Origin of the sequence: Chitinophaga sp. CF418 (genome assembly GCF_900142925.1) — a bacterium.
Taxonomy (GTDB): Bacteria; Bacteroidota; Bacteroidia; order Chitinophagales; family Chitinophagaceae; genus Chitinophaga.
Genome location: NZ_FRCN01000003.1, coordinates 89,300 through 146,970, shown reverse-complemented (window position 1 = coordinate 146,970; position 57,671 = coordinate 89,300). Strand labels below are relative to the sequence as shown.

Annotated in this window: 44 protein-coding genes, 2 tRNA genes, 1 pseudogene and 1 CRISPR repeat array (1 of these 48 cut by a window edge); of the genes and pseudogenes, 23 read left to right on the top strand and 24 right to left on the bottom strand. The window is 42.6% G+C overall.

Annotated features, from left to right (window positions below; all coding sequences use genetic code 11):
• On the bottom strand, window positions 1-2,010 hold the 5' portion of the coding sequence (locus F3I09_RS08305) for a PA14 domain-containing protein (RefSeq protein WP_149694573.1). The gene continues 1,419 nt to the left of window position 1, outside the view; the window shows 2,010 of its 3,429 coding nt (coding positions 1-2,010); its start codon is at window positions 2,008-2,010; its stop codon lies beyond the left edge, outside the window.
• A gap of 640 nt (window positions 2,011-2,650) precedes the next feature.
• Here F3I09_RS08305 and F3I09_RS08300 point away from each other — a divergent pair.
• The 11 genes and pseudogenes from F3I09_RS08300 to F3I09_RS08250 all read left to right on the top strand — a co-directional run bounded on the left by F3I09_RS08300 (window position 2,651) and on the right by F3I09_RS08250 (window position 17,617).
• Window positions 2,651-3,418 (top strand): DUF6577 family protein, encoded by a 768-nt coding sequence (locus F3I09_RS08300; RefSeq protein ID WP_149694572.1) that lies wholly within the window; start codon window positions 2,651-2,653, stop codon window positions 3,416-3,418.
• Between the two features lie 124 nt (window positions 3,419-3,542).
• Window positions 3,543-4,553 carry a nucleotidyl transferase AbiEii/AbiGii toxin family protein gene (locus F3I09_RS08295; RefSeq protein ID WP_223233175.1) on the top strand — a complete coding sequence of 337 codons (1,011 nt, stop codon included), beginning with the start codon at window positions 3,543-3,545 and terminating at the stop codon, window positions 4,551-4,553.
• A 68-nt stretch (window positions 4,554-4,621) separates the two neighbouring features.
• Window positions 4,622-7,597: a DEAD/DEAH box helicase gene (locus F3I09_RS08290; protein WP_223233174.1), complete on the top strand. Its 2,976-nt coding sequence runs from the start codon at window positions 4,622-4,624 to the stop codon at window positions 7,595-7,597.
• Between the two features lie 54 nt (window positions 7,598-7,651).
• Complete coding sequence (locus tag F3I09_RS08285) at window positions 7,652-8,269, top strand: hypothetical protein (protein ID WP_149694570.1); 618 nt, start codon at window positions 7,652-7,654, stop codon at window positions 8,267-8,269.
• 2 nt (window positions 8,270-8,271) lie between these two features.
• Window positions 8,272-8,829: a hypothetical protein gene (locus F3I09_RS08280; RefSeq protein WP_149694569.1), complete on the top strand. Its 558-nt coding sequence runs from the start codon at window positions 8,272-8,274 to the stop codon at window positions 8,827-8,829.
• A gap of 2 nt (window positions 8,830-8,831) precedes the next feature.
• Window positions 8,832-9,257, top strand: coding sequence for a hypothetical protein (locus tag F3I09_RS08275; protein ID WP_149694568.1), 426 nt, complete (start codon window positions 8,832-8,834; stop codon window positions 9,255-9,257).
• Between the two features lie 406 nt (window positions 9,258-9,663).
• Complete coding sequence (locus tag F3I09_RS08270; RefSeq protein WP_149694567.1) at window positions 9,664-11,049, top strand: hypothetical protein; 1,386 nt, start codon at window positions 9,664-9,666, stop codon at window positions 11,047-11,049.
• Window positions 11,007-11,672, top strand: a complete 666-nt coding sequence (locus F3I09_RS08265; RefSeq protein WP_149694566.1) for a hypothetical protein — start codon at window positions 11,007-11,009, stop codon at window positions 11,670-11,672. Before F3I09_RS08270 ends, F3I09_RS08265 begins: the two co-directional genes overlap by 43 nt.
• Window positions 11,673-11,674: 2 nt before the next feature.
• Window positions 11,675-14,845 (top strand): hypothetical protein, encoded by a 3,171-nt coding sequence (locus F3I09_RS08260; protein ID WP_149694565.1) that lies wholly within the window; start codon window positions 11,675-11,677, stop codon window positions 14,843-14,845.
• Window positions 14,814-15,740, top strand: a complete 927-nt coding sequence (locus F3I09_RS08255) for a hypothetical protein (RefSeq protein ID WP_149694564.1) — start codon at window positions 14,814-14,816, stop codon at window positions 15,738-15,740. Before F3I09_RS08260 ends, F3I09_RS08255 begins: the two co-directional genes overlap by 32 nt.
• A 333-nt stretch (window positions 15,741-16,073) precedes the next feature.
• Window positions 16,074-17,617: pseudogene (locus F3I09_RS08250) on the top strand (IS1182 family transposase).
• A 198-nt stretch (window positions 17,618-17,815) separates the two neighbouring features.
• Here the strand turns inward: F3I09_RS08250 and F3I09_RS08245 are convergent.
• The gene (locus F3I09_RS08245) at window positions 17,816-18,220 is read right to left on the bottom strand and encodes a hypothetical protein (protein WP_149694563.1); all 405 of its coding nucleotides are present in this window, start codon (window positions 18,218-18,220) and stop codon (window positions 17,816-17,818) included.
• Between the two features lie 984 nt (window positions 18,221-19,204).
• On the opposite strand from F3I09_RS08245, the gene F3I09_RS08235 reads away from it, so the two are divergent.
• From F3I09_RS08235 to F3I09_RS08220, 4 genes are all read left to right on the top strand, one after another.
• Window positions 19,205-20,110 carry an NmrA/HSCARG family protein gene (locus F3I09_RS08235; protein WP_149694562.1) on the top strand — a complete coding sequence of 302 codons (906 nt, stop codon included), beginning with the start codon at window positions 19,205-19,207 and terminating at the stop codon, window positions 20,108-20,110.
• Window positions 20,111-20,235: 125 nt separating this feature from the next.
• The gene (locus F3I09_RS08230; protein ID WP_149694561.1) at window positions 20,236-20,820 is read left to right on the top strand and encodes a Crp/Fnr family transcriptional regulator; all 585 of its coding nucleotides are present in this window, start codon (window positions 20,236-20,238) and stop codon (window positions 20,818-20,820) included.
• A 265-nt stretch (window positions 20,821-21,085) separates the two neighbouring features.
• Window positions 21,086-23,056: an SEL1-like repeat protein gene (locus F3I09_RS08225; RefSeq protein WP_149694560.1), complete on the top strand. Its 1,971-nt coding sequence runs from the start codon at window positions 21,086-21,088 to the stop codon at window positions 23,054-23,056.
• Between the two features lie 436 nt (window positions 23,057-23,492).
• Window positions 23,493-24,305 carry a hypothetical protein gene (locus tag F3I09_RS08220; protein WP_149694559.1) on the top strand — a complete coding sequence of 271 codons (813 nt, stop codon included), beginning with the start codon at window positions 23,493-23,495 and terminating at the stop codon, window positions 24,303-24,305.
• 388 nt (window positions 24,306-24,693) lie between these two features.
• On the opposite strand, the gene F3I09_RS34370 is transcribed toward F3I09_RS08220, so the two are convergent.
• Window positions 24,694-25,878: an endonuclease V gene (locus tag F3I09_RS34370; protein WP_223233173.1), complete on the bottom strand. Its 1,185-nt coding sequence runs from the start codon at window positions 25,876-25,878 to the stop codon at window positions 24,694-24,696.
• Window positions 25,879-25,958: 80 nt separating this feature from the next.
• Between F3I09_RS34370 and F3I09_RS08210 the strand changes: the two genes are divergently transcribed.
• The 3 genes from F3I09_RS08210 (at window position 25,959) to F3I09_RS08195 (ending at window position 26,856) form a co-directional block, all read left to right on the top strand.
• A complete protein-coding gene (locus F3I09_RS08210; protein ID WP_149694557.1) occupies window positions 25,959-26,396 on the top strand; it encodes a hypothetical protein in 438 nt (145 codons plus the stop codon).
• A 305-nt stretch (window positions 26,397-26,701) separates the two neighbouring features.
• A tRNA-Asp gene (locus tag F3I09_RS08200) sits at window positions 26,702-26,773 on the top strand.
• A gap of 10 nt (window positions 26,774-26,783) precedes the next feature.
• A tRNA-Cys gene (locus F3I09_RS08195) sits at window positions 26,784-26,856 on the top strand.
• Window positions 26,857-26,860: 4 nt separating this feature from the next.
• Here the strand turns inward: F3I09_RS08195 and F3I09_RS08190 are convergent.
• The 4 genes from F3I09_RS08190 to F3I09_RS08175 form a co-directional block, all read right to left on the bottom strand.
• A complete protein-coding gene (locus F3I09_RS08190; protein WP_149694556.1) occupies window positions 26,861-27,970 on the bottom strand; it encodes a ribonuclease inhibitor in 1,110 nt (369 codons plus the stop codon).
• 43 nt (window positions 27,971-28,013) lie between these two features.
• Window positions 28,014-29,471, bottom strand: a complete 1,458-nt coding sequence (locus F3I09_RS08185; protein WP_149694555.1) for an SDR family oxidoreductase — start codon at window positions 29,469-29,471, stop codon at window positions 28,014-28,016.
• 142 nt (window positions 29,472-29,613) lie between these two features.
• Window positions 29,614-30,000, bottom strand: a complete 387-nt coding sequence (locus F3I09_RS08180) for a DoxX family protein (RefSeq protein WP_149694554.1) — start codon at window positions 29,998-30,000, stop codon at window positions 29,614-29,616.
• A gap of 37 nt (window positions 30,001-30,037) precedes the next feature.
• On the bottom strand, window positions 30,038-30,499 hold the full coding sequence (locus F3I09_RS08175; RefSeq protein ID WP_149694553.1) for a hypothetical protein: 462 nt from the start codon (window positions 30,497-30,499) through the stop codon (window positions 30,038-30,040).
• Window positions 30,500-30,630: 131 nt separating this feature from the next.
• Here F3I09_RS08175 and F3I09_RS08170 point away from each other — a divergent pair, with 131 nt between their 5' ends.
• Window positions 30,631-31,272, top strand: a complete 642-nt coding sequence (locus F3I09_RS08170) for a MarR family winged helix-turn-helix transcriptional regulator (RefSeq protein WP_188133736.1) — start codon at window positions 30,631-30,633, stop codon at window positions 31,270-31,272.
• A 158-nt stretch (window positions 31,273-31,430) separates the two neighbouring features.
• On the opposite strand, the gene F3I09_RS08165 is transcribed toward F3I09_RS08170, so the two are convergent.
• The 14 genes from F3I09_RS08165 to F3I09_RS08100 form a co-directional block, all read right to left on the bottom strand.
• A complete protein-coding gene (locus tag F3I09_RS08165) occupies window positions 31,431-32,870 on the bottom strand; it encodes an NADH-quinone oxidoreductase subunit N (RefSeq protein ID WP_149694551.1) in 1,440 nt (479 codons plus the stop codon).
• Complete coding sequence (locus tag F3I09_RS08160; RefSeq protein ID WP_149694550.1) at window positions 32,863-34,332, bottom strand: NuoM family protein; 1,470 nt, start codon at window positions 34,330-34,332, stop codon at window positions 32,863-32,865. Before F3I09_RS08160 ends, F3I09_RS08165 begins: the two co-directional genes overlap by 8 nt.
• Entirely contained in the window at window positions 34,329-36,218 is a 1,890-nt protein-coding gene (gene nuoL, locus F3I09_RS08155) for an NADH-quinone oxidoreductase subunit L (RefSeq protein ID WP_149694549.1), read from the bottom strand. Before nuoL ends, F3I09_RS08160 begins: the two co-directional genes overlap by 4 nt.
• Before the next feature lie 7 nt (window positions 36,219-36,225).
• Window positions 36,226-36,534 (bottom strand): NADH-quinone oxidoreductase subunit NuoK, encoded by a 309-nt coding sequence (gene nuoK / locus F3I09_RS08150; RefSeq protein ID WP_149694548.1) that lies wholly within the window; start codon window positions 36,532-36,534, stop codon window positions 36,226-36,228.
• Window positions 36,534-37,067 (bottom strand): NADH-quinone oxidoreductase subunit J, encoded by a 534-nt coding sequence (gene nuoJ, locus F3I09_RS08145; RefSeq protein ID WP_149694547.1) that lies wholly within the window; start codon window positions 37,065-37,067, stop codon window positions 36,534-36,536. Before nuoJ ends, nuoK begins: the two co-directional genes overlap by 1 nt.
• Before the next feature lie 12 nt (window positions 37,068-37,079).
• Window positions 37,080-37,595 (bottom strand): NADH-quinone oxidoreductase subunit NuoI, encoded by a 516-nt coding sequence (gene nuoI, locus F3I09_RS08140; RefSeq protein WP_149694546.1) that lies wholly within the window; start codon window positions 37,593-37,595, stop codon window positions 37,080-37,082.
• 27 nt (window positions 37,596-37,622) lie between these two features.
• The gene (gene nuoH, locus F3I09_RS08135; RefSeq protein ID WP_149694545.1) at window positions 37,623-38,579 is read right to left on the bottom strand and encodes an NADH-quinone oxidoreductase subunit NuoH; all 957 of its coding nucleotides are present in this window, start codon (window positions 38,577-38,579) and stop codon (window positions 37,623-37,625) included.
• The gene (gene nuoG, locus F3I09_RS08130; RefSeq protein WP_149694544.1) at window positions 38,576-41,284 is read right to left on the bottom strand and encodes an NADH-quinone oxidoreductase subunit NuoG; all 2,709 of its coding nucleotides are present in this window, start codon (window positions 41,282-41,284) and stop codon (window positions 38,576-38,578) included. Before nuoG ends, nuoH begins: the two co-directional genes overlap by 4 nt.
• A gap of 30 nt (window positions 41,285-41,314) precedes the next feature.
• On the bottom strand, window positions 41,315-42,592 hold the full coding sequence (nuoF, locus tag F3I09_RS08125; RefSeq protein ID WP_188133735.1) for an NADH-quinone oxidoreductase subunit NuoF: 1,278 nt from the start codon (window positions 42,590-42,592) through the stop codon (window positions 41,315-41,317).
• 4 nt (window positions 42,593-42,596) lie between these two features.
• Complete coding sequence (gene nuoE, locus F3I09_RS08120; RefSeq protein ID WP_149694542.1) at window positions 42,597-43,061, bottom strand: NADH-quinone oxidoreductase subunit NuoE; 465 nt, start codon at window positions 43,059-43,061, stop codon at window positions 42,597-42,599.
• 14 nt (window positions 43,062-43,075) lie between these two features.
• Window positions 43,076-44,815: an NADH-quinone oxidoreductase subunit C/D gene (gene nuoC, locus F3I09_RS08115; protein ID WP_149694541.1), complete on the bottom strand. Its 1,740-nt coding sequence runs from the start codon at window positions 44,813-44,815 to the stop codon at window positions 43,076-43,078.
• A 13-nt stretch (window positions 44,816-44,828) separates the two neighbouring features.
• Window positions 44,829-45,467 (bottom strand): NADH-quinone oxidoreductase subunit B, encoded by a 639-nt coding sequence (locus F3I09_RS08110; protein ID WP_149694540.1) that lies wholly within the window; start codon window positions 45,465-45,467, stop codon window positions 44,829-44,831.
• Window positions 45,448-45,885 (bottom strand): NADH-quinone oxidoreductase subunit A, encoded by a 438-nt coding sequence (locus tag F3I09_RS08105; RefSeq protein WP_149694539.1) that lies wholly within the window; start codon window positions 45,883-45,885, stop codon window positions 45,448-45,450. The genes F3I09_RS08110 and F3I09_RS08105 overlap by 20 nt, the downstream gene beginning before the upstream one ends.
• Window positions 45,886-46,030: 145 nt before the next feature.
• Window positions 46,031-46,462 carry a CBS domain-containing protein gene (locus tag F3I09_RS08100; RefSeq protein ID WP_149694538.1) on the bottom strand — a complete coding sequence of 144 codons (432 nt, stop codon included), beginning with the start codon at window positions 46,460-46,462 and terminating at the stop codon, window positions 46,031-46,033.
• Between the two features lie 583 nt (window positions 46,463-47,045).
• On the opposite strand from F3I09_RS08100, the gene F3I09_RS08095 reads away from it, so the two are divergent.
• Window positions 47,046-47,765 carry a hypothetical protein gene (locus tag F3I09_RS08095; RefSeq protein ID WP_149694537.1) on the top strand — a complete coding sequence of 240 codons (720 nt, stop codon included), beginning with the start codon at window positions 47,046-47,048 and terminating at the stop codon, window positions 47,763-47,765.
• Between the two features lie 351 nt (window positions 47,766-48,116).
• Here F3I09_RS08095 and F3I09_RS08090 read toward each other — a convergent pair whose 3' ends face one another.
• On the bottom strand, window positions 48,117-50,495 hold the full coding sequence (locus F3I09_RS08090; RefSeq protein WP_149694536.1) for an ABC transporter permease: 2,379 nt from the start codon (window positions 50,493-50,495) through the stop codon (window positions 48,117-48,119).
• Window positions 50,496-50,820: 325 nt separating this feature from the next.
• Between F3I09_RS08090 and F3I09_RS08085 the strand changes: the two genes are divergently transcribed.
• Window positions 50,821-51,570: a polysaccharide lyase family 7 protein gene (locus F3I09_RS08085; RefSeq protein WP_149694535.1), complete on the top strand. Its 750-nt coding sequence runs from the start codon at window positions 50,821-50,823 to the stop codon at window positions 51,568-51,570.
• Window positions 51,571-51,675: 105 nt separating this feature from the next.
• On the opposite strand, the gene F3I09_RS08080 is transcribed toward F3I09_RS08085, so the two are convergent.
• The gene (locus F3I09_RS08080) at window positions 51,676-52,674 is read right to left on the bottom strand and encodes a hypothetical protein (RefSeq protein WP_149694534.1); all 999 of its coding nucleotides are present in this window, start codon (window positions 52,672-52,674) and stop codon (window positions 51,676-51,678) included.
• Window positions 52,675-52,786: 112 nt separating this feature from the next.
• Between F3I09_RS08080 and F3I09_RS08075 the strand changes: the two genes are divergently transcribed.
• A complete protein-coding gene (locus F3I09_RS08075) occupies window positions 52,787-53,386 on the top strand; it encodes a hypothetical protein (protein ID WP_149694533.1) in 600 nt (199 codons plus the stop codon).
• Window positions 53,387-53,414: 28 nt separating this feature from the next.
• On the opposite strand, the gene F3I09_RS08070 is transcribed toward F3I09_RS08075, so the two are convergent.
• Window positions 53,415-54,062: an NAD(P)H-dependent oxidoreductase gene (locus F3I09_RS08070; RefSeq protein ID WP_149694532.1), complete on the bottom strand. Its 648-nt coding sequence runs from the start codon at window positions 54,060-54,062 to the stop codon at window positions 53,415-53,417.
• A gap of 349 nt (window positions 54,063-54,411) precedes the next feature.
• Between F3I09_RS08070 and F3I09_RS08065 the strand changes: the two genes are divergently transcribed.
• On the top strand, window positions 54,412-56,598 hold the full coding sequence (locus tag F3I09_RS08065) for a glycosyl hydrolase family 18 protein (RefSeq protein WP_149694531.1): 2,187 nt from the start codon (window positions 54,412-54,414) through the stop codon (window positions 56,596-56,598).
• Between the two features lie 230 nt (window positions 56,599-56,828).
• A CRISPR array of direct repeats spans window positions 56,829-57,671; the repeat unit is 29 nt; unit sequence GTTTCAATTCCTCTACGGTACAATTCAGA.

Here is a 57,671-nt window from a genome sequence, read left to right as displayed (position 1 = left end):
CACAGGACCACTACTTGTATCGGGTCTGCTGTAGAGCTGTGCCCTGGGAATTATCTGCCGTGCCTGGGAGGCACTTTCCCATTGCAGGTGACAGAATGCATCACCATTGCCTTCTGCATACCGCAGCTCAATGTCGTATTTCTGGCCAGCAGTTAAGGTAATAGTACCACTACGGGTATAAGCACCCTGTGTCTCAAAGTCGTTAATGACAGGCTGGCCATTCACAGTCAGCTTTACACCATCATCAGCGTATACGTAGAAAGTGTATTGTTCGGAGTATAATGGTTGTACCTGTCCTGCCCATTTAACTGAGAACTGGTTGTTACCCAACTGGGCCTGATCAGGAGAGCCGGTACCCCAGTCAAAGTCTACGGTACCATCGGTCTGCTGGTATTTTAGATTGTCGAGATGATAACCGCTGTAGTATTCAGCTTTCAGGCCATTGCCAGTTCCGACAGGTAATCCTTTCAGGTTCTTACGGATCAGCCATACAAATTCATCGGGCGCCACTACACGTACATTAGGGCCGAGACGGTTGATACAATCCTGTACATCATCCACATCCCTTGACCAGATATGTACGGAAACAAGGCTGTAACCATCTGCTGAATTGATATTGGTAGATGCCTGGTTCAACTGATTGGCCAGTGACTGCGGTGAGGACAGGGTTCCCCATAGCGTGTACCTGCCGCCGATGGATGGTTTGTCTTTATACCAGTCGATCTGTCCATGCCTGCCGGTATAGTTGGCGCCATAGCTGTAATAGAACAGCGCGTCAATGTTATCCTGTTTCAGGTAGGCGCTCGGATCGTTATCGCTGTCGTCTGCATCAATGATGTTGACAATACGCAGGTCGGCCTGTTTCATATAGCTATTGAGCAGTTTTGCCTCGGTTTCCAGATCAGCATCCGGATAACGTCCCGGGAAATAATAGCTCCTTCCGGAAGGGCCGGCTATCAGTACGTTCCTGCCATCGGGTGTGGTCAGGCAGTTCTCTACATATTTCTCGTACACCACAGGTGCCAATTCAGAGAGGGAAGGAGAGATGGTCCAGCCCAGGTTGACATGTGCGCGGGCGGGATTGTTCCAGTTGTTGATATTGTCGTGAGAGCCTAAAAGCCATTGCACATTATCTCCGTCGGTAATAACAAAACAAACCGTGTGTACGCCGGTTTTCACCTCAAAAGGTTTGATAGGATCTTTCTGTTTGAAGGTCTTCGACTTTGCGGGAATGTTGCTCAGCGACGATATATTGGGCGCCCAGTCGGAGGGAAGAATGCTCATGGACTTCAGTGAAAGTTGTTCCACTGTTTCATATTCCGCTGGTCCCCAACCGAAGAAAGTAGCGCCTTTATTCATGCGGTTATATACACTGGTAGCCAGTGTACCGGATGGTGAACTATCCCAGAACTGGAATGCTTTAGTATAAGCGCTATAGTCTCCCAGAGAGAATACACGGTCGTCAGCGCTCTGTTGGTAAGAAGCTATCTTCTGATTGAACAGATTACCATAGTTGGCCAATGCCCAGGCTTCATCCCTGGTGCGTACATCGAGCAGGCGGGTGAGACCGGCATTGATGGCAGTCTGTTCGATGTCGGCAGGAATGGCCACGGCATTCATCACACCTGCCAGTGAGATAGCGACATTGGTTGATTTGTCTTTCTGATTACATAGGATGTAGCCTGACAGTCTGCTGGCAAAGCGGGTGAGCAGGCCGGAGAAATTGGTGTAGTAAGTGTCATTGATCTTTACACCGGCATTTTCTACCAATGTACGGTGACCGGAAATGTCTCTCAGGATAGCGGGCTTCGTTTGTGCAAGAACTCCCATCAGGGTTTGCAGGGCTATCTTTTCGGAAGCTGCATAATTCTCAGATGTAAGGAATAAGGTGTCGGGTACGGCTGAAAGCGGAAACGGGCTTCCCGGCACCCTCGGAACTTGTGTTTGTGCCTGGACAAACAGTGCAGGCATCCATACAACAAGGAGTGTGTAAAAGATTCTCTTTTTCATGATGGAATTGATTTGGATTTGGTTACATGAGTACTTGACGTGAAATGGAATGTATGTAAGTGGAGGGTTAAAGATAGTTTTCAGCTATTGCGAGCTACAGAGCGGGTTTACACGTAGTAAATATAATAAGGGGGTTGGTTATTTCATAGTGTTAGATAATCTTTACCGGGGCATGCGACCCATGCTTCGGAAAAAGGAAATGGTTATATCATCCTTTTATTGTATTTGACCGCCTTGATATTGTATGTCACATACTGTGAAATATAATGTCAAATTCCCTAATTGGAGAAATCGTACACCACTGTGTTAGGCTTTATCGTTCGCAGGGGGGCGGTTCGAATCCGCTACTGGGCACGTAAAATGCAAAAGCCGCACTAGTTGCGGGTTTTATTTTTTATGTGCATTTCCTATATCCTACAACTCTTTCATATTCAAAACTAAGCAGGTTCGATTCCTGATCTGGAATCAAGTTTAAAAAATCTAGTGCCCGCATTCCAATGATATTCTATATAAGGGCTTACTTTTTCGGAGAATAAGGCATGATGAGGCTGGTAGATAATCGTTAGAATATGCATTTCATATCGCATAAAGTCTTTTCCAACAATTGCCAAAAAATCGTAAATTTGGCAATTGTTGGAATATGGATAGAGAACTTAAGAACATATTGTCGGAATATATAATTCATCTGAAATCTAAGACGATTTCTAAAGATGAGCTATACGATTTTATTTCTAGTAAGAAGCCCGACCTAAATGACAATACCTTTCGGTGGTATATATCACAGTTAAAAAATAACCATATTCTTAGCGAAGTCAAAAATGGCCTTTATAAATGGACAAATAAGCCGCCCTTCAGACCATTAATAAATGAATTTTTAGTCGGGTTAAATGACGACATCAATAAGGCTTTTACTGAAACCAAATTCTGTTGCTGGAGTACTGACTGGTTGAATGAATTTTCCCGCCATCAGACGGCAACCAATTACTATCTTGTTGAAATAGAAAAAGACATGATTGACTCCGTATTCAATTATTTAATGGATAATACGGAATTCCATGTATTCATTAACCCTGACGAACAGACTCTTAATCGATATATCCAATCAGAAACAGATCCTGTTATTTTAAAATCACTCATCAGTAGGTCCCCATTAACCAAACACAAAATTTCTCCTTTCGTAATAAACATCCCCTCATTAGAAAAACTCATTGTAGATCTATTTTGCGACACTGAATTATTTAATTATTGGCAGGGCGAGGAAAAGATAAATATTTATAGGAACATACTAAAGCAATATGACGTTAACTTTAGTACTATAACGTCCTACGCTAAAAGAAGAAACCGGGAGAAGGAAATTAAAGACTTTCTCAAAGTTAACTTCAGCCATATCATGAAAGAATTGTCATAAAATGATAAAAGATTACTGTTTTTCTAAAGACTGGATTGATAAATTCAAGTCCCAGGAGAGGTACAGCAAGTTGAATCCTCCCGTCCTCGAAAAGATGATTCATGCTCTCTATCTACTACAGCATATGAAGAAACAGGGCTTTGAGTTTATTTTCAAGGGAGGAACTAGCTTAATACTTATTCTCGAAGAAGCAAACCGATTTTCGGTAGATATTGATATAATTACCGAACATAGCAAGGAGGAAATTGAAGCGTTTTTGGATGCCATCGTGACCAATTCGCATTTCACAGGATGGGAATTAGATGAAGGACGCAGCTATAAAGAGGGTGTTCCTAAAGCGCATTACGAGCTTTCCTACCCCTCTAACATCAATCAGCAAGCCAATTATATTCTCCTGGATGTCCTCTTTGAACATTGTCATTACCCAATGTTACAAGAAAAACCTATAGCTGCTACCTGGATAGAAACCAGCGAGACTATTAACATAACCGTACCAACTGCTGAAGCTATTGCTGGTGATAAGCTTACAGCCTATGCTCCGCTGACCACCGGTATACCATATGGGAAAGGCAAAGAAACAGAGATTATCAAACAGCTTTTTGATATAGGGCATTTGTTTGATCAGACGCAAAATTTCGAGGTGATAATGAACAGCTTTAATATTTTCGTGAAGCAGGAAATTGGTTACCGCAAATTGAATATTACTGCACATGAGGTATTGTGGAATATTATTAATACTAGTAAATTAATCTCCGTGCGAGAAAAGAATAAACAAGAGCCGGAGAAAACCCATTTCTTAAGTTTACAAAAAGGAATAGCAAGTTTCACAAATTTTCTAATCTCTGGTAGTTTCAGAATTGAGCAAGCGATCAATGCAGGCGCCAAAGCAGCTTATCTGGCAGCAAAGATTTTAACAGGAGATGTAACTCCTATTACAAAATATGCCGATGAGGATATTTCCACTCTGGAGATTAAAAGCCCACAATGGAATAGCCTTAACCGCCTCAAAAAGCTACAGGATAAATCCGCTTTCTTCTATTGGTATCAAACACTACAACTATTGGATCTTGTTAAAGAACCTGCGGTTGACGTTGTAGTGCGGGAGCACCGACAGGCAAGATTGGAGGAAAATTAGTTACTCATAAATGGTGGAGGATAAATGCGACTTAACAATTTAAAACAAAGTGAATCAATCTTAATGTGATGCCTGATGATAAAATAAGTCTTTACAGTTCGCTCTTCAAAGGTCGGGAGGATGTTTTTGCATTATACTGGGAGAAAAACGGTAAATCTGGTTACATGCCAGCCATTCATTTTGACCCGTACCGTTATAAAGTGCATAAAATGAAAGGTGGAACACTGAGTGATTTTCCGGAGAAGACTTATCAATATTTAACGAATGAGCAGATAAAGCAACATATACTTGGAAACCAACTTATTGGCGTCTATCCGCTTCTAACTGATAATACATCCTGGTTCATTGTGGCTGATTTTGATGAGGAGAACTGGAGTGACGATAGCCGGAAGTTTTTATTTTATTGTCGGGAGAAAAAAATTCCCGCTTACCTTGAACGTTCCCGGTCTGGTAACGGTGCACATGTCTGGATCTTCTTTGAGCAGCCCTACCCGGCAATAAAGAGTCGAAAAGTATTGCTCTCATTACTGACAGAAGATTGTATCATTTCAAGATTCGATAAGAATTCCAGTTTTGACCGGCTCTTTCCCAACCAGGACAGACTTGCCGGAAAAGGATTAGGCAACCTGATCGCCATTCCTTTTTATAAGCCTGCTATGGATAATGGGAATAGTTGCTTTATTGAGCCCAAAACTATGGAGCCTTATCCCGATCAGTGGCAATTTCTTACAACTATACAGAGAGTACAAACTGCTATTTTAGATATGCTATATGAACGAACAGATACTACTGCATTAGCCATAAATGCTACACCTAATCAAGGCTTAACCATAGTATTGAACAACGTAATCACTATAGCCAAAAGCGGATTGCCCATCATCCTGATTAATTATTTGAGAGAGGAACTCAATTTCGCTAATACAGAATTCTTCATCCGGCAGAAGACAGGAAAAAGTACTTATGGAAGTAAACGTTATTTCAGGTTTATTGGGGAAACAGGCGATTATATTATTATTCCCCGTGGATTTGTCAGGCGGCTTCTTGATTTTTGTAAGAAGAACAATATTCCACATCGATTGGAAGACCAACGTGAAATAAAGCCCAATCAGCCCTTTCGTTTCGAGGCAAAATTACGGGACTATCAGCAAATAGGAGTTTCTGCAACTGAAAACAAGCATATAGGAGTTATAGTAGCCCCTCCTGGTTCGGGAAAAACTTTGATTGGGTTGAAGATAATTGCCGCAAAACAACAGCCGGCTCTTATTGTTGTACACAGAAAACAGCTGATGGACCAGTGGGCAGAACGCATTGCCACTTTCCTCGGAATTCCTGCCCATGAAATAGGGAAAATAGGACAGTGGAAATATAAGCCTGGAAAGGTGGTAACTTTAGCTACCATTCAGAGCCTGGCTAAAGCAATAATCGATAAATCTAATAAAGATCTTACCAACTCATTCGGAACGATATTAGTCGATGAATGCCACCATATTCCTGCTGAAACTTATCGAAATACGATACAGCAATTCAATAGTTATTACCAGTATGGGCTTACTGCTACTCCATTCCGTAAATACAATGATGGCAAAATTATCTTCATTCATTTGGGGGAAGTTATTGCGGAAATAGACAGTCAACAGGTAACTAATTCTCCTCAGGCAACTATAATAATACGAGAAACATCGCTGGATGTACCATTTAACCAGAAAACAGACCGGTTTGAAACCTTGTCTAAAATTCTGGTACATGATTCAACGAGAAACAATCTGATCCTTAAGGATATAATCAAAGAACTCAGTAATGGAAGGCGTGTTGTTGTGCTAACTGAACGCAAGGAGCATATAGATTCATTGTTCCAATATCTGAAACAATCACATGAAGCTATTACCCTAAGTGGAGATGATAGTATAGCCAGCCGTGATGCTAAATGGAAGCTGTTAAAATCAGGGAATTATCAGGTATTGATCACAACAGGCCAGTTTTTTGGAGAAGGAACTGATTTGGACAATGCTACCTGCCTCTTCCTGGTTTATCCATTTTCATTTGAAGGAAAACTAATACAGTATATTGGCAGGGTACAAAGATCAGAAATAGCACCGGTGATTTATGACTACCGGGATATTAGGATTGATTACCTGAACAAGCTGTTCTTAAAACGGAACACCTATTATAGGAAGCTTATTCGACAACGATCATTGTTTGATGATCCAGTGGAAGAAATAACTCCGGTAATTATCAGTGACACAATTAAAATCGAGAAAGAAATTAGCATTCCTCTGGAAGCTCTTGAGTTCAAATATGGTGCGATAGGTTTTTCATATATCTACAAGGAGCCAAATGAGAAACTTGAATTTGAAATCGCGCATGAAGAGGTTCGGCCAGAGTTTGAAGTGCTGAAACCCTATTTTATAAAAGCATTGAAAACTAGAAATATTACTGTTTCTATATATGCAGAACTGGAAAAAGGGGTGCTCGTTTCTCAAACTGCAGAATCGGATGATATTAAAAGGATCAATAAAGAAATTATTGAGGGGGTGCGATTTAGATTCATGACAAAAGCAATCCTTAGTAAATCTTCTTTACCTGAACGGAATGTATTGGATATAAATCAGCTACAAGCGGGACAAACAATTTACGAAACTGGTGAGGAATTAATTGCAGATATATTAAGACAGCCACATTTTAAACATCATCAACAACTTCGTCACCTTGCGGAAAGGCATGCCGGAAATATCCTGAAGATCCGGTTTGTACTTCAGCCATTTTCTTTTGTGTTCTTAATAGAAGGGGAAGAAATGTATCATGTGATATTAGAAACTCTGGATACTGAAGAAGCTAGCTATTTATGGTGTTTTGAAAAGCAGCGTCCGCTTTTACCTACCTATTTGAAAGAATTAGACAAGCAACTGGATATTATCAGGCAGCAAGGCAGACAGGTCTTCCTTGCTGCTGCACCGGAAAATTTTAGCCGGATTGTTCATGACTATAACAACGAACAGAAAGGATTTATAACCTGGAAGTTTATGCTGGAAGAACGTATGATTTAGTAAATCACACTTCTTTCCATTCACCAAATTATCAATTCCAAAGCTTTAAATATCATGAGTAAAAGCGAAAAAATGAGATATTCAAGGTATGTACCTTCTCTTTTCCCTCTTGAAAATTATACTACGCAGTTAAAGAAAATAATGGACGAGCAACCTGCCAGTCTTGCACAAAAAACATTAGAGCAACTTATTCAGCGTGAGCGATCAATCTCATATGAAATGATTGCCCGGTTTGTTCCGATGGAAACGACTGCTGAAATGTTAACCTTTTTGCAAGCGTTTATTGCCGAAGAGAAAAACGGAGAAGATATTATAACAGAAGATGGTGAGAATGCTGTTGAAAAAATAACCATGGCTTTTCTGGAACGCGGAAAAGAATTAATCAATATAGGTAATTGTATTATCGCTGCTGAAATTGCATTTGCTATTATTCTTGCCATCGAACCTGAACTGTGCCTTGTGTACGATGAGGGATGGACTTACCAAATGATTATTATTGACACTTTTGGTTTTTTAAACCAGATAGGTAACCAGCAGCTAAGCGACAATGTATTTGATTCGTTGTCCAAAACTGCTTCTCAGCATTTCAATAGCATACCAGAGGAGGATAGATATTATGATGATAAATGGGAGGAAATAATATCAACATTTAGGAACCGCAGTATACATTAATCATGGCTGATAACAAGTATGTTGCAAAAAACAAGTCGTTGTTAAAGCAAAAATTAAATGAATTCTATATTCACGCTAATACAATAGTTGATTTCAACAAATGGCTGATCACAAACTCTTGTTCTGACCGGGAAAGCTTAGGATTAATGGTTATGGAACTTTTATATGAACTTTTAGAGGATTGGTCTGGAAATAACGAAACATTGCATCAATGGACACATGCGGAATGTAAAGATTTTGGGAATATCATATTTATTCACGCGTATTATAAACCTGCCGAAGTCGTGCTACATATTGGCATGAATGGGGAGGGAATTTACTTACAAATGAACACCAGGACTCAGGTAACACCTGTAAATAGTTTACCTGATGATATTAAAAAGTATCTTTTACTGTTATCTACCATAGGTGAATTTGAAACAGGTGAAGAGTATGATGACTTTCTAATAATGTGGCCCTACGAAAAATATTCTATTATTGACATTTTTTCCAATGGAAGTATCGCATTTTCATTGATGTATCAACTATCTAAGGAAATAAATCAAACTTCCCATTTGTAATTATGACAAGAAGATTGAATCAAAACATAAAAAGAATTGAACAGCTATTAAGTAACCGTTTTGATAACGTATCCAAACGACCTGAAACACTCTTATTCTTCAAATCATACCTTGAGGCAAACCTGAAATTCCCAATTCATATTACCGGAATTGAAGATTTCGATTGGGAGGAATTTTACTTATTAGGCCCAGGAAGCAAACAAGAATACGAAACACTTAAGAAAACCCGACCGTCTTATTCCGATATATTCAATATGATCAGGATTGATCCTTATTTCGATGAAGATTTTGGATTGTTTACAAAAGTTACAAGACTGTCCGATAAAAAACGTTTCCAACTTCCACTGGCAGATATGAAAGCCGTAAATGAAAAGTCCCCTGAATATCAATTACTTCAGGACTATTCTGTTTGGTTTATTAACTATTAGTAAAAATATTCTGACTACTTATATTTTATAAAGCAGGTGAACATATTTGATCCAATTTATTGATAATCAACACCATTTGGTTCGAAAACGCTCCGGTAGTGGGCACGTAAAACAGAAAATCCGCTCTTGTAGCGGATTTTCTGTTTTACAGTATTACAGCCATTTTATAAGTCATTTACAATCATGTCCCTGTAGGTTCGATTCCGGATTCTCACTCATCTCTTCTATTTTGGATGCTAAGTATTATTATTAAATGATAATGATTTGTTTATAGTATCTCATCACTGATCCTATTACTCAGAATAAGATCATTTCAATCTAATTAACTAGTAATTAACGTTCTCCAATTAATTTATTCTTTACTTTGGCGAGATAGGAGAAGTTTATTATTCGTTAAATCTTCTATATGATGAGATATAATGAACTGTTTGATAACTACGATTTGTTGCTCCCTCGAAAGGAGCGTGGAGGATATCTTATAATTGCTTTATATGAAAAGATTGAATCCAAGGAATTAGACTATTGTTTTAGCCTTTCAGATATAGAAAATGTACTTCATGAGATCTATTTAGATCGCAAAGAAGAGTTTAAATCGGAACCACAATGGAGCAAGATCCGGGATGTATTATTTAACTATTATTTACGAAATGTACCTGGCGAACCATGGAAATATTACCTGACAGATCATGCAAAATCTATCATAGAATTAATGAGAGCCAAGTTAGAGAATCCATATAAAGATCACCTTTTACAAAAGAGTTTCCAGGAAGCTTTTACGATAAGACATGGAGAAATAAATTCTGGGGAAGAATTGGAAAGAAAATTTGGCCGCATTTTTATCATGGGTCCGAAGGGTATTGTACTTCAGAAGATAGAATCGCTTGAAGACGAACTTAGGGATGCTTACAAAGATTTAAATCATATTTTAGATAATGATCAAGCTACAGCAACGACACTAGTACAGCAATTTGCAAAGGTGTTTAAAACGTTCGGAGAAAAGGCAGAAGACATAAACAGAGCGATCATCAGCAAGGATAAATTTTTGTCAGATTTGAAATTTGTAAAAGATGACTTCTATTCGAGAATGGAAACTACTTCTTTTCAAGATCATATCCTACTGAAGAAACATAAACTCGACTGGGAAAAAGCAGAACTTATTCTAACGGACATTAGTGATTTTTTCAATGAAGTTGATAATAAATTAAGAATGATTCGTCAACGTATATATCATGCGAACGACAAGTTAAATGAACTGAAAGAGACAATTTCTGCAAGGGCAAGTTATAAAATCAAACTAAGCAAACTACAGACATTTCTTCTTCAATATAGTCGGTTTAGTAAGGATGATAATGTATTTTCTATTGAGTTGCCGCAAAAACATTTCTTTAATCAGTATCGTCCACTCCCGCCAATTAAAATCCATGAATTGATAAAAAGTCCTCCTGATATGATCATAGAGTTGGGCCCTGATAAAATATATGAGGAAGAAGAGAGAAAAAAAATACAATTGGAAGTCGAACGGCAGGAAGCAGTTAATAAATGGAAGCATCACTTTATAGAAGAATTGACACTCGGAAGGAAACTCAATGCAGAGAATATAATGAATAAGGTATTGCAAGAGGGCTCTGATCTCTCAGTAGCTTATGACGTAATTAGTTCATTAATTGGTAGCGTGTCTGAGCGCCCAGAGTTAACCATTAATGTTGAACATTATTTGACAGAAATAAAAGCTGATGAAAATATATACTTATGGAAAACTACGATACAGAAGGGCAATCATATGAATTCTTGAACACTGAGAAAGTGGAGGCATGTTTCCACCAACTGTTGGACCTTCTTTTATCAGGCAAGCATATAGATGAAAAGTATTACACCCTCTTCGCGTTATTGAGGGATGAAGAATGTGGATTTAAGAAATTTTTCAAACAACTATATAGGCTCGAATTAGTGGCTGATGTATTTGATGGTACTCCTTGTTATTACTTGACTCCCATACCGGGTATACGTAGTGATTTATTGGACAATAAGCCTGCAGGATATCTATCAGAGCGAGAAACCATATATGGATTGATGCTGTTAGATATTTATTATCTGAGATATTTCGACAAGGTAAAAGTTGTAGTCTGGGAGGATATGATGCATAAAATATTAGAGAGTGAGCATCAAAAATCATATCAGACACTTTTATTCAGCTCTGTAAGAGATTCCTATGATGAAAAAGAATGGAATGATGTGAAGAAAACCTTTGAACGTGTTTTTAGAAGATTTGTAATCCTAGGTTGGGTAGAGCCAACAGAGATCGAGGGAAAAGAATGGGCTTTTGAGTTACGCCCGGCGCTATTTCGCCTTGCAAAGCTCTATGAGTCTGAGTTAAATGATTTTGATAAATTCTGCGAACTTTACAAAACAGCTTAGTAATGATGTATCCGTACATTTATTCCTTATCTACAGTAGGTATAATAAAGCACTATATTCACGATTATCATTTTCACAATAAGCGAACAGACATTATTGGACCAAATGGTGTTGGGAAATCTGTACTAGCTGATCTGTTACAACTCATCTTTATATTTGACCCTAATATTATCCGATTCGGAACCGATGGAGTAAAAGAAGAAGATAGACAAATAAAAACACTTCCCTATAAATTAAGATATGCATATGCATTTATAAATATTGAGGTGAAACAGGGATATTTTTTGACGCTTGGAGTACAAATTAATAGCCAACATGGTAAAGCTTTGACTCCCTTTCTAATCGCCAGTGAAGCGGACTTTGAACAACGCTCAGACGATATATTATTTGGCAAAGAGAAGTTATTATATGCTAGAGATTTTATACCGACAGGAGCGATAACTGGATTTGATGAACTATCAGATCACATCTCGGAAAAGTTTGGATTAAAATTAAATATCTTTAGTACAAAAGATGAAATAAATAGATATTATAAAGCTCTATATCAAAAAGAGATTTTACCTCTAGATTTAAGTCAAGAGAATAGCTTAAAGGCCTATGCGAAAGTGATTCAATCATTTTCAAAAGTAAAGACCTTGAATCTTGGCGGCAAAAATGTCTCGAAGAATTTAAAAGATTTCCTTTTTGAAGAATCAGATGCTGATATCAAATCAAACTTCGAAAGTAATAAGAACAGATTTGAAAAGTTTCTTGATGACTACAGGCAATTAGATAGAGAAATATCTTCACTATCTGAAAAACAGGTACATCTCCAGAAGTCGTTCGCCTATGAGACTACAGCCAAGCGTAAGAGAGAACGATATCTTGGAGCTACGATAAATGAACTGCATCAAACAGTTAAATTCCTTGAAAGAAATATAGATAAGTTTAAAGAGAAAAAGCTACGAGAGCAAAAAATCAGCCTAATCAAACAGAACAGACTTTCGCTAATAGACAACATAAAAAAAATCATTAGTGATAAGCTCCTCAAAATCCAGAACCAAGAACAGGATCTGGACACAATTAGAATATTGATGGATGAAATAGACGAAGTGATTGAACAAATAGACAATTTGCAAAATATTGAACTACCAATACTTGCTAAGGGATGGTCCAATTTGGAGTATGAAGAAAGAGCCATTCCATCGGTTAAAGAAATGTGTAAGGACGTTGAATACGCAATGCCATTTTTGAATAGATACGAAAGTATGGATCAGTTGCTCCAGCAACGAGATAGTCAACAAGAGAATCTTGAGAAATTTAAGAATGAAGTTACAGAAAGAAAAACCAAAATAATCAAATTATTAACATTGCTAAAGGACAAGCATGAATCTTCAGTTCTAGGTTGGTTTATGAAAAATGGAAATAACTTTTCCATCGAACAAATACAGTCCATCTTACATTTTGCCGTCTTGCCTGTGTCCCAACCTGACGATGGGCTTAGTGTCAAGCGCTATTTAGACATAGATTCCTTTATTAAGGAGTTTGATTTTAAACCGACGAAAAATGGAGGCTGGATCAAGCTTGGAGCATTAAAGGAATATATTGAATTTACAGAAGACGCTTTACTACTTAAAGACAGAGATTCTTCTGATACCTCCTTAAATCTTTTCATAAAGAGAATAGAAAGCGAGTTAAATATTTTGGAAAAAAAATTGGAAGCCATCAAACTCGTTCAAAACGGAGGTAGCTTGGATCACACAATTTTACCTTTAAATATTGATGTGCAGATTATAGAGTATAGCATAGTGAAAACGATTGAGAAGGCGCTTTATTACATAAATAAATTGCCTAACATTGGATTAGAGTTAATGAGAAAACATAATATCCTTCTGGGAAAACTAGCAACAAAGCAGGAAGAACTAGGAGTATCTGGAACTACAATGAGAGAAATTCGATTGCAGCTAGTCAAGAAACGTGATAAATGGACTAGAAGAAGTAGCTTATGTGGGATAATTAAGGCTGAGTATGATGGGGATATTAGAACAGCAGAACAGGTACTGAGACAAATTTCAAAAGAAATCCAGGAAACTACGGAAAAACTATTAAAAAGCCGTTTAGAGCTAGATAATAATATCCTGGAATATAAGAACAGTTTTGATGAAGCGCCATCAATCACAGAAGGTAATTGCCAGGATGTACAAAGACTATTAGGCGAATATGAAAACGCACGTGACATATATAGGCATCATTATATTGCTACTAGTGAGCATTTCACGGAAACAAAAGACGGAAAGAACGCCGATGTGCAAATGGAAATTTCAAATTCGTCTTTTTCATTTGCTGTAATGGAAAGAGCATTATTAGGAAATAGGGTAAAAGCAACGGATGATATAGTAGATGCGCTAAAAGAGGCAAATGCTGCCAGAAGCAGTATGGCAGATGGAATAAGCGATGAAATGCTAAAGGTATTCAACTTAACAGTTACCAGGTATGATCAATACAAGAGACAAGTGCAAAAAATTAATGGTTTTTTTGTTGACAGAAAAATTAGTGGACACTTTTACTTTAAAGTGGAATTTAAGGATAATAAAGAAATGAGTATTGAAAATGTAAAAGATGTCGCAGTTGAGATGAGAATGGCGCTTATGAAAGGTGCGCTTGGAGTCACGGAATCAGTTGTGGCATTTATGGAAAATTCATTTCAAAAAAGATTAAATCTTAAAACACGAATACCATTTGGAGACTTACTAGATCCGAAAACTTACTTTCATCTATCCGCGCGCCTGACAGACGAATTCGGTGTTGATGTACCAGGAAGCACGGGAGAAACCTATTCAGCTATTGCATTATTGGGTATTGCACGTCTTTCGTTATCCCAGAAAGAACCTAGGAAGGGGCTACGGTTTCTTATACTAGAAGAATTAGGTAGTTTGGATAATACGAATTTTAATACTTTCCCAGCTATTGCGGATGAGTTTCAATATCAAATTATTACTATGGCCCCGCATAGCTTTAATATTGGATTTTCAGATCATTGGTATGCTCACCATTTAATAAAGGGAATAATTGACAAAAACATAAATTACTTTCCTTCATCATCTTTCTTTAAAACGCCATTTGGGAATGAGGTACTTTCAACCTATATAAATCGACAACAGAATGAACTGGCTGGTTTTAAAAGCGCTAAATGATTTGCACAATGATTTAACATTGAGTTTAAATTCAACCCTGGATGTTGACCCCGAAATTAACTATTTGGTAAAATCAAGGAAGGCACTTCAAAAAAGTGGCAACGAGATCATAGCTTTACCCAAATTCAAGCCATTGTATCAAAGAGATTATCAACCTAAATTTTTATCGTACCGCGCTTTTTTGGAGAAATATGATTTGCTAAAGCCTCAACTGAGGATAGAAGAAAGAGATATCAAAATCCTAATGAGTGTAGCTGACAGATACGATGCAGGCGATTTGGACCCACTGAGAGCTCAGATTATAGCGGCAGATGAATCACTTCGCGGCATATCTGAGATGTTTTTTAGAGATGAAAAATACTTGGACAATAGAGAATCTCTTGTAAAAGCATTGAAAATTATTCTAAATGTGGAGAGCTTTGCGAATGAAAAAGATCAGCAATATATATATAAATTACAATGTCATAATCCCCGCGTCATTGTTCTTTGTGAAAACCTTCATTTCCTTATGAAACCGATTAAACCTCGCCAATTAGGTATTGAATTGTGGTATGCAGGAGGAAAGAATGTAAATAAACTGGAATTTGCTGATACCCGCGGTTTACCTATCTATTATTCTTGCGATTGGGATTATGATGGTTTGTTTATCATTTATCCAATGGTTAAACATTTGCTCCCATGCATTGAGTTACTAATTCCTGATGGAGAACCTAAGGGAATAATAGCTAGTGCCCATAACAGCAAATGGCAGTCTGGCAAACGAACTATGGCTGATCTCACCTTATCTGTTAAAAGTCAGCAGTTACTGCATGCTCTGATAAAAAAGAATGCGTGGATTACTGAGGAGTCTAATAACCTGATTAGAATGATGACTTCGCTACTGCCAGCTAATTAAATTATATGTAAATCACAATTTATATTATCCTTTATTTAATTTGTGGATAACGAATGTGAAATAGTATCTGAAAAAAGGGCGATAGATCGAGGATGAGAAATCTCAAAGATTTGCCGTTAAAAAAATATTGCCTAGTCTATCGGTTATGGCTGTCCATAAATTCTGGATCATTTAGAAAAGTTAATTGATTCCATATAATTTGTTTAAGATCAACACTAAACGGTTCGAAAACAATTCGCTACTGGGCACGTTGGCGAAAGGGACTGTCTCATAAATAAAAAATGAGACGGCCCTTTTTTTATTGTTGTGGAAAGTAGATCGTATCTTAATGTTATGGCAAGAGGAAAAAGTCTTACGGTAACATTTAAAGCTACTCACCAGAATCAGCTGTCGCTACTTCCGCTTGATTTAAATGATATGGTGGCATCCAATCATCCGGTGAGGATCGTGGCGGCCATTCTTGATAAAATTGATATTAGCAAGCTAATTGCTGAATACAAGACAGGCGGAGCCAGTAGCTACCATCCCAAAGTATTACTAAAGATTTTAGTATATGCTTACATTAATAATATATACAGCAGTCGGAAAATAGAAGAAGCTGTTTGTCAGAATATAAATTTCATGTGGTTGGCAGGTTTAAACAAGCCTGATCATAATACAATCGACAGGTTCCGAGGTAAGCGCTTGCAGCGGACATTACGCCCCATTTTCAGCCAGGTAGTTGAATTGCTGTGCCAGGAAGGGCTTTTGAGTATAAAAGAGTTGTACACAGATGGGACTAAAATTGAGGCAAATGCGAACCGGTATAGCTTTGTATGGGGCAATTCTATCAAATCAAATCGGGAAAAGATCAAAAAACAACTTTGCGAGCTTTGGGAATATGCTCAGCAGGTGGCTGCATCAGAAATGGATGATACCGATCCAAGTGGATTTGATAAAATTGATAGTGAGAAAATAACTGAGACTATCAATAAAATAAACGAAGCATTAAAGGACAAAGACGTTGACAAAAATGTCCGCCAGAAACTCAACTATGGCAAGAAGAATTGGCCTGCAGCGCTTGATAAATATGAGGAGCAAGGAAATCGGATAGGTTGCGGCCGTAGTAGCATGAGTAAAACAGATCCAGATGCGACGTTTATGCGGCTCAAAGAAGACCATATGAAAAATGGTCAACTGAAGCCAGCCTATAATGTTCAGGTAAGCGCCAATAATCAGTACATTGTAAATTATAGCCTACATCAATAAAGTACAGACACTAATACCCTGATCGCTCATCTGGAACAACATATAAAGACATACAAGGTAAAACCAAGCAATATACAGCGGATGCAGGTTATGGTAGTGAACAAAACTACCAATGGCTTGAATCCAAACAGATCACCGCTTATGTGAAACACAATCAGTTTGACAGACAACAGCGCAAGCGAAAAAAGGAGAAAAATCCTTATTCATCTGATAAATTAGTTTACGACGAGAGCAACGACCAATATGAATGTCCTAAAGGCAAACCGATGCATAATATGGGCACTTACACCAGACAAACAACCACAGGCTATCTACAGACGATCACTAAATATGAAACAGAGAGTTGTAAGTATTGCAGGTTAAAAAAGTTATGCCATCAGGCTAAAGGTAACCGGGTGATTGAAATTAATCACAATCTAAAACGGCTAAAGTCAAGGGCGGATAAGCGGTTAAAAACAAGACGGGGTATAGCAAAACGTAAACAGCGACGTTTTAATGTAGAATCTGTGTTTGGTAACATCAAACATAATCACCACTTCAGGAGATTTATGCTCCGTGGAATCGAAAAAGTCGAAATAGAGACTGGCTTATTAGCTCTAGCACACAATCTTAGGAAGAAAATCGCCTAAGAAGCCTAAAAAATAAACTTCAAAATCTCGATTTGATACTTAAAATATCTTTTAAGTACATAATGCACCATATCGGCTGGTATAACAGTATAAAATTGAAAAGGGGACGTCTCAAACTTATGAGACGCCCCCATTTTACGTCATTTGAGCCTTTTGTGTAAGCCCTTCATATTCAAACTCGAACTGGTTCGATTAACATCATTTATTCCCTCCCGGCATCGGTTTTTCAAATTGAGGTTTGAGAGCATTCGGCACATCTGTCAATTCAATAATCCTATACTTAAATGCCAGTTTCTCTAATTCGCCAATGATGAAACTATCGAGTTTAGTTGGAATGTTACCCTTATAGCTTTCTGCTGTATCCTCAATATATTGCCTTACTGTACGTTGCCCCGTTGCATTCAGGAAGATCGATTCCGGCCATGGATCCATCGTAATCATTCGCGGTCCATGCGGATCGATCACCGTAATAGTGCATTGATTGTAATCAAGCTCCATAAAACGAGCTGCCCGCACAAAATATTTGTTTTTGTTGGGATAAGAGGCTAATGCCTCCAGTGAGTAGGCATCTACCTTAGGTCTTTTTCTGAAAAAGTTGAACATGCCGCCAATATAAAATAAAGTATCATATTACAAACACCTAATCCATTAGAAGGCGTTAGTTTATTTTACTCTGTAATATTTATGAAATTTTCACTTCAACCGACTTAATATCAAGGTTATTGGGTTCGAATACGCTCCACTACTGGGCACAAAAATGGCAAATCCCGGAGGTATTATCTCCGGCGTTTTTGTTTGTTATACTCGTCTAAACCCGCTCGAGGCCTTATCATTTCAAGGATTATATTAGTCTCGTGGTTCGAAATTTAGGTCTAAAAAATCAGCTTTTCAGCGAAGCTCGAACCAATGATCAGTTTTTTGCCGCTTGGGGAAGCTGCGATGTAGCGGATGGCGATGTTTCTCATTATCTCACCCAGTGGGACAAGTATTTCCGATGTTGTTTTTGGAAGACAATGACCTGGTTTTCTTCTTTTCCAGTTCTTCTATCTTTTTTAAAAGGTCTGTCTTTATCTCCTTGAATTCTTCCGCTGTAAATTTACATGCCAGCTACTGTCCCTGCAGAGATCTCAAAGGTGCTTGCATCTGACATAGTGCCATCGGATCTTTTAGCCAACGAAAAGAATACGTTCGGGCAATTACACTTTTTATATAAAAAGGACCTGGGTTTGTTGGCTTTACCTTTCTTAGTTAACTAGAAATGTAGTACCCGTTTTTATCTAAGGACAGAAAGGGTATGTCTTTATTGATCTTCTTCAACAATTTTTGTAGATGCTGTGGCTATCGCTTATCTCATAGTGCATACGACTACAAGGCAGGTACAGCAGACATATAAAAGGCATAAGCCCAAAGATCAATCGGAAGACATCAGTCATTTGCCATTTTTGATATTGGTACTTTGCCATATGGAATTAATTAAAAGAACAGAAGGCTGTCTCAAAAGAGATAACGTCCTTTATTTATTATCATTTGTCATCGTCCGCGTTTACCTCAGCTGGTAGTTTTGCATCTCAAACAAAGATTTGAGATATGACATCCGATAACAGAAAAGTGATCGCCGTAATTGGCGCTACAGGCCAGCAAGGTGGTGCTGTAGTACATGCCCTGCAAGCCAGTGGCAAATTTAAAGTGCGTGCTTTAACGCGTAACCCAGACAAACACGGGGCGATTGCCCACGAAGTCGTGGAAGCAGATCTGAATCGGCCAGATACACTTAAAGCTGCTTTTCAGGGGGTATATGGTGTTTTCCTGATTACCAATTTCTGGGAAAAAGGAACTGACGAAGGAAAGCAGGCCACAGCAGCTGTACGTGCAGCCCAGGATGCCGGCGTTAAACATTTTGTTTGGTCAACACTGCCGGATGTAGAATCAATCAGCAAGGGCCTGTTCCATGTTCCCCATTTTACCGGTAAGGCCAAAGTCGACCAGATCATTAAGGAGGCCGAATTTGATTATCACACTTTCGTTATAGCCCCATTTTTCTACCAGAACTTTATGGGTGCGCTCGCACCCCAAAAACAGGAAAACGGAAGGGTTGGCTGGGCACTTCCTATGGATCCAACAGTACGTGTGATTCACCTTGGTGATATCACAGAGCTTGGCAAAATCGTAGCTGGTGCATTTGCAAAACCAACTGAGGCCGGCAATGGTGCGTACCTGCCCCTGGTCGGCGACCTAATGAGCTTTAATGAAATCGTGGATACGCTCAATCAACAGGGACATGCATTTTCATTCACGCAGGTGCCGACAGAAATTTTTGTTACTCTCTTTGAAGGTGCCGACGAGATAGCCGCAACATTCAGTTATTTCCAGGCACATACTTACCTGGGTTCAGATGCATCCAAAGAGATTGCACTGGCAAACAGAATAGCAGGTTCATCGATGACCACTTTTGCGGATTGGGCTCGGGTAAATTTGCCGGCACAACGAAAGTAAGGGGCAGAAGGCGCATTCAAATCAACACCGGTTAGGAAGATCTGTGTCCTAACCGGTTTACCGTTCATAGAGTCAATCAAGTGATTAAATTATATCTTTGTACTATAATTTTATCCGTAGAATTAATGTATGAAGTGCTTATAAACCATATAAACAGCTACAGTACAACACAACTTAATGAAAACGACATAGCTGCAATTAAAGACGCCTTCAAACCAGGAAAAATAAAGAAAAAAGAATTCTTGTTAAAAGAAGGAGAAATCGGTAACATCACTGCTTTTGTTATCAACGGGGCGCTGCGGCAATACACGGTTGATGAAAAAGGAGCAGAACATATTGTTGGTCTGTTTATTGAAAATTGGTGGGCAAGTGATCGTGAAAGCTGGACGACGCTTATACCATCCCATTATAATATTGATGCCTGGGAGGATACAGACGTATTGCTTCTTACAAGAGACGCCTTCAATAAATGGATAAAACCTATACCTGCTTTTATTGAAATGACTTTAAAGTTGCAGGAAAATAATGCCTTCTCTGTACAGAAGAGGCTCCATGCACTTATCAGTTTGTCAGCAGAAAAACGCTACATCAATCTCATCAATGCTTATCCGCAGTTTCTGCAGCGCTTTCCACAGCACATCATTGCTTCTTATCTTGGTATTACCAAAGAAACACTCAGCAGGGTGCGGCGTCAGTTAAGTAATAAATAAAACAAGGATTTCAAAAATCGAAAACATTTCGCTACTTGGCACTGACTAAGTGAGCCCCGCTCGTAGGGCGGATTTGTTATCTGATCTACACAACTATTCGTAGCTAATGGGAAATTCCCAAAAGCATCGTCGATAACTGAAGGCAATATAAATGGCCCTTTTAAGGAGGCCTCTTCCCGACCTGCCTGGTCCTTCTTTCCGTGTTTACTATCCTCGAACTTTAACAGTTTAAGATAACCCATTAAAGAATTATTACCTTTGCAGAATGTCGCACAGCGTATATTTAAGTAACACCATCTCCCCTTCGGGAAAAGACAGGAATGATATAATGATGATGGAATGGGGGTATGAGATGCCGCTATTATTACAACCTTTGTTAATAAGTGGAGGCTTCATTGAAAATGACATTTTATACTATGATGCCAAATCCGGTATCGAAAACCTGAAAAGGTTTTACAACTTTCTGGATGCTACAAAGTCTCTTATTAACAATAAAAGCATTTTTACAGCATGCAAAAATAAGCTATTTAAATACCTGGACGGTCTGGAACATGCTTATTTTAGCATGAATGCCCGTGACGTATTCAATATGGATGATACACCGCATGACGAACAGGCGGCTATCTGGCTGGCAGATATTGCGTATAACAATGCCATGATCACCAGTGCCATGGACAATAACAACATTTCTCTGTTGTCTTACAACAAGCTCAAACATGTAAGCATGGCTTTTTATTCATTTGCCGAACTGCTGAACTACGTGGACTATTATTATGGATGGGGACACATCAATGAAGAATCGGGAAAAGAAGAAATTTACTATGAGAATGGATTATGGGGATTAAAAAGTTCTGAAGGAGAAATATTGCTGAATCCTCAATTTGATGACTTTTATGAATTCAGTGACCAGGATATTGCCGTGGTAATGAAGGCTCAGAAATATGGCTATGTGCACAGATCAGGTGAGATTATAGTTCTTCCGGAATGGGATGAGGCTTATGATTTTGATTATTCTTATCTGGCGATTGTTCAGCGCAATGGTCTTTTGGGACTAATCGATCCTTCGGGAAAAGTTGTCGTTGAACCAACATATGAAAACCTCAACAAAGTCGGGTACAATGGTCATTACATTGCACAAAAGAATGGACGCTGGGGTATACTGGCGGAAGATGGAAAAGTGATGGTCGATTTTAAATATGAAAAAATAGAACTGTTGCATGACGATGTATTCATGCTACTGAAAGATGGTTTTTACAGTCTTACTGAAGATGGTGAGCAGTTCGACCTAATAGTACGTAAAGCCCCTCATCAGGGCTTTGCCTGGGCAATCAAGGGGGAGGGAGTTTACCTTATAGATAAATATGGGATATCGAGAGCAAATAAAGATCTGGTACAACAGGATGCCGAAAGCGATGGCTACAGTTTTTATTATGACGAGGTAGTGCGTGACAGGCTACTGGCATATGCAAAGACACCCGATGAGGAAACTGTTACAGATGTCTACACGCCGGTTGAAGAATTGTATAATATTGGCGTAGATGCTTATAACAGACAGGATTATCAGTCAGCAGTTTATCACTACACACTTGCTGCTGAAAAAGGATATGGTTATGCGATGAACAACCTCGCGCATATTTATTACATGATAAATGGATATGTAGATAATGACAACGCATTTTACTGGTATGAGAAGGGAGCTGCTGCCCGCAATACAAATGCGCTCAATGGATTGAGCCTGTGTTACCAGAATGGCATAGGGACTATCCCTGATATAGAAAAAGCCATTAACCTGTTGCAACAAGCAGCTGAGGATGGTCTGGCAGCGGCACATAATAACTTGGGATTTCTGCTTATTGATACAGATCCTGAGCAGGCACTGTACCACTATCATCAGGCAGAGGAACTTGGAGAACCGGATTACGGTTGCCTGGGATACCTGTATGAAGAAAACGGGGATTTTGAAATCGCTCTCCGGTATTACCGGAAAGATGAATCTGAAATTGGCGCGTTTAATCAGGGAATTTTTCACCAGAGGGGATTAGGTACAGCAAAAGACTTAAAAGCGGCAATAGGATACTTTAAAACAGCGATAGACGGTGGTTATGATAGGGGACATATTGAACTGGCACGAATATACCTGTTTGAAGAGGGCTTTATCGATAAGGATCAGGCAAAGGCACATATTGCGGCGGCAGAAAAAGCAGGTCTTGAAATCCCTGGTGAATTATTAATGTAATGCAAGGGTATCAGTGAAGCAGCAAAAGCGCCCAAGGTAATAGATCTTTTCCATCTCCAGCAACGGGCAAGCTAGTAGCATTGACAGTTCGAGGCAAGCAACAAGACTTCGATTCTGCCAACTGCGAATGGCCCTAACACGGTTCTTAGTGAATGAGTAAAACCTGCAAAAATTCCAGCGTATATTACATAGCCTTGCGCTTTATAAATAAAGGTTATTCGCTTTGAGCTGCTTTCCTGGTTGTACAGGTGAATAGTATCCTGGCTTTATACCAAAGCAGGTATCACTATCAACGGCAAAAACAGGGATAATATGCTTTCATAGTTGCAGGGATAGGCATATATCATGCATAAGCGCATGATCTGCTTAAATTAACCCCCGAGATCCACACAATTCATTAAGTTTAAATTACATTTGTTTTCTTATAGCATATAATATGATTGTAAAATCAAAAGAAACGGGTAATGAACATTTTGTTGCAGGTATGGATGAGGATAGTTATTTACTTTTCTTTGATTGGGGGATGTATTCACATCTGCAATGGTGGTTGAAAACAGACTATGAGGTAATTGATCCTTCAGACAGTTATTATGTAAAGGATGCAGTCCACAATGTATTATTGATACCGGAATTACATACTGATAAGATTTTATCTGTCAGCCTGTCGGAAGATTATGGTTGCTCTCGTGTTGATAAGGAAGGGAATAACTACCATGAGTATCAGGATCTTGATTTCTATACTGGGGATATGACTGAAAATTGCTTGTGGAGCGTCTCATATGTTGCAATTGCCATAAAGCGGTATTATCAGGATATTCCTGGTACAAATGTTTATATGGCTGGTCATAATGCAAGAATAATAGGCTTTTTGAAAGGATATTTCACTGCCTTTATTGATCATGGTTATAAGCATTGCACAAATGAGGTGCAGATCCATTCATTTGGAAATTTCACATCCCATAAAGTAGGGAACGCCTATGGAGAACATCACACCAGTCTGCAGGAAATAGGGGATATCAGTCAATGGTGGGATAGCTATTTTAATAAATTTTTCTTTACGGACGATACTTTCAGGAACCGGAAACTAAGGCTGATCATCGATGCATTGTTTAATTTTGAACCGTTTAAGATATCTGAAATAGTGCTTATTGACAATAATGGAATAGTTCGTAATTATGATGTTATGAACTTGGTATTTTTAAATGATAAAATGGGCATTTACATACAAATTAGGATAATACTTCCCTAAAAAGACTAGCAGCTTTCTAGTTAAGGCTCCGTCAGCATAAACAAGGAGCGTTCTCAATAAAAAATATATATAGCCCAGGTGAAACCAAGGAAATCAAATTTCTCTTCCTCATGTCTCAATGTTCTATCTTCTATCTTCATCTTTACAGTAAACTATTTTAGTCTTTGCTTCGTGTAATGAAAGCTTACACGCCGCCATCCGCTCTGTGATCAACTTCTTTAGGTGTTGAGCTTGTTTCTTCATATAGCAGGGCGATATTTTTTAAGGACAGTCCCTGCTTCCTGATTATTGAGATATGAGGTCACCATTAATAAAAATCCACATAACTAATTGTAGGTCAATTAACTATGGCCAATATAGACATGTGGCCTGATATATTGACAGTCAATTACTTAATGCGAAAATCATTATTCGTAGACCTTGCATTGCTACCATCATACCAATTCTTCAAAGCTGCTCTATTATGAAGCGTTGCTACTTCAGTTGGTTTAGGTGATCTGGATTCGGCAGTCATTTTTAGTACGATAGCTGTTGCAGTCGCTAAAGATATCTTATGCCCTGATGATACAAAAACGGGGGCTGCTCCTGTCTGCGTTCTGAGTACATTTCCAATATGCCTGTCATCATCATTTGCATTCATTAAAGATGATACTTCACCTCTTTCATTTGCAGGAGGTTCAAAATGCCCTGAAAGAGGCATACTACTACAATCTAATGTCGGCCGGTCCAATACCACCCCTAAGTGGAAGGCAAGGCCAAAATAGAGGGGATGACTGAATCCATGATCGTTACAAATAATCAGATCCGGTAAAACAGTTAGTTTCTTCCAGGCTTCCTGTAAAACAGGTATTTCTGTAAAGGAAGGTAAACCGGGAATATAGGGCAAAGGAGCCTTCATACAATGGGTAGCTACTTCAATTGTCTCCAGTGTATTATAATCAAGCAGGATAATTGTTCCGGCAATAGTATCGCTATCCTTATCGTATTCCACATCAACACCGGCAATAATATTTATAACCGGAGGCAGTTCATCGGTATATATTGTACTTAAATTAAGTTGCCAGTAAATAGCTTTAGCCTCCGATCCGGTTAAAGGCAGGTTGTTGTGATCTTTCCCAATCTCCTGCTTTAGTCGCTCTAATTGTATTTTCATTTCATGACGCCATTCATCGGAAACAAACGTGTTATCAGCATGATATTCGACAGTTTTTGAGCAGTAGTCATAAACAAGGCTATAGAATTCATCCAATTTGATAATACTTCTATTTACAGGAGGGGTGCCAAAAATAGCAGCAAACTCATGATAAGCAGAAACTTCATCTCTCTGAAAATCCTCTTTATTGAAAAAATCTTCTCCGTCAAGATCTCCGAAAAAACGTATACTGCCCCCCATAACGCCATAAAACTCTTTAAGGATAATTGCGTTTAGGAATTCAGGAAAATCCCTGACTTCTATTCCTAATAAAAAGTAAAGCAGATTTTCATCTTCAGGAGTTATGTCAATTGATAAAGTATTCCTGATAGATGGAACTTCGTTTTTATATTGATCTATACCTGTAATTTTCCATTCCATAGTCTCAATTTTCGCCTAAGTGCACAAACTACATTTTTTTTGATGGAATTCAGTTAGGCAAGATAATATATCTTTACACCATGTTTGACATATTAGATAAATACAAAGCACAGGACCATTTCTTCCTCACTCCAGAACAAGATCTCCAGACAGTGTGCAATGCACCTGCTGATAGGAGTGGAGTATATGTCATCTATGCATTAAAAAAGGGGAGAGTTGAGCTGATCTACATCGGACATTCCGGAAAAATTGAAAAAGATGGTTCTCTCTCAATTAGAAAGGAAGGATTAGGTGGCTTAAAAGATGAAATCATCAATGGCCAACAGTTTGGTAAAACGCCGGCACATATTGCCTGGAAAAAACAGATGGCCAGAGAAAATATTGAAGCATTAAATATATACTGGTACGTAACCCACGATACCGGATATACAGACTGCCCGGATGTTTTAAAGCGGAACTTATTAAGGCAACACCAGGATATCTTCGGGGTATTCCCAAAGTGGAATAAATCTATTTAGAGTATTATACAAGCTCATTTGGTTTTTCATATGCAGCCCATGTGCAAAATATCGGTTGGCAGAACTATGTGAGCCGGTATAACCGGACAAGGTTTGCAAATAGAGGCTGTTAAAATTTATGGGCCTGGTATTGAATAATACCAGTTGTCTGTTGACTTTTAATGATCCTGCTCCTTCCACGCAGGCAAGACTATATATTTATTATAGCGTTCATCAACAGGATGCCGGATGGCGAGCTATTAGCAGCTTAGTAATTGATAGAGATTATTTTAATACTTAAATTATTATATATTTGCTCCCGTAATGGCGGTGTAGTTTAACTGGAAGAATGCCTGCCCGTCAAGTAGGAGGTCTAAGTTCGAGTCTTATCCTCGCCATTACACTTATGGAGGATAATTTAACTGGAAAAATATCAGTTTGCAAAACTGAAAATGTCGTCGGTTCGAGTCCCGCTCCTCCTCAACTTATCTATAAACGCTTTTTATAGCTTTGCTATCAGGGTGGATGTGGTAAGCAGACTTTCCTGAAAAACCATCCATGGTGATGGTATTCATCCCCCTTCTATCCATTTCCTTTTTCAGTATCACTTTATTTTCCTCCGGAAGATTAATCCTGGTGAGGTTAAGATTTTCTATCTGCGCCTGTTCCATAAAATATTCAGTCAGCAGTTGTGCGGATGCCGGAGACAACTGATTGGCCTTTGCCCCTAATGCCTTTGTAGAGGCTGCGTAACCAAGATCGAGACTTTTGATGCTTTTATTTGTTTTTAGTGCGGTGAACAGCAGCTGCATGCCTTTATCGGCGATATCGCAGCTGGCCAGACTCAGGTCCTGCAGCGTGGTATTGGTGCCTAAGGCTGGTGCCAGTGCCGCCATACCGTCATCGCCAATGTTGTTCACACTCAGGTAGAGGGACTTCATGTAGCTGTTGCGGAGCAGCATCTCATTTACGTGCTTCATGGTGCCGGCAGTCAGGTAGTTACCGCTGAGATAGAACCTTTCTATGGTGTTGTTCTCTGCGAGATATTGTAATAACGTATGTAATTCCTCACCCACACAGGTGTTGACAAGATCAAGCGTGCGGATATGTTTATTCTTTGACAACAGTTGTATAAGTGATGCTATACTTTCTCTGCCAATAGGGTTCCGTTTGAACCAGATGCTTTTTACACTTTCGTTCTCTTCCAATGCTTCACAGATGGCCTTACAACCTGTATGTTCAATGTAATTGCAACCCAGGTAAACGGTTTCAATCGTGTTGTTTGTCTTCAGCAGATCCGCTACTGCTATGGCGCCGGGATTTCCGAATGCGTTTGTACCTAACAGGATATGTTTTATGACTGTATTGTGCTTTAATGCAGCTGTTACCAGCTCAATACCTTCTACCCCCAGTTTCTGTTTACACATATCCAGGCGGCCGTCTGCCGTAACGGTTCCAACGGGGAATGCTTTATCGGTAGCCGGCAGTGGTTCATTGCCTGACAGAAAGTCAATCACCGGCTGAAGCTCCTGCCTGGAAAAGGGGAAGGTAGTTACTATGTTATCAACCGGACATATTACCTGAGCTGTTTGCATATAAAAAAGTTTATTGTTTTTGTAAGATAGAGATTAGTGTTCCTTACCACGCATGTGGCTGATAGTCTTTGAGAAAATGCCCAAACAATGGGAGTTCAGGTGACGTTACCCCTTTCACTATCGGGTCATAGATCCTTGCCATACCGTCTATTTCATCCAGCGGCGGTACAAAACCCTCTTCTTCATATAGCCGTTCTTTTTTAGGATAAGGATTCTCCTGGGTGATCCAACCGGTATCTACGCTGTTCATGAATATCTGGTCCTGTGCATATTCCTGTGCAGATGTTCTGGTCATCATATTCAGGGCAGCTTTGGCCATATTGGTATGCGGGTGGAAAGGTGTTTTGGAAGTGCGATTGAATTGTCCTTCCATGGCAGAAACATTGACGATGAATCGTCTCTCAAAGGGAGAGCGTTTCATCATCTCTTTCAGCTGACTATTCAGCATGAAGGGCGCAGTGACGTTCACTAACTGGGTTTCAAGCATCTCACCTGGAGGTACGTCCTCCAGTCGCATCGTCCAGCTATTGCTTGTCCTGAGATCCACTTGCTGCTGATCCTTATCATAGCGGTTTTCCGGAAAAGCAGTGGCTGTTTCATGTGGCAGCAGCTGTTGTTCATGACTGCCGGTCAGGAACTGGAAAGGTGTTGAGAAGGCGAGACATTGTCTGACAGCTTCCGGCAGATTATCCGTATCGCTTTCTTCAAATTCAAACAGGTGCCGGTAAAAGGCTACCGGTCGCTTGATAGTTTGAGCTGCGTTGTTAATGAGGATGTCCAGGTGTTTTTCCTGCGTTTGCAGGTATTGAATAAAACTGTTTAACTGTGTCAGGTTGCGTAAATCCAGCGCTACAATTTTCAGCCGGTGACTCCATGCGGAAAAATCTGCCTCCTGACTGAAGCGTATGGCACAGTCTTTTGCAAAGCGGGTAGTGACCCATACTTTGGCGCCATCACGCAACATACGCAGGGCAGTAAGGTAGCCTATTTTTATCCTTCCGCCGGTGATCAGCGCTATCCTGCCTTCCAGGTTGGCCTGCTGATGCCTGCGGGTATAATTGACGGCAGCACAGGATGGGCAAAGCATGTGATAAAAGAAATGTACCTGCTTGTAGGATGTTTTGCAGATATAACATCGTTGATACCTGGCAAGTTCCAGCGACTCATTTGCGTCCAATACATCTTCCGTATCAGGCAGCTCGTATTTGCGATACATGGCAGTCTGTGCCAGTACTACTTTTTTATCGTACTGTTTCAGTAAGCTTTGCCGCCGGGACAACTTCTGTACCTTCTGGAGAGACAGCAGCTGTGTAGATACGACAGGCTTATTATGTAATGCTTCAGCAGCCTGCTGTTTGTTATCTTTTTTTGCCCGTTTATAGAGTTTGGTGACCAGCCCTTTCAGGCTCTGGGTGTCCAGTGATTTATCAGGATCCCGGGATAGCACCTGCAATACCTTGATACACGTTTCCCACTCTTCTTTTGTGAAATCATTCTTCATAGGAAGGGATCTTTAGATAGATAAAAATATAAAATATCTATCTATCTAAAGAAACTGTTCCTAAAGCTGATGACAGGCAAGGGTGATCTTCCATTCCGTATGGAATATGATCCGGGACGGAAATGTTTTGAGAACCAGTGTATTAATGTGATGGTTTTGATAGCTTGAGGCCATTTATCTTGTAATAATAAAGGTAAGAAACGACCAGGCTGACAAAGAAGAACGTATGACCTATTTCAAGCAGGACGCTGTCTCCGCTGGATAGGTGAGCTATGGTTGCTGAGATAAGCGTGATAGCAAAGCCGAAATAGGCAAATTCCTTTATTCTGTGTGGTATCATGGGGATTACCAGGGCCAATACCCCGAGCAACTTGGCTACCGTCAGTTCTATCCTGAACCAGCCTGGCAGTCCCAGGTGGGCAAATGCTCCCTTCATTTCTTCATTGAATGAGAAGTTGATGGCACTCCACAACATGACGGCAGCTATAATGCCTGTCGCGATCCAGTAGATGATTTTATCTTTCTTCATTGTCTTTGTTTTTAATCGTAATGAATGCTGGTAAGAATTAGCTGAACTTGAAAACACTGAGCAGGATAATCGCAAAGAACATGACCAGCTGTGCATAATGAAACAGACGGAGCTTATTCTTTATCTGTAATGTTTCCCCGGCGTCATTGGCGCCGTCCGCCATTTTTTTCTTCAGACCGGTTACCAGGCGCCTGCCAATGATGATATTGTTCAGAATAATAAGGAGCACAATGGCAAATTTTATCCTGAACCATAGTTGCTCACCGAATATGCCATGTGTCATTGCCATCATACCTACGCCACTGAGGATGATAGCCGCCATTCCAAGTCCCATCAGCAAAGGGAACTTTATCATGGTCTGTAACATGGGTTTTGCGACAACAGCATCCCGCGCATATTGTTTCCAGAATTGCTGGTAGGTGACAAAGTCAGCGGTGGTAGTCCCTGCAAACAGCACCAACCCCACCAGGTGGAATAACAGAAAGCTTTGAAAGATCATTGGATAGTGGTTTAGATGTGTAATATATTACGGTTTCGATGTTTTATATGGCAAATGTATATCGTTTACGTAATAAATATACTATTTCCGAAGTATTTATTTTATGTTTGCTTCGAAAACAGAGTAATTTCATGAATAAAGCAGTAGTGCTCATCAATGAATGGGGGGCTTTTGATGCTCAATACCCGGATGGTAGCATTGAGGAGTTTTGCCGGTATTACCTGGCCAGTCAGAAAGAAAAAGATGACAGAAAGCCATTGCCTACGGGTAAATTTCTGCCTGTCAGCACGGATGGTGTATTGATGCGCCTGATCGGCAGGATCTTTAAGCTGCACGCTATCTATACTGCTGCTGCGATGGAGGGGACCGGTATAAATACGGTAGATGAATACTCCCTGCTCAATACCGTGCAGCAACTGGATGAACCGAGAAAAACGGAGGCAATTTATGCAGCTTTGCAGGAACTGTCTACCGGAACAGATATGCTGGGCAGGTTAAAGAAACTGGGTTACCTGACGGAGTATGCTGATAAAGAGGATAAAAGATCAAAACGGCTGAAGGTCACGCCGAAAGGTGAAAAAGTATTGATAACCTGCAGAAAAAGGATGAGCCAACTGGCAGAGATCATGTTCCATGATTTGAACGAAGATGACAAGATGTTATGCTTCCAGCTACTGAAAGGAGTGGAAACGAAATTTGCCGGTATCTGGCAGTCCCATAAAGGCAAAGAGTTTGACGACATCTATGATGAGATAGTTACATCGGCGCAATAAAATGGGTCTCTCCCCTTTTTGAGGTTACAAGTTGTGACTTCAAACTGTCAAATTCAACGCCATATTAAAGATGTCGAAAAATTAAATAGGCTTCAGCAGGAAGAGATATTCCGTACTGAAGCCTATTTAGTATTTCGGTATGATAGCTTGTATATGATCTAATGTAACATCAGAAAAGTCCGTATGCCCTGCAAGGTGAGGCTGGGGAATATTCCCAGCCAGCATATCAGTCCTGCCATGATCACTAAGGTGATATAAGTGGATACATGGAAGAACGGATGGACTGATTTGGGAATCGCTTCAGCAGATACTGTCGTAGAGAACAGGGTATTAATGACACGCAGATAGTAATACAGACCGATCACGCTGGTTAGTACCAGGACGATCAATGGGAGCCAGACGGACTGGTGTACACCGGCAGATAGTATAAAGAACTTCGCCAGAAAGCCGGCGGTAAGTGGAATGCCTGCCAGGGACAGCAGGGAAATAGCCAGAACGGTGCCTATGATAGGTCGCTTCCAAATCAGTCCGTCATATGTATGCAGCTCTTCTGCTTCATGGTGCCTGGAAGACAAAAGAATGATCACCCCAAAGGCTGATAATAGTGTGATAGAATACGCTGTCAGGTAAAAAATAGCAGCTTCAGTGCCCGCATTATTCCCTGGAAGAAATGCCACCAGCAGATAGCCGAAATGCGCAATAGAGGAATAGGCCAGCAGGCGTTTCAGGTTACGTTGTTGTAACGCAAGTATATTCCCCGTTATCATGGATGCAATAGCTATGACAGAAAAGATAGTAACAGCCAGCTGATAATGCTGTAGCTGGATGCTCTGTGCAAAGCGAAGTAACACGGCGAATGTTCCGATCTTGGAAATGGTGGCGATGAATGCTGTAACGGGAGAGGGGGAACCCTGGTAAACATCAGCCGCCCACAGATGGAACGGCACCAGGGCCAGTTTAAAGCCTACAGCAACGATAATAGTGCCAAGTCCCATGAGGAACAGCGGAGATGATCCTACCGTTGCCAGTTGCTCCGCAATACCGGAAAATTTCATACTGCCGGTTTCCATATAGATGAGCGCCATTCCAAACAAGAGGAAGGCGGAAGAAAGCGCTGCCAGTACAAGATACTTCATGCCGGCTTCCACTGCATTGTTCCTGTTGCGCAGGTAGGCGATCAATGCATATAAGCTTACGCTTAGTAACTCCAGTCCAATAAACAGGGAGATGAAATGCTGGCTGATGGTCAGGGTGGCGGCGCCAAGCGTAGCAAGGAACAGGAGTATGTAATATTCTTTGGGGTTCTCTTCCCGTTCCTCAAAATAGATGTATGAAAACAGCCCGATTACTAACACACAAAAAATGATCAGGCCTGTAAATACTGCCGCCTGCCCGTCTACAATAAAAAGTGGTGGGATTTCCTGGGGTAGTGTATCCCTGACATACCAGGTGGCAAAGACAACCAGGCACATCATCAGGAATCCAACCACCTGGATAACAGTATGGCTTAAGCGGAAAGCGATCAGCAATATGACAACGACGGAGGCCATTGCCAGTACAATGAAAGGAAGCAGGGCTGATAGTTGTAGCTCATTCATGGAGTAACGGATGAATAGTAGATAAATGTTGCACGGTATCGATAATAGGTTGCGGGAATAATCCCAGGACCACTATACTGATGCTCAGCGCGGCCATAATAACCAGTTCCCTGGCACTGATGTCTTTTACAGGCTCGGTAAAGTGCTGTTGGCCCATGAATACTTTCTGCAGCATGCGCAGGGAATATATGGCGGAAAGGATCAGGCCGAGAGTGGCAATGATGCTGAATGCCGGATGATTGGCAAATGCGCCCAGGAGGATGAAGAATTCAGCAATGAAATTGCCCAGTGCCGGAAGACCTGCAGACGCCATGGTGAACAGTATCGCTATGCCGCCCATTCCAGACATAGAGGTCCACAGGCCTCCCATCCGGTCAATATCCCTCGTATGCAGTCTTTCCTTCAGCATGCCTGCCATGACGAAGAGTGCCCCGGTACTGAGACCATGTGTCAGGATCTGCATCACGACTCCCTGCATGGCGATGCTATTGAAAGAGAAGACGCCCACCAGCACAAAGCCCATATGACTCACAGAAGTATATGCGATCAGGCGTTTGAGATCGGTTTGTGAAAAGGCTAGCAGGGCACCATAGATGATACCTGCCACTCCGAACAGTATCATCACAGGAGCAATGGCTACAGCACTTTCCGGGAACAGCGGCAGTACAAAACGGATGATGCCATAAGCGCCTGTCTTCAATAATAAACCGGCCAGCACAAGGCTGCCTGCTGTGGGTGCTTCTCCATGCGCATCTGGCAGCCAGTTATGGAAAGGCACTACCGGTAGTTTGATGGCAAATGCAATGAGGAAGCCCAGCATGATCCATTTCGCTATGGCCGGATCTGTTGCGGTTTGCAACAGGCTGAAATAATCAAACGTATATCTGCCTGTCTGATCGCCATGAATGAAATATAAAGCCAGGATAGACAACAGCATCAACAGGCTGCCTACCTGTGTAAAAATGAAGAACTTGTAACCTGCGTAACGGCGGCGGGCATCCCCCCATAAGATAATCAGGAAATACATCGGTATCAGCATCACCTCCCAGCAGAAGTAGAACAGTATCATGTCCATGGCAATGAACACACCACTGATACCGGCCAGTGTCCACAGCAGGTTAAAGAAATAGAAGCCAGTTTTTTCCTTAATCTCTTTCCAAGAGCAGAGCACAGACAGGATGCCCAGGAAGAAGGTGAGCAGCAGCAATACATGGCTGAACCCATCCATGGCTACATGGAAGCTGATACCTAATGCCGGTATCCAGTTTGCCTGGTAATTGATATACCAGGAAGTATTATCCGGGAAAGCTTTGTATACACTGAAGAGCCAGCACGCGATCAGCAGATCGGCGGTGACGGTGAGCAGGGCAATCCACTTTGCCAGCAGGGGCGATCTTCGCGCCGCCAGCCAGCATACTATGCCCCCTGCCAGTAATATGCATATCATCCATATCAGTATCATAACAGTAATTGTAAGGTGATGATAAACAGGATACCTATCAGCACACCAGTTACATACCATCGTAAGGAGCCATTCTGAGAGATGGAGAACAGCTTGTTGAGATGCAGGTTAGCATCAGCAATGGCAGTATATAGTTTATCGGATACGTCAGATTTATTGATGCGGGTAATGAACAGGAAGGGTCTTACCAGCAAGATATCATAGAGCTGGTCAAATTTCCATCCTTTAAACAGGAAATGCCGTACACTCATCAGGCCCTCAGATTGCTTCCATCGCATCAGCAGTTCGCTTTGTCCGTAGTATAACACATAACCAGTGTAAATGCCGAGAAGAGAAACACCTACGGCAATCAGCTGGAACACTATTTCCGGCGGCAGATTACTTTTCAGCGTTGTGGCCGGCAATGCCTGTTGTACTATTTCAGAAAAAAGAGAAACATGCAAGAGGTTATGCGGCCATTCTATCCAGCCTACCGCTATTGAGAAGAAGGCAAGTATGACCAGCGGAACGACCATAGCAGGTCCCGGAAGATGGCCTGGTGTTGTTTTCATGTCTCCCCAGAAAACTACCAGTATCAGCCTGGTGGAATAAAATGCGGTAATAAAAGCACCCAGCAGGGCCAATGTCCAGAGTACAGGATGACCGCCATTGGCACTCCATGCATACCAGAGAATCTGGTCTTTACTAAAGAAGCCCGCAGTGATCAGTGGCAATGCCGCCAATGCTGCAGCCCCTATTGTGAACGTATAAAAGATAACAGGCATTTTCTTTCTAAGCCCTCCCATTTTGAAGATGTCATGCTCATGGTGCAGTGTTTCAATAACAGCGCCTGCAGCAAGGAATAAGAGGGCTTTAAAGAAAGCATGCGTGAAGAAATGGAAGATTGCAGCGCTCCAGGCTCCTACTCCCAGCGCCAGGAACATGTAACCGATCTGGCTGATGGTGGAATAAGCCAGGACTCTCTTAATATCCGTCTGTACCATAGCGCTGCAGCCTGCAATGAATAGCGTTACGGCTCCTATTATGGCAGTGACCTGCATAGCAATGGGAGAGAGTTCGAAAAGGGTATGCATTCTTGCTATGAGATAAACACCTGCTGTTACCATGGTGGCCGCATGGATCAATGCACTCACGGGCGAAGGGCCTGCCATTGCGTCGGGCAACCATGTCTGAAGGGGAAGTTGTGCAGATTTACCGATCCCGCCAGACAGGAGTAATAAGGCGATCAGTGTAATAGTGGTGGAACCACTGCCGAATTGCTGAGGGGCTTTCGCCAGGATATCAGGGATATATAATGTACCCAGTTCTTTGAATAAAAGAAAGAGACCAATGATCATGGCAGTGTCGCCAATACGGGTGATCACAAAGGCTTTATTGGCAGCCCGGTAATTGGCCGGTGTTTCATACCAGAAGCCGATGAGCAGGTAACTACACAATCCGACGCCTTCCCATCCCAGGTACATCAATACCAGGTTGTCGGCCATCACCAATGTCAGCATCGCGCAGACAAAGAGGTTCATACTCGCAAAGAAGCGGGCATAATCCCTGTCCTCGCGCATGAAGGCAATGGAGTAAATATGGATCAGGGCTCCTATGAATGTAATGATGCAAATGAAGACGAGCGACAGTGCATCCATGCGCAGGCTGACATCTGCCGATAAGTGACCGGTAAGGAACCAGTGCCATAATACCTGCGTGTAAGCGCCTGTTTCCGGAGGCGACTGCAGGAAACCGGCACTGATGATGAGTGCAATGAGTGCGGAAGTGCAGATACTGCCGGCCCCGATACCCGCAATGAAGTTGCGGGACAGGTGTTTCCCCGCCATTGATAACACCAGGAAACCCAGCAGGGGCAGGACAGGTATCAGATACAGGTACTGTTGCATATAAAACTTAATCTTTTAGTTCTTTTAGTTCTTCAACATCCAGTGTCTTATGCTGGTGCTGGATCTGTAATACCAGTGCCAGTGCAACAGACACTTCTGCTGCCGCCATGGCCAGGATGAACAGGTACATGACCTGTCCGTCCGGCTGCTGCCACCTGGAGCCGGCAGCCACGAATGCCAGTCCGGCGGCATTGAGCATGATCTCGATAGAGAGCAGCATGAAAATGATATTCTTCCTTGTGAGTACACCTGCCAGTCCCAGTACAAACAGGATAGCGGCGACTATTAAGACCGTATGTGCGTGAACAATAGACATCAGTTCAGGTTTGGATATGTTTGAAGGAACCTGTGCAGGCTCTTTTTCTTATGTTTACCGATATGTGCTGCGCCTACAATGCCCGTCATCAGCAGGAATCCTACCAGCTCCACTGCAATGATATACTCTCCGTACAATGATAAGGACACCTGTTTCGGTGTGACGACAGTGGCAGGCATAGCTTCAGGTGCATCCTGTAACAGCAATACGGCCATCTCTGCCAGTAACACCAGCGATAATATTGATGGGCCAAGCCATGCCCGCAGTTGCAGCCATTCTTTCTCCTGTTGGGCGGTCTGCTTACCAAGGTTCAGCATCATCACCACAAAGATGAAAAGCACTACAATGGCGCCTGCGTAAACGATCACCTGTAATGCTGCTGCAAAGGGTGCTCCTAACGAAAGGAATGTAACCGCCAACGCCAGAAAGGACACTACCAGGTACAACAGTGCGTGGATAGGTTGATAACGTGTGATCACCATAATGGTAGACAGGATCGCAATGAATGATGATATATAGAAGACCAGAGACATATCCTTATATTTTCAGGGTAATAAACTTTTGATATCTACCGGGGTTTCTTCATCTTCTCCCTTACCTTTTTCTTTCACGCCTGCATCAAGACCAGCCACGTTATAGAAGTTATAACCGGGATATTTCCCCTGGCTGTCGATCAGCAGATCTTCTTTTTCGTATACCAGGTCCTGACGGTTGTATTCCGCCATCTCAAAATCGGGGATCAGCTGTATAGCGTATGTAGGGCATGCTTCCTCACAGTATCCACAAAAGATGCAGCGGGAGAAATTGATGCGGAAGAATTCCGGGTATCTGCGCCCCTCCTCATTTTCTGTGGCCTGCAGCGCGATACAATCCACCGGACATGCAGCAGCACACAGATAACAACCTACACAGCGTTCACCACCATCAGGATCTTTTGTGAGCACAATACGTCCTCTCCATCGCGGATACAGGGGCACTTTTTCTTCCGGATATTGTACAGTGACCTTTTTCTGGAAGAGGTGCCGGAAGACCAACCACATTGTACGCAGGTGACTAATCATTGTTATAAGTTTTATGTTATCGTCATTTTAAGATCTGAGCCAGAGTGCAATTGCACCGGTAACCAAAAGATTGAGCAATACCAGTGGCAACAGCAGTTTCCAGCCATAGCCCATCAGCTGGTCATAGCGGGGACGTGGCAGTGAAGCACGCAGCAGTATAAAAAGCCCGATGAAGAGAAATGTTTTCAGGAAGAACCATACTACCGGAGGCAGGAACGCAGGTCCCAGCCATCCGCCGAAAAATAGCGTGGCTGTCATTGCCGAGATCAGTGAAATACCCAGGTATTCGCCGATAAAGAACATCCCAAATTTCATCCCTGAATATTCTGAGTGGAACCCAGCTATCAGCTCACTCTCTGCTTCAGGAATATCAAAGGGCAGGCGATGGGTTTCTGCAAGGCCGGCGATAAAGAAGACGACAAAGCCAATGGGCTGTGTAACGACAAACCACAGGCCTTTCTGTGCGTTTACAATATCTGTCAGGTTGAAAGACTTGCTCAGCATGACCACCCCCATCAGGGAAAGTCCCATGAACACTTCATAGGCGATCATCTGAGAGGCGCCCCGCAAAGCACCCAACAGGGAGTACTTATTATTGGAAGCCCATCCTCCCAATACGATACTGTATACGCCCAACGATGACATCGCCAGGAAGAACATCAGACCAACATTCAGATCGGCTACCACAATGCCGGGCGCAAAAGGAATGATGGCAATGCCCATCAGTACACTGGCCACTACAATAGCAGGGGCAAGGATAAATACCCATTTATCGGCGAATGGCGGGATCCAGTCTTCTTTAAAGAAGAGCTTCAGCGTATCTGCCAGTACAATAAAAAGCCCCAGTGGCCCTGCACGGTTTGGACCTAATCTGTCCTGCCACAAGGCCAGCAGTCTGCGTTCAACCCAGATGAGCCCTGCAGCAATATTCAGGAATACGAAGAGTACGCCTAAAACGATCCATATGTGTTGCATTACAGTCATACGATTACAGTTGAGAGGTTCACCCATGCACCCCAGCTGAGTGCTTCCATGCCTGTCAGTCCTGCCGGCACCAGTATGATGCCATCGGGTAATGATTCGTTTATGGAGAGCGGGAGTGTGTATGTTTTACCATCGGTCTTTACAGCAACAGTATCCCCGTTCTTTAACTGGGACTGCTCCGCATCGCGTCTGGATAATGAGACATAAGGTTCAGCAGAAAGTGAGGCAATCCCTTTTGTGTATACACTTAGTTCGCCGGAGCCAAAGATGTGATACTGTGGGAGCAGCATCCATTTGCCTGCCCGGGGAGTAAATGCATCAGGGATGTCTTTTGAGAATACGGGTGGTGCAGTGGTCTGTTCAAACAACCGGATACCAGGATCACCTCCTTTCAGTGCGCCGCCGGCTTCTTCCTGGTACTTGGTCACTGACTGACCGGAGTTCCACCCCGGCGCCCAGAAGAAAGGAATAAGGGGAGAAGGCGGCAAGCCCCTGTATCCTTCCATTGTATATGACAGAGATGAGTCGTCGTCCTGTAGTGGTTTTGGCTCGCTTACGGTCAGATTGGCCAGCATGGCTGTACGGCCGCTATAGCGGTGTGATTCACGCGGAATACGGGCGCCATGGATACGAAAGTCGTGTGGTGGCGCTACCCTGGATACACCTGCAAACTGTGGAAGCCTGGCTTCCAATGCGTGCAGCAGATCGTCCATATGTTTTCCGTGACCGTTGGAGGCAGTTGTTACTAATGATTTGATGTCGGCGAGCCATTTGAAGCTTTCTCTTATCTCACTGTTTGCCGGCATGAATACCTGGCTGCTGCGTTGCGCACGGGCTTCGTTATTCACGAATGTGCCATCTGCCTCCGCGAACGTAGCAGCGGGGATCAGCACATGCGCTTTCTCTGTAGTGCGATTGTGCAATGTGTCGAGAACGACGATATGTTTACACTTGTTGAAGAATGTATCTGCTTTAGCGGCCGGGATAGAACGGTAGAGATCATTTTCCAGGATGATAGCGGTAACGTTTGTAGTGCGTTGTATGGCAGCAACTGCTCTGTCGAACGATGACGCACGCGTCATGGCAAGGCCCATGCTGTTGCAATCCTGCATGACAAATGCCAGCCCTGCTTTCTTCTCATTCATGTCCAGTGCTGCAGCAATATCAAAGGCAGCCCTGATCAGCGCGTTGTTCCAGCAGGACGTACCCGTAATGATAACCGGATGCTTCGCGGCTTGCAGGGCTTTACTGATGGTGGCGGCATAGGAGAGGAGTTCTTCTCCTGCATTGCGTACCTCCGGAAGTGAAGGGTTGAGTATATGCGCTATTGCAAAACCCAGCCTTGCCATATCATCCGGTGCTGCCTTCATGGAAGAAGAGGATATCTCGTCAAGAGGAGAGGGCAGCATGGTGATGTTGGCCAGGAATCCTTTATCCTCCTGCACCAGTTCTTTGATGGCTGCATCATGCCAGGTAGGAATGGGCAGCTGTTCAGTAGTATGCGTAGCGGCCGTCTTCATGACTGACTGGCGTACAGCCAGCGCCATGATGGGCGCCGTATTCCAGATATCTTCACCCAGTACCAGCACTGCATCTGCCTGTTCGATCTCTTTCAGGGAAGGGGTGTGGACAGTACCGGATTGCAGGATATCCACTATTTTCTGTTCAACGTATACCAGGTCATCCGGTACGCCCTGGTAGAAGTTCTCTTTGCCTACCAGCTCAAGAAGAGCGTAATTGCTTTCAAGAGACGCTCTCGGAGAGCCGATGCCAATCAGGTTATGTCCGGTTACCAATGCGCGCATATACTGCAGCACAGTGTCATGTTCTGTGGCTTCTATTGGCTGGTTACGAATGAGTGGCTGTGTGATGCGGTTTTCACTGTTTACAAATTCATATCCGAAGCGCCCTTTGTCGCACAGGAAATAGCCGTTCACTTCATGGTTATACCTGTTGACGATATTACGCAGTTGCCCGTAACGTTCGCCGGCAATCGTATTACAACCAAGGCTGCAATGCTGACAAACGGATGGTGCATTGGTGAGATCCCATTTGCGGGTATAATGTTCTTTTAAGGTCTTATCTGTAAAAACACCGGTGGGGCATACTTCCGCCAGGTTACCACTGAAGGGGCTTTCCAGCACGCCGTCTTTTTCCCTGCCGAAATAAACGTGATTGTGCGCTGCAAAAACATTGAGGTCTTTTCCTCCTGCATAATCGTGGTAAAAACGTACACAGCGATAACACTGGATACAGCGGTTCATTTCATGATTGATGAGGGGGCCCAGGTATTGATTGGGATAAGTGCGTTTTTTGAAATGATAGTGCCGGTAGTTATGTCCTGACATCACAGTCATATCCTGGAGATGGCAGCAACCGCCTTCATCGCATACGGGGCAGTCATGCGGGTGATTGGTCATCAGCCATTCTATTACCTGCGAGCGGAAAGCTTTGGCTGTTTCATCATTTACAGAAATGCGCATTCCGTCTTTTACACCTTCCATGCAGCTCATGACCAGACGACCACGGGTGTCTTCTTCATCTTTAAAGACCTTTATTGCACACTGACGGCATGCGCCGACGCTTCCCATGGCAGGATGCCAGCAGAAATAGGGCAGATCAATTCCGAGGCTCAGACAGGCTTCCAGCAGGTTCTTACCTGTCTTTACATCGAAGGGTTTGTTATCAATATAAATTGTAGGCATGTTGACGATGGATTTATATACTATTCTTCGTTAATCATACGGACATTTCTTATGCTCAATATGTTTTTCGAAATCATCACGGAAATATTTCAGTGCACTCTGCAATGGTTCCATAGCACCGGGCGCCAGCGCGCAGAAAGTATTACCAGGGCCAAGGAATTGCGTATGCATGTTCAGCAGTTCGAGATCTTCCGGCGTGCCATCTCCTTTTTCGAGAGAGAGCAGGATCTTTTCTACCCAGGGCAGGCCTTCCCGGCAGGGAGTACACCATCCGCAGCTTTCCTGTGCAAAGAAATGCTGGAGGTTGTGTACGAATCCAACGGGGCAGGTCTCACTATCCATTACGATCATGGTACCTGTGCCTAAACGGCTGCCTGCCGCTGCAACAGATTTATAATCCATTTTGATATCGAGGTGCTGTGTAGTGAGAAAGTCTGTGGATGCGCCACCGGGCAATACGCCTTTCAGTTGCACCCCGTTTTTCATGCCACCGGCATGTTCTTCTATCAGCTCGCGCATGGTAACACCCATAGGTAGTTCCCAGGCGCCTGGTCTTTTCACTTTACCGCTTACGCCGTATAGTTTGGTGCCGCCGTCTTCGCTATAACTAAGTCCTTTGAACCAGTCAGCGCCGTTGTTGACAATATGGGGAACACAGCAAAGTGTTTCTACATTATTCACAATAGTGGGTTTACCAAACAAACCGCTGATCTGTGGGAAGGGCGGTTTGGCCCTTGGTGTGGCGCGTTTCCCTTCCAACGCGTTCAGCAATGCAGTTTCTTCTCCACACATATATCGGCCTACGCCTGTGTGCAGGTGCATGTCCAGGTGAAAACCACTCCCGAGGATATCCTTACCAAGGTAGCCGGCATCATATGCTTCCTGAATGCTTTTCCTGATGAGGTCTGCAGCTTTGTGGTATGCCCAGCGCAGGAACACATAAGCAACTTCTGCCTGGATGGCGTAAGCAGCCAGGATCATGCCTTCTATGAGCTGATGTGGATTTCCTTCCAGCAATACCCTGTCTTTGAAGGTGCCAGGTTCCATTTCGTCTGCATTGGCGATAAGATATTTGGGATGAGGGGCCTGGTCACCCATAGGGATAAGGCTCCATTTGATGCCGGTGTTAAAACCGGCGCCACCGCGTCCTTTCAGATTACTGTCCTGTACCAGCTTCTGGAGTGCAGCTGGGGACATTCCACCACCACATACCTTGCGCACGGCAGCATATCCGCCCGTCATTTCATATTCTTTCAGGTTAAGCGGCGGGCGATCCGGATGAATGTTCCTGGTAAGTGGACGTTCCATTTTATTATGTATATTTTTTTAAGATATCATCCAGCATTGTGGGCTCCACATCACTGTAGAGGTCTTTATCGATCATTAGTGCAGGAGCATGATCACAGCAGCCGAGGCAAACATTGGGCAGTAGCGTAAACCGTTGATCGTTGCTTGTTTCTCCCATGCGGATATGCAACTTGTCTTCAAGGGCTTTTTGCAGGGAGCGGTATCCCATCACATAACAGGAGATACTGTCGCACAGCAGGATAACGTGTCTGCCTACGGGTTTACGGAAGATGAGATTATAGAAAGTAGCGACGCTGTCTACTTCCGCAGGACTTATTTCCAGATAGTCTGCAATGGCTTCCACACTTTCGTCACTGATCCATCCGCGGTGTTGCTGCACAATTTTCAACGCCTCGATCACTGATGCCTTTTTGTAGGGCACCAGGCTTATTTCGTGATCTATTGCTTGTCTTTCTGTTGCTGTAAGCATAAAAAATGATTTCACTATCTGTCTATATCTGCCAGTACATAATCCACACTTCCCAGTATGGAAAGCAGGTCTGCCACTGTATAACCTTTACTGATGTAGGGTACCATCTGCATATGAGCAAATGACGGAGTGCGTATGCGTGTACGGTAAGATGATGTGTTACCGTCGCTCACGAGGTAGTAGCTGTTAGCTCCCTTTGTTGCTTCCACGCAGCTCATCGCTTCTCCCGGAGGGATAACTGGCCCCCAGCTCACATTCAGGAAGTGATTGATGAGGGTTTCTATGTCCTGCATGGTATGTTTTTTAATGGGAGGAGTGGTGAGCGGGTGGTCTGCCTTATAGTTTCCTTCGGGCATATTGTTAAGGCATTGTTCGACGATGCGGAGGCTTTGTCTCATTTCTTCCACTCTTACGATGGAGCGGTCATAACAGTCGCCATTCTGGGCAATGGGGATATCGAAATCAAACATTTCGTAACCTGAGTAGGGCCTTTTTTTGCGGAAGTCCCATTCGAATCCGCAGGCCCTCAATCCAGGCCCCGTTACCCCCCATTCGATAGCCTCTTCAAGCGTATAGACACCGATGCCTTTAGTACGGGCTTTTATGAGGCTATTCCGTAGCACCATGTCGTTATAGTCCTTCAGATGTTTTGGGAAGTTGTCAACGAACTCACGTACGAGTTTATCCCATCCTTTTGGCAGGTCCTGTGCCACACCGCCGATGCGGAACCAGTTGGGATGCATACGGTCGCCGCAGATGGCTTCGATGACGTCGAATATCTTTTCCCTTTGGGTGAACATGTAAAATACGGGAGACAGCTGTCCCAGGTCCTGCGCAAATGTGCCGAACCATACCAGGTGGCTGTTGATGCGGAATAGTTCGCATAGCATCACCCTGATCACTTTTACTCTCTCGGGCACTTTGATGCCTGCCATTTCTTCTACAGCGAGCAGATAGGCGAGGTTATTCATCACACCTCCTAGGTAATCCACGCGGTCTGTATAAGGGATATAGGTGTGCCAGCTCTGGCGTTCGCCCATTTTTTCTGCTCCGCGGTGGTGGAAGCCGATCTCGGGAACAGCGTCTACGATCTCTTCACCATCCAGTTGCAGGATGATGCGTAATACGCCGTGGGTGCCGGGGTGTTGGGGACCAATGTTCAGGAACATGAAATCGGAGTCCTCGCTATGCGATTGCATACCCCACTCTTCCGGCTTGAAGCGGAGGGCTTCCTGCTCCCTGTCCTGCTTTTCATCCCACAGGCGGAAGGGGCCCATTTCAGTTGCTCTGGCGGGGTATTCTTTGCGGAGAGGATGACCTTCCCAGGTAAGCGGCATCAGCAGGCGTTTCAGATGAGGATGGCCTTCGAAGCGGATGCCGAACATGTCATATATTTCGCGTTCATACCAGTTGGCATTTTGAAAGATGGCAGAGATGGAAGGGAGGGTAGGGTATTCGCCTGCCAATGCTACCTTGATGCGGATGAACTCATTTTGTTTAAATGAGAACAGGTGATAAACAACGGTAAAATCAGCAATGGGTAACTTCTCTTTGCCGGCTCTGTCCCGTTCATCTATACCGCATAGATCGTACAGGAACAGAAAGTGGTTTGATTTCAGGTATTGAACAACGGACAAGATACTATTCTTACTGGTCCATAATGTAAGTATTCCGTCGGCAGTTATTTGCTGTTGAAATGTGTCCGGGCCGAAGCGTTGTATCAGTTGTCCGTGTATGTGCTCTGTCTCCAGCATAATTTATCCAGTTTTATATTTCGTCTATTCCTCTGAAGGAGGTCATGTTAGTACGTTCTTCGCGTCTGCTTTCTTTCATCGAAAGCATGTGTGGTTTTATTACGCCCTGCTCGCCAATGGTCCAGCTAAGGGGGCGGGCTTCCTTACCGACTGCATCGGCGAGAAGCATCAATCCCTGCATGAAAGCATCGGGTCTTGGAGGACAACCGGGTACATATACATCGACGGGCAGGAATTTGTCTACGCCCTGGACGACGCTGTATATATCATACATACCGCCGCTATTGGCGCAGCTGCCCATAGAAATTACCCAGCGGGGTTCCATCATTTGTTCGTGGAGCCGTTTGATAATAGGGACCATTTTGATGAAGACGGTGCCTGCGATAACCATGACGTCTGCTTCGCGGGGAGTACCGCGGATCACTTCAGCACCGAATCTGGCAACGTCATATTTACTGGTGATGCTGGTAGCCATTTCAACGAAACAGCAACTTAAACCGAAGTGAAAAGGCCACATGGAATTTTTGCGTCCCCATGCCAGGAGGTCCTGGACGGTGGTCAGCATAATGCTTCTGCTGACAGCTTCTTCCATGCTGCCGTTTCCCGAGATATGGCCAGACTGATCGCCTGCTTTACTTAGCCACCATTTCATTTTGTTTCTGTTTTTGTTTGTGGGCTTTTAATATTTTTTTAGCGTCAGCTCCTATGTTCAGGGCGCCGATACCCCACTCGTATATCAGTACGACTACAAGTTGTGCGATAAAAAGAGCTACGCCGATATAACCGGGCCATCCGAGGTCATAGAAGCCAAGGGCCCATAGCATAATGAAAACGGCCTCCACGTCGAAGATGACGAACAACATGGCGACCAGATAGAATTGTACGGAGAAACGAATGCGTGCAGAGCCTGTTTGTTCTATACCACCTTCATAGGGTTTGTTGGTGGCGCGGTCGTTATGACGTTGTCCGAGTATATAGGACAATGTAAGGATAGCAGCAAGTAATATTACTACCAGGCTGGAATAGAGCAATAAAGGCCATAAGGGAATACCATGTGTTTCGTTTCCCATAACGTAAAATTTTCCCGGAAGAGGAATACAGGGGTACCCTCTCCTTTTAATAAAAAGAAAGATGGTCCTTAATCCGATTTGACATACCGTATACCTGACTAATGAAAGCGTGGAAGTGGTACAGACAGTCTTACGTAATTAGTACTTAGCTAACGATGTAATGTTCAAGATTCTGAATGATGAAGTCCTTGTTGCTGATGACATATTTCAAAATGTCACCGATGGAGATAAGGCCGATCAGTTGATTGTTTTCGATAACGGGGAGATGGCGGATGAACTTATTCGTCATCAATTGCATGCAGTATTCAATTTCTGTATCAGGTGTAATAAAAACCGGGCTATCGGTCATAATGTCCCTGACTAGTGTTTCTTTGGAGGAGCGTCCTTTCAGGATGACTTTGCGTGCGTAATCCCGTTCTGTGAATATTCCTATCAGTTGTCCACTTTCGTCCACTACTACGAGTGATCCTAGATTTTTTTCTTCGAGTACTTCCAGTGCTTCGTACACGGTGCAGGTGGTGCAGATCGTGTAGACCATGTTTCCTTTTATTTGCAGGATATTTCTAACAGTATCCATAACAAAAAATTTAAGGAAGTGACTTTAGTATTAAGTTAGGCTTTTTTTGAATAAAAACAACTTTAAATGTGGATTTTAAATTTTAGGAGTTGATAAACGGCGTCTGGATGAGGAGTTGGACGCCTTTGTGGATGCAGGTTATAGGGGTATTAACTTTAATATATCATCAGGCAGTATATCTATGACGACTAATATGGATAAGTCTGTTGATGCTGTTGCCTCTCTCTTCTGAAAAAGTTATCCTGTTGTTCATCCGTTTTCAAATGCGAAAGGCACATAGTATGTCGAAAAATAGCGTACCTTGCAAATAAGATTCTCCTTAATAAACAACTCCAAAGCAGCAACGGACATTTACCTGAGAGACGGGATAGTATACAGGTATTGTTGAACGAGCATCAGCATTAAATAACCAATTTGTTACTATTGAGCAAATCCACATATTAACAATGCGATCCGCAGTGAAGCAAAGCAGTGCAATGAAATAATTATGCTCCGAACTGTAGCAATATGTATAGCTAGTCATAGCTTCGTTGTCTACTATTTGGAAGCATCCCCATCTTTTTATCACCAAAATTCATACACCATGAAAAAAGTTTTCCTCCTCCTCTTACTCATTCCTCTATTGGGTACAGGGCAAACAAAAACGGTACTTTCAACTAACCGCGTATTTGCAAAAAATGACAAGGTAGCCCAATTTGAAAAAGCACTTGCCAGCCATGCGCAGAGATTTCACAAGGGCGATCTGAGCTGGCGGGTATGGAGTATTGAATCAGGTCCCGACTTTGGCGGCTATCTGATTACTGAAGGACCTAATAGCTGGGATTCTCTTAATAACCGTGGCGACATCAGTGCGGCACATACGGCAGACTGGAACAACAATATAATGCCGTTGACCGAGGGGCGTGGTAAGGGTGAATATTACGTTTTCCAGGCGGATATGAGTACGGTGCAACTTACTGACTATGCTGACAAGGCAGTGATCAACCATGTGACAGCAAACCCGGGTAAGATTGCTGATGTGCAGGAGCTTACCAGGAAACTGAAAAAAGTGTGGGAAGCTGGTAAAGAATCCGTCGCAGTTTATATAGTGGCCTCTTCCGGAGAGCCGGGTTATATTGCTGTAACACGATTAAGGGAGGGCTTAAAAGAATTGTCTGCGGAGTATCGCAAACCACTAGCAGCAAGATACGATGAGGCTTACGGTTCGGGAGCATTTGACACATGGCTGAAAGATTATGCCGGTGCAGTGAAACTCCGCTGGACTGAACTAATCATCTTTAAGCCTGAGTTGAGTTCGAAATAAGTGCCATCAATATAGTCAACAAGAGAACTGGCTTTCACTAAGTCAGCCGTACCTGCTTTTATCTAAACCAGCCTTTGCGAGCATCTTTTCTGCCGGACTACTACTATTATGGATATAGTCTCAATGATAGAGACGTGGACATGATCAGGTGTTGATATCCGGGGAGTAGGAGCTGCAGAGGCTTTTCTCTATCTCCTATGTAATTTACCGATGTAGCAAGTATGCATCCTGGTACGGGATTATTTTTGATCATAGCGGCAGTTTTGCAATGTTTCGGATGAGGTTATTATTTACCTGACATTAAAAGACACCCGTTTCTGAGGCCATCCTTCCGGCCCCCTTTACCTGCTTTTACTCTGTCCGTAAACTTTTAACCGGGTTTGTTAATGCCGCACGAATGGCCTGAAAACTGATCGTGATCACCGTTATAACAATAGCAGCTATCGTTGAAGCAATAAATACACCGGGGGCGATCCTGATGCGATAATAATAGCTCTGCAACCAACTGTTCATAAAGCTGAAAGCCACAACTGACGCAATTAAACAACTGAATAGCACCAGTACAATAAATTCCTTTGAAAGCAGCAGCCAAACCTGTTGTACAGACGCACCCAATACTTTACGGATGCCGATCTCTTTAGTGCGCTTTTGCGCCATGTATGCTGCAAGGCCGAATAAACCTAAACAGGATATAAAGATTGCCAGCACGGCAAATATACCAGAAAGCTTACCTACAAGTATTTCCTGTTTAAACTTTGCTTCATAGCTTTCATCAGCAAAGTGATAAGTGAATGGATAGGCCGGATTGTATTTATTGAAGATAGCCGAAATTTTTGTGATGGTGGCCGCCGCGTCTTTATTGGGAGAGAGACGGTACATGATGCTGTTAGACCACGTGTTGTTATACACAAAGAACGTTGGTTCAGCAGGTGAAAATGGCGATAGCATTAAAGCATCCTTTACCACGCCTATTACACGGATCTTCTGTTTGTTGTTCCAGCTTATCACCTGATTGAGTGGGTCTTTTAAACGCATCCGTTTAACGGCAGCTTCATTCAGGATGACGCTTACGGAATCCAGTTTGTTACTACTTTCAAAGTTACGACCTTGTAGCAGCTGCATACCCAGCGTTTTAAAGTAGTCATCCGAAATACCTACACTCGCAACGTCCAGGCTTTCTCCCTCATATTTTCCCTGCCAGTCGTCAATACCTGACCACAAATAAAGATCGGTTGCGGGGACGGTGGACTTCGTTATACTAGTCACCAGACCTGTGTTCACCAACTCATCTTTCAATGCAGTAAAATTATGATCAAGATCACTGCTGGCGTCTGTCATGATCAGTCTATCCACATTATAACCTGTTTGCCTGTTCCTGGCATATTGTATCTGCTGGTACACAATAACAGTACTTATAATCAGCGCCACTGAGCAGGTGAATTGTACAACCACAAGTACTCTTTGTGGCAGTGCAGCTGTTTTACCGGTTTGCATACCCTTTAGTACGTTTACAGGACTGAAAGAGGAAAGATGGAATGCGGGTCTGCTTCCGGCCAGCAGACCGGTGAACAGTACATAAGACAACATGGATGCCCAGAAAGCTATATTCGACCATGGGATACTTATTTTAGCGGCAGCCAATGTATTAAATGCCGGTAGGATTGCTGTTACAAACACAAGTGCCAACAGAAATGCAATAGAAGCGATCATCAGGGATTCTGTCATAAACTGCAGCATGATGTGCCTCCGGGAAGAACCGATAGCTTTTCTTACCCCTACTTCCCTTGCACGCTTTTCTGATTTTGCTATTGAAAGATTGGTGAAGTTTATGCAGGCAATGATCAACACCAGTATGCCGATTATGCTAAACATGCGCACATAGTCAATGAGCCCACCGGAGATAATGCCGTTTTTAATCCCAGTGTACAAATGCCAGTCCTTAAGTGGTTGTATAAATATTTCCAGTTTCAGGTCTTTATAACCATCCGGATCATATTTTTTCATAATTGTTTTGAGCTTAGGCGCTACCTGCGCCATAGTAGCATTAGGTTGCAGGGCAATAAAGGTGGAGATGGGATTAAGGTTCCAGTTATCGAAGTTTTCTTTTATCCAGTTCTGTGTTTGTATGTAAAAACTAAAAGGGATGATATAGCTGAACCGCAATGTTGCATTGGCCGGTACGTCGGCCAGTACACCGGTAACTTTCAACTCATGCTGGTTATCTATCCGTACAATTTTATTGATGGGATCCTCACTACCGAACAAGGCTACGGCAGTAGAACTCGTAAGCACTATAGAAGCGGGGTCTTTCAGTACCTGTGCGGCATTTCCCTGTAATAAGGGATATTGAAAGATCTTTAGAAAGTCCTCTCCGGCAAAAATTCCCTTAATGTATACTTTCTTATCACCCACTATGAGGCTGTGCTGGCCTATCCAATCGGTCTGTGCTACGTACCTGATCTCCGGTATATCTGCTTTTAAGGCATTAGCAAGTGGCAGACAGGTCGCATAGCCGGCATCGGCCACCCCGTTACGGTCAGTCCTTAACATGGTACGGTAGACCTGCTGGTGTTGCGGCAGAAAGCGGTCGTACGAGAACTGGTATTGTACCCAAAGACCAATGACTAACACTACAGCCATGCCTATAGTAAGGCCCAGGATATTCAGCAATGTGTAGTTCTTGTCTTTAGCAAGATTACGCCAGGAGGTTTTGAGATAGCTTTTGAACATGACAGCCTGTTTTATAGGATAGAAAAGATGCACGATATCAATGCCAGTTTGCAATCGGCTGATTTTTATATGATTATGATATTCTTCTTGTGCGCTTTTGAAACGGGAAATGTCCGGAAACGAACAGCATTGACCCGGTGTGATAATCAGGACAAAAGAAAATATCAAACTGCGAAGCTATTTGCGCTGAAGTTCCTAAATTTTGACAGCGTTATAAACACCTCAGATGCCTGAATAGAGCCACATCGCCTGGTTTAATTGCTTCCCCCACGTTAGTTGTTCCGGCATTTAGGGTATTCATTATTCATCATTAAAAACATGCCAGATGAACCTATTAAAGCCCCGGGGCGGAATAATCCCTTTCCGTCCTCAAGGAATCTTATGCACTATCATCCTCTCCACATTTTTATTAACCGCTTGCAGGAAAGCTGCAATAGAACCAGGAGAGACGCCAACCGCTATTGACAGTAAGACAGATGAGATAAGTATTGCTGCTGCAAATCCCACCGGCGGCTGGACGCAGACATCTTATACCTACAGTATACAGACCCCGTGGAATCTTTCTCAGAGCAGCCGTTACAGCTACTCAGGAGGAGAGCACCGGTTTTGGATCTATCCCGGCGATGCCTGTCAATTTGAAGGCTGTACAACGGGACCACGGTCAGAACTTCGTATGAACAACAATTATACTTCCGGAAAACATCAGTTTGAGGGAGATGTATACATTGTTTCCGGTTCTGTAGGAACGGATATCATGCAGGTTTTTGGAGGGGCCACCAATGCAACAGCTATTATGCTAAAAATCCATGCAGGCAGTAACGGTACTATAAAACGTTATGACAACGAAACATTGATGACCAATGCCTATGACAAGTGGATACATGTCAACGTACAGCATGATGCTGACAACGGAAAGATATACGTTTATCTGGATGGGACGCTTAAAGGCACCTATGCAGATCGTGGAGATGCCACACATTATTTCAAGTGCGGTGTGTATAATATATCCGGGTCCAGGTCTGAAACCCGTTGGAAAAATGTAAAATACTGGAAGAATGGTCCTGTAGGACAGTGATTGGGAAATTTGTATCATTGGAGAATAACAAAACCCGGAAATTATTATCCCCGGGTTTTGTTATTTTATTAGTTTATAGTTCTACAGGTTAATGTTTCCTGCTTATTATAATTGTTTGCTCTTACTGAATTTATGCTCTTTATATTCAGCCAGCCGTTTGTCGATGATCGATTTCACTATTTCATAATTGCTTTCATTATAGGCTATCTCATTTAATTGCTTCGTTGCAGCCTCTCCGAAATAATTTTCTTTTAGTTCAGCGCTTTCTAAGAAGGAAAACGCAACATCCTGGGTATAAAGTATGTCATGTCCGCTTAGGTTTTTGATATAAGCATGCGTGAACGGTTTTTCGGCGGAAAAGTCATCTTCCAGCATATATCCTCTTTTAAGAAGACGCACCCACTCGGTAACAGGTAGCTTGCCTTCTTTAATATCTTTCGCTATGGTTAATTTTTGTTCATCGGTTTTTACTAAATCTTTTTCAATAGCCCATTGAAGGAACATCAGATGAGCTGTATTGTAAAAATACTTCGATGACAGGAATGTTTCAAAACGCTCGTACAGCCATTCGTAATAAAAATGGAAGAGAGGCATTGCATTATTCAGTCCGAGGGAAAAATACTTGATGGTTTGACTATCATTAAACTCGAGTCCCCAGACAATATCTTTCTCATTGTCTAAAGGTTTTTTCCACCTGTAAAAGCTTTCGCTTCCATCGTCGTTCAACCATACAGGGGAAATCTCACTGCTCTTTAATGTTGGTTCTCCCAGTTTCATCTTAAGGGATTCAAAATCAGCATTGAAATCCAGACCCAGAGGGAATTCCGTATTCGATTTATTGTTATACCATCTTACACTGCTTAGAACGGGTACAAAAATTCCCTTTTTATCTCCCTGGATCAAGGGATAATTGTCAAGGTGGATCTTTGCTTCAAATAACAGATCGATCCCCAGTTTTTTATTCTGCACCCAATAGGAGGTGTCGGTGCTGCGATTGGAAATAAAAGGTTTCTTAGGGTATTTGAATCCGTTTTTCTCAATAAATGATATGATCTTGTCATCGTCGACCCGTAGTCCTGCCAGATCTTTAAGGGTATTGAACATTCTGTGTTTTTTTATTTCAAGTTGGGATATCAGCTTGTAAAATAGAAAATATTTCAGATATATAAGGGAACCATTGACTTTTGTATATTTATGAGCAAACGGGCAAAACCCTATGACGAGCCATAAATTATTATCAATAGCCATTATTCTCACTTTACTCTTCAGCTATTCCTGTTCATCCAATGTAAAGAACGGGAAATTGGCTGATGGTTCGGCAATTGCCGGTAATATTGAAAAGGATACATTATTTGACGGTTTTTATACAGGGCTTGAAGAAATGTGCTCCACAGATAGTACCGGAAAAAAAGACTGTTACAATGATCCCTCAAGCCCGGAAAGAAAATGGTATCATCTGGGGAATTTATTAGTTAAGGGGGACAGCGTGTTCCTTGACCAAAGCCCAGTTAGTATTGGTAGTAAAAAAGATACTTTGTGGTCTGCTTCCGACGGTGGCTTTTATTATTATAGCGGAATACTTGTCCGAAATGATACGGGTGTTGTTTTTAACCTGAAGGAATTGTTTTGCGACTATTGTGGCACTGATGTGAAAATTGGACCTGATGGCACAACAGAACCTATACAAAGAACAAAACAGTTGGTGGGGCGCATAACTGATAAAGGTCTTGTTATCGACGGTTATTTATATGCCAGGACAACAATGGATGAAAGTCTCAACAATGAATATGATAGGTCAGCGGCACCGCTTCACTAAAGCCAGCAGGTTTGAAACCAGACACAGGCTATGGGAGAAATTTTAGCGAGCCCATGTCAAGCGGTCCTTTACCGGGCCATGGCCCATCGGGAATAGTAAGTTCGGCATGAGGCCAGGCAGTCCAGTTATTGCGTGGCATGCTTGCAGCCGTGGTCAGGTTTTGCAGCACGATAGAAAGGTCTGCCATCCGCCATACATCTTTATTTGGATCGTCTTGCTGACCGGCAGAGGCGGCCATGGCTTCCTGGCCTGTTCGCGACAATACAAGTACAGAACATGGGGGGCTCCAGCAGCCCAGGCCTCCAAATACCGCCTGCAGCCTCGCCGCCACTTCAATACCTCCTACTGAATCCATGGTTACCGCACAGGCAATCGGCTTGCCGAAAAAAGCCGGCGTATTTTCAAAAGCCGTAGTTACTTCAATAAATTGCTGGAGGGGCGAACTCCAGTTGTTCCAGTATACACCGGTTATCACCAAAAAGCCGTCGCAACCGTTCAACAGATCGTATACTTCCCGGATTCCTGGTAGGGGATCGGTAAGCGTTAACTGGGTCACCTGTTGCTGAAAGTCATTTATCAGCACCTGTGCCGCCTGGTTGGCTACTGCTCCCGAGTTACCTGATGTTCCCCGGAGTGAACCATTAATAATCAATATCTTTTTTGCTGTATGTGTCATGTTATCCGGCCCTAAATTGAACAATTTTTGTCAGTGCTCTTTCCTGTGGCTTTAAAGTTATACCCTCAGGAAGGCTCTCAAAGATATAACAAGGATATTGATTGAAAGTAAAAGTACCATGCGTTATGCAAGAACGGTAACAAGGCTTTGTGTACTTGTTACATAATTCCTTACCTGGCCCACACCACCTACGGCCCCCGAATATTAGTTTTTTGCCCCAGCGATGGTACTATCCGATCATCAACACGACATCTTATAGACATCCTATTAATAACCATTAGCTATCCTTGAAAATTGCTTAAGCTGCCAATGTGCAGCTTATTGAGCATCAATCCTTAAAATCAAATCAATGAGAACACAACAATGGATCAGAGCAGGCGTGCTGTCCTGTGCTCTTCTAATTATGTCTTTATTGTCCTTTGCACAGTTTAGAGTAATCGGATACATGCCCTCCTGGTCAGGGGATGTAAATGCTGTGCAATACAGCAAGCTTACTCACATTAACTATGCGTTTGTATTACCTACGGCTACAGGTGGGTTGCAGGGTGTTGACAATCCTTCCAAGCTGCAAAGCCTTGTTTCGCTGGCGCATGCCAATGGCGTTAAAGTGCTGATCTCTATTGGTGGTTGGAACAATGGTGATGACAGCGGGTTTGAATCATTGGCAGGGAACAGTAGTTACCGTACCAATTTCACCACGAGCGTTATGAATTTTGTAAATCAGTATAACCTGGATGGTGCTGATATTGACTGGGAGTATCCGGATCCGGGAGCTTCTGCCAATAACTATCTTGCGTTGATGACGCAGCTGGCTACTGCTTTGCATGCACAGGGTAAGCTGTTGACTGCGGCTGTAGTAGGTACCGGTGGTGAAGGTGTACTCAGTTCTGTATTTTCACAGGTAGATTTTCTGAACCTGATGGCATATGATTATAATAACTATGATCACTCTACTTATGCCTATGCATCACAATCTATATCTTACTGGAAGGGTAGAGGCTTACCTGCCAACAAAACTGTACTGGGTGTGCCTTTTTATGGTCGTCCGAGCTGGGAGAGCTATGCAGCATTGATCGCAAGGGGCGCTAGCCCGTATGCAGACACTTATAGTGGTGTTGGATATAACGGTATCACTACTATTAAAAGTAAGACTGACCTGGCCTGGGATCAGGGTGGTGGTATTATGATGTGGGAACTTTCCCAGGATGCTGTTGGTACTTATTCACTGCTTTCTGCCATTCACGATGAAGTGGTTGTAAAAGGCGGTGGCGGAGGAGGTAACAAAGCTCCGGTAGTGAATATTACTTCCCCTGCAGGAGGTGCATCCTTTAATGCGCCTGCTTCTGTTACTATCACAGCATCTGCATCTGATCCGGATGGTTCAGTTACCAAAGTGGAGTTTTATAATGGAAGTGTTAAGCTGGGAGAAGCTACATCCAGCCCTTATTCCTATACATGGACGAATGTAGGAGCAGGTAATTATACGCTTAGTGCGAAAGCTACTGATAATGCGGGAGCGGTTACTACTTCTGCAACAATTGCTATTGTAGTAAACGGTACCGGTGGTGGTAACACTTGTGATGGCATCGCTGCATGGTCAGCTAGTGCTGTTTATACGGCAAACATGCAGGTTGTTTATAACAGCAAAATATATACGGCTAAATGGTGGACGCAGAATGAACAGCCGGACACGCATACAGGCGATGGACAGGTATGGAAATATGAAAGAGATTGCGGTGGTGGTACCAATCCAGGTAACACATCTCCTGTAGTAAGTATTACCTCTCCTGCAGGTGGCGCTTCATTTACGGCTCCTGCTTCAGTGACTATTACTGCTTCCGCATCTGATGCAGATGGCAGCATTGCAAAAGTGGCTTTCTATAATGGCAGTACTAAACTGGGTGAAGCAAGCAGTGCGCCTTATTCCTATACCTGGACTAACGTAGCAGCAGGAAGTTATACGCTTACTGCCATTGCTACGGATAATGGTGGTGCAACTACTACCAGTGCGGGAGTAAATATCTCCGTGAACGGATCAGGAGGAGGAACTGGTAACTGTGCGGGTGTGGCTACTTATGCACCATATCCTGCGGTGTATAATATTGGAGATAAGGTTGTGTATAATGGTTATCTGTATGAATCGCTCGCTAACGGGCTGTATAATGTGACGCCAGGAACGGCAGATTATTGGTGGAAGCCATTGGGCGCTTGTTCAAGCAGTGCAAAAGTAGCAGTTGCAAATGTGAAATCTGTTAGCCCTGCACCGGTAGCTAAGGCACTGGTTGTTTATCCGAATCCTGTGACTGGTTCAACACTGCAGATTCAGGTGAATGCTGCGGTAGCTGAGAAGATTTATGTAGAGATATGGGGAATTAAAGGCGAAAGACCTGTGCTGCGTAAGGAATATGTGGGTAATGCTAAAGGTCAGCAGTTGATCAGCATTGATATTAGTGCTGTGCCACAGGGTACGTGGATTATTAAGACAGTTAATGCGGCTGGTACGCGTAAAGAAAGTGCGAAGATGATTCGCATGTAGTTTTAAATAGATGAAATGAAGAAGGGCCGTCTCGATGAGGCGGCCTTTTTTGTTGGGGAGAGGAGTTGTTTGGATGATCTTCCCAGGGGGTATTTTCTCTGGGGCAATTCCTGTGAGGTACAATTAATCAGACCATGATACAAGCAAGGTCGCGGCTGCTTGGTTATTTCAATTCCGGTAGGGGCAATTCAACCTACCGTTGCGCATGTAAAGATTATCCTGGATAATCTGTTTCAATTCCTATGTGGTACAATTCAAACTTGTATGGGTCAATTCCAGCAACATAAAGGCCGAAGCTTCAATTCCTCTGCGGTACAATTCAGGCTGATTACATATCAATCCCCAACCTTCCTAAGTGCGAGTTTCAATTCCTCTGCGGTACATGTTTCAGTTCCTATATGGTACAATTCAGACACAGACAGTTTTTATCTCGTCCAACCCTTCCCACTCTTTTCAATTCCTCAACGGTACAATTCAGACTTTTCAGGTGTTGCGAAAGTTAAGTTTTATTTAGAGTTTCAATTCCTCTACGGTACAATTCAGACTTTTCAGGTGTTGCGAAAGTTAAGTTTTATTTAGAGTTTCAATTCCTCTACGGTACAATTCAGACTCTGTTTCTTGGTTCTCATTGACAGCTCAACATAAACGTTTCAATTCCTCTACGGTACAATTCAGACCTTCCAGAATACAATGTACATCCGGTCCCGACTCTGGTTTCAATTCCTCTACGGTACAATTCAGATAAGACGAGGTGCAGGCGCAAGAAATCCGAGTACAGCTGTTTCAATTCCTCTATGGTACAATTCAGATTTGCACTTAGCATTAATCCTGTGCTGATCGGTAGCCAGTTTCAATTCCTCTACGGTGCAATTCAGACATATCCAACTGGAATTAAAGTTGAAAGCCAAAGCAGTTTCAATTCCTCTACGGTATAATTTAGACGTTGTCATTTGTAAAAAATTCGATGATCACGTATGTGTTTCAATTCCTCTACGGTACAATTCAGACAAGATGTCGGTAAAAAATACACCAAGCTGTTGACATGTTTCAATTCCTCTACGGTACAATTCAGA

What these genes read in the sequence shown, in the direction of transcription:
- F3I09_RS08300 (WP_149694572.1), top strand. Translation starts at nt 2,651, where the DNA reads ATGGATAGAGAACTTAAGAACATATTGTCGGAATATATAATTCATCTG.
- F3I09_RS08295 (WP_223233175.1), top strand. Translation starts at nt 3,543, where the DNA reads ATGAAGAAACAGGGCTTTGAGTTTATTTTCAAGGGAGGAACTAGCTTA.
- F3I09_RS08290 (WP_223233174.1), top strand. Translation starts at nt 4,622, where the DNA reads ATGCCTGATGATAAAATAAGTCTTTACAGTTCGCTCTTCAAAGGTCGG.
- F3I09_RS08285 (WP_149694570.1), top strand. Translation starts at nt 7,652, where the DNA reads ATGAGTAAAAGCGAAAAAATGAGATATTCAAGGTATGTACCTTCTCTT.
- F3I09_RS08280 (WP_149694569.1), top strand. Translation starts at nt 8,272, where the DNA reads ATGGCTGATAACAAGTATGTTGCAAAAAACAAGTCGTTGTTAAAGCAA.
- F3I09_RS08275 (WP_149694568.1), top strand. Translation starts at nt 8,832, where the DNA reads ATGACAAGAAGATTGAATCAAAACATAAAAAGAATTGAACAGCTATTA.
- F3I09_RS08270 (WP_149694567.1), top strand. Translation starts at nt 9,664, where the DNA reads ATGATGAGATATAATGAACTGTTTGATAACTACGATTTGTTGCTCCCT.
- F3I09_RS08265 (WP_149694566.1), top strand. Translation starts at nt 11,007, where the DNA reads ATGGAAAACTACGATACAGAAGGGCAATCATATGAATTCTTGAACACT.
- F3I09_RS08260 (WP_149694565.1), top strand. Translation starts at nt 11,675, where the DNA reads ATGATGTATCCGTACATTTATTCCTTATCTACAGTAGGTATAATAAAG.
- F3I09_RS08255 (WP_149694564.1), top strand. Translation starts at nt 14,814, where the DNA reads ATGAACTGGCTGGTTTTAAAAGCGCTAAATGATTTGCACAATGATTTA.
- F3I09_RS08245 (WP_149694563.1), bottom strand. Translation starts at nt 18,220, where the DNA reads ATGTTCAACTTTTTCAGAAAAAGACCTAAGGTAGATGCCTACTCACTG.
- F3I09_RS08235 (WP_149694562.1), top strand. Translation starts at nt 19,205, where the DNA reads ATGACATCCGATAACAGAAAAGTGATCGCCGTAATTGGCGCTACAGGC.
- F3I09_RS08230 (WP_149694561.1), top strand. Translation starts at nt 20,236, where the DNA reads ATGTATGAAGTGCTTATAAACCATATAAACAGCTACAGTACAACACAA.
- F3I09_RS08225 (WP_149694560.1), top strand. Translation starts at nt 21,086, where the DNA reads ATGTCGCACAGCGTATATTTAAGTAACACCATCTCCCCTTCGGGAAAA.
- F3I09_RS08220 (WP_149694559.1), top strand. Translation starts at nt 23,493, where the DNA reads ATGATTGTAAAATCAAAAGAAACGGGTAATGAACATTTTGTTGCAGGT.
- F3I09_RS34370 (WP_223233173.1), bottom strand. Translation starts at nt 25,878, where the DNA reads ATGGAATGGAAAATTACAGGTATAGATCAATATAAAAACGAAGTTCCA.
- F3I09_RS08210 (WP_149694557.1), top strand. Translation starts at nt 25,959, where the DNA reads ATGTTTGACATATTAGATAAATACAAAGCACAGGACCATTTCTTCCTC.
- F3I09_RS08190 (WP_149694556.1), bottom strand. Translation starts at nt 27,970, where the DNA reads ATGCAAACAGCTCAGGTAATATGTCCGGTTGATAACATAGTAACTACC.
- F3I09_RS08185 (WP_149694555.1), bottom strand. Translation starts at nt 29,471, where the DNA reads ATGAAGAATGATTTCACAAAAGAAGAGTGGGAAACGTGTATCAAGGTA.
- F3I09_RS08180 (WP_149694554.1), bottom strand. Translation starts at nt 30,000, where the DNA reads ATGAAGAAAGATAAAATCATCTACTGGATCGCGACAGGCATTATAGCT.
- F3I09_RS08175 (WP_149694553.1), bottom strand. Translation starts at nt 30,499, where the DNA reads ATGATCTTTCAAAGCTTTCTGTTATTCCACCTGGTGGGGTTGGTGCTG.
- F3I09_RS08170 (WP_188133736.1), top strand. Translation starts at nt 30,631, where the DNA reads ATGAATAAAGCAGTAGTGCTCATCAATGAATGGGGGGCTTTTGATGCT.
- F3I09_RS08165 (WP_149694551.1), bottom strand. Translation starts at nt 32,870, where the DNA reads ATGAATGAGCTACAACTATCAGCCCTGCTTCCTTTCATTGTACTGGCA.
- F3I09_RS08160 (WP_149694550.1), bottom strand. Translation starts at nt 34,332, where the DNA reads ATGATACTGATATGGATGATATGCATATTACTGGCAGGGGGCATAGTA.
- nuoL (WP_149694549.1), bottom strand. Translation starts at nt 36,218, where the DNA reads ATGCAACAGTACCTGTATCTGATACCTGTCCTGCCCCTGCTGGGTTTC.
- nuoK (WP_149694548.1), bottom strand. Translation starts at nt 36,534, where the DNA reads ATGTCTATTGTTCACGCACATACGGTCTTAATAGTCGCCGCTATCCTG.
- nuoJ (WP_149694547.1), bottom strand. Translation starts at nt 37,067, where the DNA reads ATGTCTCTGGTCTTCTATATATCATCATTCATTGCGATCCTGTCTACC.
- nuoI (WP_149694546.1), bottom strand. Translation starts at nt 37,595, where the DNA reads ATGATTAGTCACCTGCGTACAATGTGGTTGGTCTTCCGGCACCTCTTC.
- nuoH (WP_149694545.1), bottom strand. Translation starts at nt 38,579, where the DNA reads ATGACTGTAATGCAACACATATGGATCGTTTTAGGCGTACTCTTCGTA.
- nuoG (WP_149694544.1), bottom strand. Translation starts at nt 41,284, where the DNA reads ATGCCTACAATTTATATTGATAACAAACCCTTCGATGTAAAGACAGGT.
- nuoF (WP_188133735.1), bottom strand. Translation starts at nt 42,592, where the DNA reads ATGGAACGTCCACTTACCAGGAACATTCATCCGGATCGCCCGCCGCTT.
- nuoE (WP_149694542.1), bottom strand. Translation starts at nt 43,061, where the DNA reads ATGCTTACAGCAACAGAAAGACAAGCAATAGATCACGAAATAAGCCTG.
- nuoC (WP_149694541.1), bottom strand. Translation starts at nt 44,815, where the DNA reads ATGCTGGAGACAGAGCACATACACGGACAACTGATACAACGCTTCGGC.
- F3I09_RS08110 (WP_149694540.1), bottom strand. Translation starts at nt 45,467, where the DNA reads ATGAAATGGTGGCTAAGTAAAGCAGGCGATCAGTCTGGCCATATCTCG.
- F3I09_RS08105 (WP_149694539.1), bottom strand. Translation starts at nt 45,885, where the DNA reads ATGGGAAACGAAACACATGGTATTCCCTTATGGCCTTTATTGCTCTAT.
- F3I09_RS08100 (WP_149694538.1), bottom strand. Translation starts at nt 46,462, where the DNA reads ATGGATACTGTTAGAAATATCCTGCAAATAAAAGGAAACATGGTCTAC.
- F3I09_RS08095 (WP_149694537.1), top strand. Translation starts at nt 47,046, where the DNA reads ATGAAAAAAGTTTTCCTCCTCCTCTTACTCATTCCTCTATTGGGTACA.
- F3I09_RS08090 (WP_149694536.1), bottom strand. Translation starts at nt 50,495, where the DNA reads ATGTTCAAAAGCTATCTCAAAACCTCCTGGCGTAATCTTGCTAAAGAC.
- F3I09_RS08085 (WP_149694535.1), top strand. Translation starts at nt 50,821, where the DNA reads ATGAACCTATTAAAGCCCCGGGGCGGAATAATCCCTTTCCGTCCTCAA.
- F3I09_RS08080 (WP_149694534.1), bottom strand. Translation starts at nt 52,674, where the DNA reads ATGTTCAATACCCTTAAAGATCTGGCAGGACTACGGGTCGACGATGAC.
- F3I09_RS08075 (WP_149694533.1), top strand. Translation starts at nt 52,787, where the DNA reads ATGACGAGCCATAAATTATTATCAATAGCCATTATTCTCACTTTACTC.
- F3I09_RS08070 (WP_149694532.1), bottom strand. Translation starts at nt 54,062, where the DNA reads ATGACACATACAGCAAAAAAGATATTGATTATTAATGGTTCACTCCGG.
- F3I09_RS08065 (WP_149694531.1), top strand. Translation starts at nt 54,412, where the DNA reads ATGAGAACACAACAATGGATCAGAGCAGGCGTGCTGTCCTGTGCTCTT.